The sequence below is a fragment of the Methylobacterium tarhaniae genome (genome assembly GCF_001043955.1).
Taxonomy (GTDB): Bacteria; Pseudomonadota; Alphaproteobacteria; order Rhizobiales; family Beijerinckiaceae; genus Methylobacterium; species Methylobacterium tarhaniae.
Genome location: NZ_LABZ01000125.1, coordinates 1 through 47,804 on the forward strand (window position 1 = coordinate 1; position 47,804 = coordinate 47,804).

Below are 47,804 nucleotides of genomic sequence, written 5' to 3' on the forward strand. Positions count from 1 at the left end.
CCCTCGCACACCCCTCCTTGTATGGTGCGGCGCGGCGTAAGAGCTGTAAGAGACACAGCAAGACCCCGGGACCCGGGGATGTTGCGGGCGCGCCCCCGCGCCCTTCGAGGCGGTGGGGGGGGCGGCTGCGCCGCCCCCCGCGCCCCCCCCCGGGAGCGCCCGCCCCGCCTCGCCGGCCCGCGCCGCCTCGATCGTGGCGTTGAGCGCCAGGAGGTTGGTCTGGCCGGCGATCGACGAGATCAGGCTCACCACGTCGCCGATCTTGCTCACCGCGCCGCTCAGCTCCTGCACCAGCCGCGCGGTTCCGTCGGCCTCGACCACCGCCGCCTCGGCCAGGGTCGCCGAGCCCTGGACCTGGCGGCCGATCTCGGTCACGGAGCTGCCCAGCTCCTCGGAGGCCGCCGCCACCGTGCCGATATTGGTCGAGGTGTGCATGGCGGAACTCGCCACCGCGCTCGAGCGGGCGCTGGTCTGGTCGGCGGTGCCGGCCATGGCGGCGGCGGCCGCCTGCATCTCGGCGGCGGCCTGCGACAGGCTGGCGAACAGGGCCTGCGAGTCCCGCGCGAAGGCGGCGACCATCTCGTCGACGCGCCTGGCCCGCGCCTCGTCGTTGGCCTTGATGTCCATCTCGGCCTGGATGTCGACCAGCGAGCCGCAGATCCGCAGCGGCACGCCGTTCGCATCGTAGGCGGCGCCGCCGGTGGCCCGGAACCAGCGCGGCGTCCCGTCCGGCATCACGATCCGGTACTTGACGTCGTAGGCGCCCTGGTTCTTCACGTCTTTGATCGCCGCCGCGAAGGCGGTCATGATGCGGTCGAGGTCCTCGGGGTAGATCCGGCTCGACCACGATTCCAGCGTGTCCGGATACGACTCGACCGTCGTGTAGCCGACGACGCGCCGGAACTCGGGCGTCCAGGTCACCTTGGTCTTCGGATGCGTGAGGTCGCCTTGGTACGGGATCACCTCCCACAGGCCGACGCCGGCACGCGTCGCGAGCAGTTCGAGAAAACCGTCTTTGCGTGAGAACCGCGTCAGCATGGGGTCGTCGTCCGATCTTTCCTCCGAACTGGTTACGACCGACCGATGAATGACACGTTACGTCAGGACTCCGGCATCGTCGCCGGCCGTCCCGAGCATCCTGCCCGGATGACGATCGCGGCCGGGGCACCGCAGTCGCGGTCGCGGGGCCGAAGCGGGATCTCCTCGCGGGCGCCGCGGGGCGGCGCCCGCGACACGGCGCTCAGCGCGGCATCAGCGCCCAGTAATCGAGATCGAGGATCACCGCCGGGTCGTAGCCCTCGCCGGCCTTGTCCGGATGGGCGGTGCAGGGCTGGTTCTTGGTTGCGACCGTGCGCAGGCGAAGCGCCCCGACATCGTTGCGCCCGGGCAGGTCCGCGGTCGCCAGCACCTCGCTCCACGCATAGACCGTGTCGCCGGAGAACAGCGGCGCGACGTGGCGCCCGGCATTGATGCCGGCGATCGAGAAGGCGTTGCCCAGCCCGTTGAAGCTCAGGGCCCGGGCGAGCGAGATGACGTGGCCGCCATAGATCAGCCGCTTGCCGAAGCGGGTGTCCTTGGCCGCAAAGCCGTCGAAATGGACCTTGGCGGTGTTCTGGAACAGCCGGGTGGCGATCTGGTGCTCGGCCTCCTCGACGGTCATGCCGTCGACGTGGTCGATGCGCTCGCCGGCCGCGTAATCACCGAACCGGTGCGGGCTGCCAGCAAGGCCGAGATCGTAGGCCTGCGCGTTCAGCGGCGGCAGGCCGCGGGCCAGGTCCTCCGGCGCCACCGCCTTGGCGAGGCTCGGCACCGCCTCCTCGGCGATTGCGGCTTCGGGATCGCGCTTGCGCACCAGCACCCAGCGGCAATAGCTCAGCACCGCCTCGCCCTGTGCGTCGGTGCCGGTGGAGCGGACATAGACCACCCCGGTCTGGCGGTTCGAACTCTCCTTGAGGCCGATCACCTCCGAGACCGAATTCAGGGTCTCGCCGGGATAGACCGGGCGCAGGAAGCGGCCTTCCGCGTAGCCGAGATTGGCCACCGCATTGAGCGAGATGTCCGGCACCGTCTTGCCGAACACGACGTGGAACACCAGGAGGTCGTCGAGGGGGGCCCGGGCGTAACCGAAGGCCGCCGCGAAGGCGTCGGAGGACTGGACCGCGAAGCGCGGGCCGTAGAGCGCGGTGTAGAGCGCCACGTCGCCGGTGGTGACCGTGCGCGGCGTGGCGTGGCGGATGGTCTCCCCGAGGCGGAAATCCTCGAAGAAGCGGCCTGGATTGGTCTTCATCGTCGCGCCTTCGTGCAAGGGCCTGCCGGACGCTCACGGCGCACGGCAGGCCCTGAAATGGTGGCCGGCGGGCGGGGAGCGGGCCGCTCCCGGCCGATGCCGTCCTGGTGATTTGAGGAGCAGCCCCGCCCTACGGTCAAGCCCCGCCGATGGGCGGTTCGCCCGTCAGGGCCTGGAGCCGCCCCGCCAGGGCCGGCCCGTCGCCGGCGATGCGGAACAGCTTGATCCGCGCGGTGGCCCCGGTGGCGAGGGTCACCGAGGAGGCCGGCAAGCCGAGGGCGCGCCGCAGCACGTCCCGGATCGCCGCGTTGGCGGCGCCGTCCTCCGGCGCCGCCCGCACCCGCACCTTCAAGACGGCGGCGCCGTCGTCCCGGGTCTCGACGCCGTCGAGGGCGTCGCGCCCGCCCCGCGGGGTGGCCCGCACGCGGACCTCGATCCCCGCAGGCGTCACCCGCCAGGGCGGGGTCGCCACGGCCGGCCTACGCCATGCCGGCGAAGATCTCGAACATCAGGTTGCGCAGGAAGAACAGGCCGAGGACCAGGATGATCGGCGAGATGTCGATGCCGCCGAGATTCGGCAGGATGCGCCGGATCGGCCGCAGGGCCGGCTCGGTCACCCGGAACAGGAACTCCCCGATCTGCGACACGATCGGGTTGCGCACGTTGACCACGTTGAAGGCGACCAGCCAGCTCAGCACCGCGCTGGCGATGAGCAGGTACACGTAGAGCGTGATGATGTTGTCGATGAGCCAGAGAATCGAGCGCATGCGCGGTCCGTGCGAGCCCGGGGCGCCCGCGCGCCATCGCGGCGCGGCGGGCCCACCAAGGGAATTGACAGGCTGAGAAGGGCCGGCCTACAAGGCACCCGCCTCGGACGGGGCTGTAGCTCAGATGGGAGAGCGCCGCAATCGCACTGCGGAGGTCAGGGGTTCGAATCCCCTCAGCTCCACCAGGCCTGCCCAGCGTGGTTAACGCAGGGTTGGCCGGGTGACGGGGCAGGTGGTACGGAGCCACCGGGTAGTGACATCGCCTCGGCGATATGACATATGCCCGCTTACGGCGGGGCTGTAGCTCAGATGGGAGAGCGCCGCAATCGCACTGCGGAGGTCAGGGGTTCGAATCCCCTCAGCTCCACCAAACATCCGTTTGGTTGGAAGTCGTTTCGACTGCGTAAGACCGGGATCGGCGTCGGCCGGAGCCCGGTTTTGTCGCGTCTCGTGGCGGCCGATCGATTGCGTCCAGCGCCGTCGGGAGATTCGCCGGTTCGCTGTCATCCCGGTCGGCGGCGGGGATAACCGGGACTTTGTTCGAAACGAGGATGCGCTGCTCCTCTCCTCTCCGAGCATGCGGCAGGGCTCTGCGGACTAAAATCCTATAAAATCAAGCGCGGGATCCCCTCTTCCACTCGGGAGAGAAGCGCGCCACGCCTTTCCCCGACAGCCTGTCACCAGCCTGGAATGGACGGGGCGGACCGGCCAAACCTGTGGGATGGGGAGCGCATCGTCGAATCCGGCGATGCGCGATTCGCCCGCTCCCAATGCGTCCGGCCCTCTCCTCCGCGAAAAACCCGCCCGCCCCGCTCGAACCACCCCACCGGCAAGGCGTTGGTCGGCGATTCCAATACCCATACTGAGTATGATCATACCGGCATGGGGTCAGCGGCGCGGCGCGCCCGGGATCATCGCGACAACCGGCCAGGAGACCCCGATGTACTATCACGACAAGCGCCTGCAGTACCCGGTCAAGGTCGAGAAGCCCGACCCCCTGTTCGCCCGCCAGCTCCAGCAGGCGATCGGCGGCATCGAGGGCGAGATCCGCGTCTGCCTGCAGTACTTCTTCCAGGCCTGGGGCGCCCGCGGCCCGACCACCAAGTACCGCGACGTGCTGCTCAACACCGCCACCGAGGAGATCAGCCATATCGAGATGCTGTCGACGGCGGTCGCCCTCAACCTCGAGGACGCGCCGGCCACCCTCCAGGAGACCACCGCCCAGGCCAACCCGATCGTCGGGGCGGTGATGGGGGGCGAGCGCCCGCGGCACGTCGTCGAGGGCATGCTCCAGCGCCACCTGCTCTCCACCGGCATGGCGGCCTTGCCCGTCGATTGCGATGGCGCGCCGTTCGACTGCTCCCACGTCTATGCCAGCGGCAACCTCGTCGGCGACATGTTCTGCAACGTGGCGGCGGAGGCGACCGGCCGGACCCTGGCGGTGCGGCTCTACAACTCCACCCACGACAAGGGCATGCAGGACATGCTCAGCTTCCTCATCGCCCGGGACACCATGCACCAGCAGCAATGGCTGGCGATCATCGAGGACATGGGCGGGCTCAAGGAAGGGCTGCCGGTGCCCAACAGCTTCGACCAGTCGAAGGAAGCCCAAGAGTTCAGCTACATGTTCATGGGCACCGAGCGCAACGGCACGCCGGTTCCCCCGGGCCGCTACTCGGAGGGGCCGTCGATCGACGGCAAGGGCCAGTTCCACTACCGGGCTTTCGAGCCTCTCGGCGAGGAGCCGGTGCTCGGCCCTGCCCGGCCCGATTCCGGCGCCCAGAAGGAGCAGATGACCTCGGCCCCGGTCACCAACAGCAAGACCTAGGCCGTCCGGCGCAGGGGCGCGTGAGCCGGGCGCCAAGATTGAGCTTGACCTGCGCGCCCCTGATGGGAGATCGATTGCCGTTCCTTAGGGACAGGGCGGCAATCGATCACCAGACCCGACGTCGCCCGGGCCGCCCTCGCCCCCCCTGACGAGACGGACCCCCGGTCGGGGAAGGCACATCATGGATTATCAATACGTCGACGGCCGCCTGCAGATCCGCCGCACCGAGGAGGAGAAAAAGCCTATCCTCCAGCGCCTCAAGCGCATCGAGGGCCAGGTGCGCGGCCTCCAGGCGATGGTGCAGGAAGATCGCTACTGCCTCGACGAGGTGCAGCAGATGAATGCCATCACCGCAGCGGTGCGCGAGGCGGTGCTCCAGCTCATCAGCACCCATCTCGACGCCTCCGTCGACTACGCGGTCCGCGCCCAGGACCAGGACGGCGCCATCGAGGAGATGGTGCGGGTGCTGCGCGCCGCCCTGCGGCAGACCTGAGGCGACGCGCCCAGGTCCCCGGGGCGGCCCTGGACCGGATGTCCCTCTCCCCGCGCTGTCCGGTCGCCCTGGCGCTGCCGAGGCCCGGGCTTATCTAAGGCTCGAACGTCCGGCGCGCGGGTCCTCGCGCGCATCCTCGCACGAGCCTCATCCCACATGTCCGCTTCCGACAGCGAAGCCAATCGCTTCTCCGCCCGCGCCGCCCGCTACGCGAAGGTCGGCGCCAATGTGGGTGGCGTCGCCGCCCGGATGGCCGGCGCGCGGCTCCTCGGCCGCAAGGGCGAGGACGTGACGAGCGCCGCGGCCCTGGCCCAGGCCCTCGGCGGCCTGAAGGGCCCGATCATGAAGGTGGCGCAGTTGCTCGCCACCGTGCCGGACCTGCTGCCGCCCGAATACGCCGCCGAATTGCAGAAGCTGCAATCCGAGGCGCCGCCGATGGGGGCGGCCTTCGTCAAGCGCCGCATGGCCGCCGAGCTCGGTCCTCAGTGGAAGGAGCGCTTCGGCACCTTCGATCTTCGGCCGGCGGCGGCGGCCTCCCTCGGCCAAGTCCACCGGGCCGAGGCCCTGGACGGCACGCCGCTCGCCTGCAAGCTGCAATATCCGGACATGCAATCCGCCGTCGAGGCGGACCTGAAGCAGCTCGAACTCGCCTTCGCCCTGCACCGGCGCATCAGCTCGGTCATCGATACCCGGGAGATCGCCAAGGAGATCGGCGACCGGGTGCGGGAGGAACTCGACTATACCCGCGAGGCCAAGCACGCCGCCCTCTACGCCGACGTGCTGAAGGGCGTCGAGACGGTCAGGGTCCCGGTCGTCCATCCCGACCTGTCCACGAAGCGCCTCCTCACCCAGGGCTGGCTCGAGGGCGAGAAGATCCTGACCTTCACCGGCGGGCCGCTGGAGGTGCGCAACCGCCTCGCCCACGCGATGTTCCAGGCCTGGTGGCACCCCTTCAGCCGCTCCGCGGTGATTCACGGCGATCCCCATCTCGGCAATTACACGGTCTTCTCCGAGGGGGGCGAGCCCGCGGGCATCAACCTGCTCGATTACGGCTGCATCCGCATCTTCCACCCCCGCTTCGTCGGCGGCGTGGTCGACCTCTACAAGGGGCTTCTGCACGGCGACGAGGCCCGGATCGTCCACGCCTACGAGAGCTGGGGCTTTCGCAACCTCACCCGCGACCTCGTCGACATCCTCAACATCTGGGCGCGCTTCATCTACGGGCCGCTCCTCGAGGACCGGGTCCGCACGGTGGCGGACGGCGTCAAGCCGAGCGAGTACGGCCGCCGCCAGGCCTTCGAGGTCCACCGCGCCCTCAAGGAGCGCGGGCCCGTCACGGTGCCGCGGGAATTCGTGTTCATGGACCGGGCGGCGGTCGGCCTCGGCGCGGTGTTCCTGCACCTGCGCTCGGAGCTGAACTACCACCGCCTGTTCGAGGCCCAGATCGACAGCTTCTCCCTCGACGAACTCGCGGCCCGGCAGCACGCGGCCCTGGAGAAGGTGGGCCTGCCGCAGCCGGCCTGAGGGGCCGGTGCGGACCCGTGCCCGCTGCCTTGGACCTGGAAAAAGGTGCGGATCCGCACCTTTGACCTTTGACCTATGACTGCCCCCGGTACCGATCCGGGGCGGTCCCGCACCGAAGACGCAAGCGGCTGCAAGGATTTGCAGCGTGGCCGGTCGGACCCGCGCGGCGCAGGCCGGCCCCGAACCGGCTGATTGCCGGGACCTTGAGCATGCGCTAAAGCCCGGCCAACGAGCACAAGACGGGGTCTACCGCATCATGGCCGACATCAATCACGCCACCGACTCCGCCTACAGCCCGGAGATGGACGGCCCGTCGCACGAGGCGACCTATCGCGGGTTCGTCACCTTCGTCGAGATCGCCACCGGCGTCGTGATCTGCTGGGTTCTGTCGCTCGCCGTCGGCGGCGTGCGCGAGGCCTGGGTCTCCGCCATCGTCGGCGTGGTGCTCGGCGGCGTCGCCGGGGCCATCGGCGCCCTCGCTCCCGGCATCGGCTGGCGCGCCCCCGCCGTGGTGGCCGCTCTGCTCGCCCTCATGCTGGCCTTCTACTGAGGGGCGGGCGGCCTGCCCGCCCTTTCCTCATTGCGCATATAAATTGTGCATGACTTAATAGTGAGAGATTTGTAACCGAAGCCGTTCCCTCGCGTGAGGGAACGGCTTTACAGTTGTGGGGCAGGCGTGGCCTTGTACATGTCGACCCATGGGGGGGATCGGCGCACCGCGCCGTGTATCGACCAAAGGAAGTCTGAATGCGGATCGCGGTCCTATCCGAGACCGATCCGGCGGAGCCGCGAGTGGCGGCAGTCCCGGAAACGGTGAAGAAGTACAAGGCTCTCGGGGCCGAGGTGACGGTGCAGTCCGGCGCGGGCCTGAAGGCCGGCGTACCGGATGCCGAGTACGAGGCCGCCGGCGCCTCGATCGCGCCGGACGCCAAGGCCGCGGCCGAGGGCGCGGACATCGTCCTCAAGGTGCGCCGTCCCGCCGCCGACGAATTGCCCGCGCTGAAGCGCGGCGCGATCGTGGTCGCGATCATGGATCCCTACGGCCACGAGGCCGAGGTGAAGGCGATGGCCGATGCCGGCGTGTCGGCGATCGCCATGGAGCTGATGCCCCGCATCACCCGCGCCCAGGTGATGGACGTGCTCTCGAGCCAGGCCAACCTCGCGGGCTACCGCGCGGTGGTCGACGGCGCCGCCGTCTACGGCCGGGCCCTGCCGATGATGATGACCGCGGCCGGCACCGTCCCGGCGGCGCGCATCTTCGTGATGGGCGCCGGCGTCGCCGGCCTCCAGGCCATCGCGACCGCCCGCCGCCTCGGCGCGGTGGTGACCGCCACCGACGTGCGGCCCGCCGCCAAGGAGCAGGTCGAGTCGCTCGGCGCCAAGTTCGTCGCCGTCGAGGACGAGGAGTTCAAGCAGGCCGAGACCGCCGGCGGCTACGCCAAGGAGATGTCGGCCGAGTACCGCAAGAAGCAGGCGGAACTCGTGGCGAGCCACATCGCCAAGCAGGACATCGTGGTCACCACCGCGCTGATCCCGGGGAGGCCGGCGCCGAAGCTCGTCACCGCCGACATGGTGGCGGCGATGCGGCCGGGCTCGGTCCTCGTCGACCTCGCGGTCGAGCGCGGCGGCAACGTCGAGGGCGTCAAGGCCGACGAGGTCGTCGAGACCGAGAACGGCGTGAAGATCGTCGGCTACGCCAACGTGCCGGGCCGTCTCGCCGCGACCTCGTCGAGCCTCTACGCCCGCAACCTCTACGCCTTCGTCGAGACGCTCGTCGACAAGGCCGCGAAGACGCTGGCGGTGAAGTGGGACGACGAGCTCGTCAAGGCGACCTGCCTGACCCGCGACGGCGCCGTCGTCCACCCGAACTTCCAGCCCAAGGCGGCGTAGCCGCTCGCCCGCAATCGGAGGAGACCTCATGGCCACCCTTCCCCCCGACCAGGCGGCCGAGCAGGCGCGTGCCGCCGCCGCCGCCGCCCGCAACGCGGCCGACATCGCCGCCCGCGCCGCCGACCAGGCCGCGATCATCGCCGACAGCGTCGGCCACGGCGTCGCCGCCGCGACCCACGGCGCCATCGACCCGACCGTGTTCCGCCTCGCGATCTTCGTGCTGGCGATCTTCGTCGGCTATTACGTGGTCTGGTCGGTCACCCCGGCCCTCCACACCCCGCTGATGTCCGTCACCAACGCGATCTCCTCGGTGATCGTGGTCGGCGCGCTCCTCGCCGTCGGCGTCCCGCTGATCGAGAAGGGCACCGGCTGGGCCCGCTTCTTCGGGTTCATCGGCCTGGTCTTCGCCAGCGTGAACATCTTCGGCGGCTTCCTCGTCACCCAGCGCATGCTCAGCATGTACAAGAAGAAGGCCTGAGGCGATGTCGGAGAACGTCTCCTCGCTCCTCTACCTCGTCTCCGGCGTCCTGTTCATCCTGGCGCTGCGGGGCCTGTCCCACCCGACCACCTCCCGGCAGGGCAACCTGTACGGCATGATCGGCATGGGCATCGCCATCCTGACGACGCTGATCGGCCACGCGCCGTCCGGCGTCGGAGCGTGGTTCCTGGTCCTGCTCGGCCTCGGCATCGGCGGCGGCGCCGGCGCGGTGATCGCCAAGCGCGTGCCGATGACGGCGATGCCGCAGCTCGTCGCGGCCTTCCACTCCCTCGTCGGCCTCGCGGCCGTCGCGGTGGCGGCCGGCGCCCTCTACGCGCCGCAGGCCTTCGGCATCATCGAGAACGGCGCCATCCACAAGCAGTCGCTGTTCGAGATGGGGCTCGGCGTCGCCATCGGCGCCATCACCTTCACCGGCTCGGTGATCGCGTTCCTCAAGCTCGACGGGCGCATGTCGGGCAAGCCGATCATGCTGCCGCAGCGCCACGCCATCAACATCGTGCTCGCCATCGTGCTGGTGGCGTTGCTCGCCGGCTTCATCGGCGGCGGCAGCAAGGTGCTGTTCTGGCTGATCGTGATCCTGTCCTTCGTGCTCGGCGGCCTCCTGATCATCCCGATCGGCGGCGCGGACATGCCGGTCGTGGTCTCGATGCTCAACTCGTATTCGGGCTGGGCGGCCGCGGGCATCGGCTTCACGCTCGGCAACCTCGCGCTGATCATCACCGGCGCGCTGGTCGGCTCCTCGGGCGCGATCCTGTCCTACATCATGTGCCACGCGATGAACCGCTCGTTCATCTCGGTGATCCTCGGCGGCTTCGGCGGCGACGCCGCGGCGGCCTCGGGCGGCGGCCAGGTCGAGACCCGGCCGGTGAAGCAGGGCTCGGCGGATGATGCGGCCTTCATCATGAAGAACGCCGAGAAGGTCATCATCGTGCCGGGCTACGGCATGGCGGTGGCGCAGGCCCAGCACTCGCTCCGCGAGATGGCCGACCAGCTCAAGAAGGCCGGCGTCGACGTCAAGTACGCCATCCATCCGGTGGCGGGCCGCATGCCGGGCCACATGAACGTGCTCCTCGCCGAGGCCAACGTGCCCTACGACGAGGTGCACGAGCTGGAGGACATCAACGGCGAGTTCCCGCAGGCCGACGTGGCCTTCGTGATCGGCGCCAACGACGTCACCAACCCGGCCGCCAAGACCGATCCGCAATCGCCGATCTACGGCATGCCGATCCTCGACGTGGAGCGGGCCAAGACCGTGCTGTTCATCAAGCGCGGCATGGGCTCGGGCTATGCCGGCGTCGAGAACGAGGTGTTCTTCCGCGACAACACCATGATGCTGTTCGGCGACGCCAAGAAGGTGGTCGACGAGATCGTCAAGAACTTCTGATGCCGTTGCCCCGCGAGGGGTTGGGATGAGACGGGGCTTGGCCCTGGATGGAGAAGCGGGGCCTCGTGCCCCGCTTTTTTCGTTCAAGGGGCCCGCGCGGGTGAACCCTCGCCCCTCTGCGGGGGGAGGGTGGCGAGCGAATGCGGGCCGGGAGAGGGGCAGCGCGACGCTGATCCAGGTCACTGCATTCACGAGGGTCGCGACCTCTCCGGAAGCGGCGTCCCCTCTCCCGCCCCACGCACGGGTGCTTCGCACTCGCCGTGGGGCACCCTCCCCCGCAGAGGGGGGAGGGTTCGGGCGCCTCTTCCGGGAGCCCATGCCTCACACACGACCCACAGGTGTCGCCCGGCTGCGGCAGCGCCCGCGCGCGAATCCCGCTACACTGCGCCCCGTGTCCATGCTCCTCGACCTGCCCCGCCCCCTCCTCGACGTTCACCGCTCGGCGCTCGGGCGGCCCTGGCACGAGCGCTGCGCCTCGGCGCCGGCGCAGAGCCTGGCGGTCGCGATCGCGCAGGGGCACGGCCTGCCGGAGGTGCTGGCCCGGGTGCTGGCCGGCCGTGGGATCGACCTGCATGCCGTGCCGGGCTTCCTGGAGCCGCGCCTGCGCGACCTGCTGCCGGACCCTGCGGTGCTCGTCGACATGGAGGCGGCGGCCGATCGCCTGGCCGCCGCGATCCTCAAGCGCGAGAAGGTCGCGATCTTCGGCGATTACGACGTCGACGGCGCGGCGAGCGCCGCGCTCCTGGCGAGCGCGCTGCGCGACCTCGGCGTGCCCTACCGGCTGCACATCCCCGACCGCATCACGGAGGGCTACGGCCCCAACGTCGCGGCGGTGCGGATGCTGGCCGAGGAGGGCGCGACGCTCCTCGTCACCGTCGATTGCGGCACGGCCGGGCACGAGCCCCTGGCCGAGGCCGCCCGCCTCGGGATGGATGTGGTGGTCCTCGACCATCACGGCGCGCCGGAAATGCTCCCGCAGGCTCGCGCCGTCGTTAACCCGAACCGCCTCGACGACCTCTCGGGCCTCGGCCATCTCTGTGCCGCCGGGGTGGTCTTCCTCACCCTCGTGGCGCTCAACCGGCGCCTGCGCCGGGACGGCCTCGCCATCCCCGACCTGATGGCCGGGCTCGACCTCGTGGCCCTCGCCACCATCGCCGACGTGGTGCCGCTCCACGGCCTCAACCGCGCCTTCGTGCGCCAGGGCCTCGCGGTGATGCGCGGCCGCGGCCGGCGCGGCCTCGCCGCCCTCCTCGACGCGGCCGGCCTCGGGGAAGCGCCGCAGGCCTGGCATCTCGGCTTCCTGCTGGGCCCTCGCATCAATGCCGGCGGACGCATCGGCGATTCGACCCTCGGCGCCCGCCTGCTCCTGTGCGAGGATCCGATCGAGGCCGCCGGCATCGCGGCGCAGCTCGATGCCCTCAACCGCGAGCGCCAGGCGATCGAGGCCGCCGCCGTGGCGCAAGCCGAGGCCGAGATGGGGATGCGCCTGGAGCGCGATCCCGACCAGCCAGTCCTCGTCGCCGGCAGCCCGGACTGGCATCCGGGCATCGTCGGGCTGATCGCGGCGCGGCTGAAGGAGCGCTTCGGCCGCCCGGCCTTCGCCTTTGCGCTCCGCCAGGACGGCACCGCCACCGGTTCCGGCCGCTCGATTCCCGGTGCCGATCTCGGCCGGGCGGTCCGGGCCTGCGTCGAGGCGGGTCTCGCCGCCAAAGGCGGCGGCCACGCCATGGCGGCGGGCGTGACGCTGGCCGCCCTCGACCTCGACCGCTTCCGCGAGGCGCTCTCCGGCGACCTCGCCGCCTCCGTGGCCGAGGCGCGCCTCGGCGAGGCCCTGCTGGTCGACGGCCTCGTCTCCGCCGGCGGCGTGCAGCCGGACCTGGCGGATGCCGTGGAGCGGGCGGGCCCCTTCGGCCAGGGCGCGCCGGAGCCGGTCTTCGCGCTGGCCCGCCACCGGGTCGCCGACGCGCGCGTCGTCGGCACCGGCCACGTCAAGGCGCAGCTGCGCGGCCGCGACGGCGTCGCGGTCGGCGCCATCGCGTTCCGGGCGGCGGAATCGCCGGTCGGGCGGCTCCTGCTCTCGCATATCGGCCGCGACATCCATGCTGCCGGCACCCTCTCCCGCGACCGCTGGCGCGGCGCCGACCGGGTCGAGCTGCGCCTGTGCGACGTGGCGGAGGCGAGCTGAAACGGCTCCGGTGAGCCGGCCACCGATCGCGGCTTGACACCCCCCGACCGCCCCACCATAAGGGCCCCGTCGCCGAGAGGCGGCCCCTGCCGGTGACGGCAGCGTGGGGGAATGTCCCGAGCGGCAAAGGGGGCGGACTGTAAATCCGCTGGCTATGCCTTCGTAGGTTCGAGTCCTACTTCCCCCACCATCACATCATTCAGTTTATCCCGCCATCGTCGGTCTCTTCGGATATCGATGGTCTTGGGTTTTGGGGTCGTGCGGTCGCCTTGACAGCGACAGGCCGCCCCAGCATAAGGACCCGCCGCCGACGCGGCGGTCCCTGCCGGCGACGGCAGCGTGGGGGAATGTCCCGAGCGGCAAAGGGGGCGGACTGTAAATCCGCTGGCTATGCCTTCGTAGGTTCGAGTCCTACTTCCCCCACCACTCATCTCGCCCGGTCCAGCCACCCCGCCGAGAGACGCTGAGCCGCGGCCTCGGGCGTCGCGACTTGCGTGAGGTCGATCAGTGATCGACGACCTCGCCGAGCGCCGCCAGCAGCGACGAGCGGGCCCGGCTCACCCGGCTCTTCACCGTGCCGACCTGGCAGCCGAGCCGCACGGCCGCTTCCTCGTAGGTGTAGCCCTCGGCGCCGATCAGCAACAGCGCCTGACGCTGGGCCTCGGGCAGGGCTTCCATCCGCTCCCGCACGACCCGCAGGGTGCTGGCATGGTCCTGGTCGGCGGGTGCCGCCAGTTGACCGGCAAGCACGCCGTCGCCATCCTCGACTTCCCGGCGCCCTTTCCGCAGTTCCGTATAGAACTGGTTGCGCATGATCGTGAAGAGCCAAGCAGTGAAGTTCGTGCCGGCTTGGAAACGGTGCTGGTTCGCCCAGGCCCGGGCGCAGGTTTCCTGAACCAGGTCGTCGGCCCGTACCACGTCGTGCGACAGCGACAGACCGAAGGTGCGCAGGGCCGGCAGAGCCGTCATCAAAGCGTTACGGAAGTCGAAGCTGATCGCCTCGCCTCTCGCGGCCAGGGCGGCCTCGAAGCGCGTCAGCAATTCGGCGAGGCGCTCCGGCAGCTCCGACTGAGCGACCGGGCAGAAATATTGTTGCAGGGGTTTTCTGAGGTAGTCTTGGATGAGGTGGGAGGGAATCGTATCGGATGGCGGTGGCGGCGCGGGCGAGTGCGCGATCGGATCGGTCTTCATTGTCGGGAGTGGGCCCCTGATCCCGTTGAATACCTTCTTTTTAACGGTTCGAATTTCGATGGCAATAGAAGCGTGACCGATGCGCGATGAAACCGGAGCCCTCGCGGCCCTCGTCGCCCTGGCGCAGGAGATGCGCCTGCGCGCCTTGCGAACCCTGCTGCACGCCTTTCCCGAAGGGATGCCGGCCGGCCAACTCGGTGCCGCGATCGGCTGCGCGCCTTCGACCCTGACCTTTCATCTGCGGCAATTGCTGGAGGCCGGCCTGGTCGAATCGCGCCGGCAGGGCGTGTCGGTGATCTATACTGCGCGCCCGGCCGGCCTCGCCGACCTGACCGACTACCTGACCGAGGCGTGTTGCGGCGGCCGGCCCGAGGTTTGTCGTCCGAGGCCGGGCTCCCGCGGCGGCGAGGCCGTGCCCGCTTGCCCCGGGCCGTCGGAGACCCAGGCGGTGAGCCAAGCCGCGCGGGCGCCTGCGGGCCCGGTCGGCCGGAGCCGGGCCTGACCCGCCTCCGGCCTGATCCTCAATAGCGGTCGTAGGACCGCCGCTCCTCCCGGTAGCGCGTCGCCCGGTAAGGGCGATCGTCGCCCCAGCGCTCCATCTTGCGGCGCCAGCCATGCGCCGGCGCCCAGGCCGGTGGGCCGCCGCGGACCTCACCGTAGCCACCGCGGGTTTCGCCATAGCCGCCGCGGGCCCAAGGCGGATCGGCCTGCGCCGCGGTGGTGGCGCCGAACAGGCCGGTCGCCGCAGCCATGGCGGTGAAGGCGAGAGGAAGGAGGGTTCTGGGCATCGGCACATCTCCGGAGCGATCAATGCGGATCGAATGACGCCAGCAACGGCGATGCGCCGGAAACCGTTCCACCCTCTCACGACCCGGCGCACGACAGATTTCATCTCACCGCCGATTGCGGTGAGCGCGCTCGTGGCGCGGAACCACTGTGTCGGCGATGCCGTTTCGATGCCGATTCTCGACAGGAGACAGCGATGAAGCAGATCTCGATCGCCCTGCTGGCAGCGATGACTTTCGGGGGAGGCGCGATCGCTGCCGAGCAGCCCGGTGCCTCGGCACGGTCGCCGGGCCACGAGATGCAGGAACGGGGCAGCGCGAAGGGCAGCCCCGGCGCGTCCGGCTATGCGCCGGGCCACGAGATGAAGTCCGAGACGACCGGGACGACTTCGCGCGGCGGCACCGGCGACACGAAGTCCGGCACTGCGGGCTCCACGACCCGGCGCTGACGCACCCGCTTCCGGCCACGGCGCGAGGCTGCGCCGTGGCGCCCTCGCCGCCTCTTCTCACGGGTGTCACGTGCCGCTGCTGTAAGGCGGGAATCGCATGACAGGAGAGGGGCGAGGACGGCCATGAGCGAGTTCGAGGCGTCGCAGCAATCGGCGACGATCGAGGCCCTGCGGCGGGAGATCGCGGAAGCGTATGACGAGGAGCTGGAACTCGAGATCGAGGAGGAGCGCCTCGCCGGGCTGGTGCCGCCGCCGGAGGGCACTGCCCCCGGGCTCGACCGGCGGCTCTATTTCCGCGAGCTGCTGCGCCTGCAGCACGAGCTGGTCCGGCTCCAGGACTGGGTCCAGGCCAACAAGCTCAAGCTCGTGGTGCTGTTCGAGGGGCGCGATTCCGCCGGCAAGGGCGGCGTCATCAACCGCATCACCCAGCGCCTCAACCCGCGCGTCTGCCGCGTCGCCGCCCTCCCCGCCCCGAGCGAGCGCGAGCGCGGCCAGTGGTACTTCCAGCGCTACGTCAGCCACCTGCCGACCGGCGGCGAGATGGTGCTGTTCGACCGCTCCTGGTACAACCGGGCCGGCGTCGAGCGGGTCATGGGCTTCTGCACCGAGTCCGAGGTCGAGGAGTTCTTCCGCTCGGTGCCGGAATTCGAGCGCATGCTGGTGCGCTCAGGCATCGTCCTGGTGAAATACTGGTTCTCGATCACCGACGCCGAGCAATCCTACCGCTTCGAGATGCGCATCCGCGACCCCCTCAAGCAGTGGAAGCTCAGCCCGATGGACGTCGAGTCGCGCCGGCGCTGGGAGAGCTACACCCGCGCCAAGGAGGACATGCTGGCCCGCACCCACATCCCGGAGGCGCCGTGGTGGGTGGTCGACGCCGTCGACAAGCAGCGCGCCCGCCTCAACTGCATCAGCCACCTGCTGGAGCAGGTGCCCTACGGCACGGTCGAGCGCCCGCCCGTCCTCCTGCCCGAGCGGGTGCGCAATCCCGACTACGTCCGCGGCCCGATCCCGGCCGAGATGTACGTGCCGGCGCGGTACTGAGCGGGGCATGGGGGGCTGGCGCGCGGCGGCGCTCACCGCACTGGTCCTGACCCCGGCCGGGGCCGCCGCGCAGCCGGCTCCCCGCCTCACGGTCGTCCCGCCGGCCTGGCCCCTCACGGGGGCCGGCGGCGACCCGCAGACCGCCATCGCCCAGGCGCGGACCTCCGACCAGGTCTCGGTGACGATCGGCGGCTCGATCCAGTCGTCGCTCGGTCCCTACGGCGACCCGTTCGGCCTGCGCGTGCTCCTGGCCGGGCGCGGCATCACCTATACGATCACCTATATCGGCGAGGGGCTGGCCAACCTGCGCGGGGGCCTCAAGCGTGGTGCCACCTTTGGCGGACGCCTCGACACGTCCCTCGACATCGACCTCGACAGGCTCGCCGGCTGGACCGGGGCGAAGGTCCACACCGACTTCTTCCAGATCCACGGCCACGGGCTTTCGCGCTCCTCCGTCAACAACCTGACGACGGTGAGCGGCATCGAGGCCCTGCCGGCGACGCGGCTGTTCGAGCTGTGGCTGGAGCAGCGCGTCTTCGGCGATCAACTCTCGATCAAGGTGGGCCAGGTCTCCGCCGATACGGAATTCGCCATCGCCCAGTCGGCGGTGGTGTTCTTCAATGCCGGCTTCGGCTGGCCCAACATCGGCGCCGTGGTGCTGCCGAGCGGCGGGCCGATCTATCCCCTCGCCACCCCGGCCGTGCGGGTGAAATACGTGCCCGACGCGCGCCTGTCGTTCCAGGCCGCGCTCTTCGACGGCGATCCGGCAGGCCGGCGCCGGGGCGACGGCACCGACCCGCAGCGGATCAACCGCACCGGCACCAGCTTCCGGGTCGGCGACCCGCCCCTGCTGATCGGCGAGGTCGCGTATGCCTACACGCTGAACCTGTGGGGAGAGACCCTGCACGGCACCGCGACGCTCGGCGGCTGGCAGCATTTCGGCGGCTTCGACAGCCCGCGCCTCGACAGCGTCGCCGGCCGGCTGCTCGCCGATCCGGAGGCGAGCGGCATCGCCCGGCGCTTCCGCGGCGACCGGGGCGTCTACGGCATCATCGACCAGACGCTCTACCGCGAGCCCGACACCGAGGACGAGGGCGCCAGCGCCTTCCTGCGGCTCTCCAAGGTGCCGGCCGACCGCAACCTGATCGACCTCTACGTCGACGGCGGCATCGCCTACAAAGGCCTGCTGCCCGGCCGCCCCAACGACACCGCGGCCCTCGGGGTGATCTACTCCCGCATCAGCCCGGCGGCCCGCGCCTTCGACCGCGACACCATCCGGTTCGGCCAGGGCACGGGGCCGCTGCGCAGCAGCGAGATGGTGATCGAGGCGACCTACCAGGCGGAGGTGGTGCCCGGGTTCACCCTGCAGCCGGACCTGCAATATGTGATGCGGCCGGGCGGCGGGCTCGCGGGCGATGATCGGCGGCGGTTGAAGAACGCGACGGTGATCGGGTTGCGGGCGACGATCAACTATTAGGTCGGCCGCGTGCGGCTTGCGCGTGAGCAGGGCCGGGCATCCGCAAGGGCCATCTCGACAAGGGCCATCGGTCGAAGCTCCGCCGATCGATGCGAGCCTTCCGGAGAGGGCGGCATGGCGGCCCCGTTGCGCTGGAGTGGCCGTCGGGATTCGTGCTAGAGGTGCTGCCCGATCACCGCACTGGGACCTGACGGCACTTGCGTCAGCGCAGTCGATGTTCCGGGCGATCGCTCGTATTCCCTTGGGACGAACGACAGAAGACACTCAGCTGCGCAGCCTTCTCGACCGGCTTCGGACCGCCCTGGTGGCGGGCCGGCCCTCCTTCCTCGCCCGGTACGGCCTCTCCTCGCTCGCAGTCGGCGGCGTCGCGCTGCTGCGCTCCGCGATGTTCGCGGAGTTCGCCCCTTGGTTCCTCTTCACGCCCGCCGTCGTCGTCATCGCCCTGCTGCTCGGGGGCGGGGCCGGGCTGTGGGCCACGCTCCTGGCGGCTCTCTGCGCCAGCATCACGCTGCGCGACGTGCCGCCGGTCGGCGCCCTGTCGCTCATGCAAGTGGTCGCCTCAGCGATCTTCATCGTCACCACGGCGGGCTTGGTCGGCCTGGTGGTCGCCCTGCGCCACGCGTTGATCGAGGCGGACGCGGCGCGGACCGAGCTGATGCGAAGCGCCGCGGCGGCGGCGGAGCGCGAGGCGTTCCTCACCAGCGTGCTGGCCAGCTCGACCGACTGCATCAAGGTGCTGGACCTCGACGGTCGGCTCACCTTCATGTCCGAAGGCGGCCAGCGCGTGATGGAAGTCAGCGACTTCAACGCCATCGCGGGGTGCCACTGGCCCGATTTCTGGACCGGCCAGGGGCATGTCGAGGCCCTTGCCGCCCTGGCCGCCGCCCGGGAGGGGCGCGCCCAGAGCTTCGTCGGGCGCGCCAGCACCATACGGGGAACGCCCAAATGGTGGCACGTCGCGCTCAGCCCGATCCGTAACCAGGACGGCGGGTACGACCGCATCCTGTCGGTCTCACGCGACATCACGGCCCTGCGCGAGAGCGAGGACGAGCGCGAACACTTCGTGCGGCTGGCCGAGAACAGCACCGACTTCATCGGCATGCTGCAGACCGACGGCCGGGTCTTCTACGTCAACGACGCTGCCCGGCGGATGGTCGGCCTCGACGGGGCCGACGTCACTGCGCTGGCCATGACCGACTTCTTCCTGCCCGAGCAGGTCGCGACAGTCACGAGCGAAGTGCTGCCGGCGGTGGACCGCGACGGCCATTGGTCGGGCGAGCTGACCTTCCGCCACTTCCGGACGGGCGAGCTGATCCCGGTCCTGTACTCGGTCTTCCCCGTCACCGACATCGATGGCCGGACCGTCGGCTACGGGACCGTGACCCGCGACTTTCGCGCCCGCAAGCAGGCCGAAGAGGAGCTGCGGCTGCTGAACGGCGAACTGGCCCATCGGCTCAAGAACGTGCTGGCCGTCGTCCAGTCGGTCACCCGGCAGACCCTGCGCAACGCCTCCGACGTGCAGAAGGCCAGCCAGGACCTGTCGGCCCGGCTGGTCGCCCTCGGCGCGGCGACCGACGTGCTGACCAACGCCTCCTGGCGCTCGGCCGACCTGCGGGAGCTGATCGAGCGCGCCCTGGCCCCACACGGCGAGATCGGGGTGCGCATCCTGCTTGACGGCCCCTGTCTCACCCTGAAGCCTCAGGTCGCAGTGGCTCTCGCGCTGGCCCTGCATGAACTGGCAACCAATGCCGCGAAGTACGGGGCCTTGTCGAACGATGCGGGACGGGTGGACGTGATCTGGCAGGTGCGGGGCGAGGCCCCCGAGGCACGCTTCCGGCTCGACTGGCGCGAGCAGGGCGGGCCGCCGGTGGCGGAGCCGACCCGGCGTGGCTTCGGCAGCATCCTGATCGAGCGCTCGCTGCGCTCCTATTTCGGCGGCACGGCCGGGATCGAGTATCGCCCGGACGGTTTGACGTTCGCGATGGACACCCAGTTGGGCGATGCGGTCATGACGGACGGAAAGGCGTAGTGTTGGGGCAGCGCACACCGATCGGGAGCAAGACCATCCTCGTGGTGGAGGACGAGGCGCTGGTGCGCTTCGACATGACCGATTTCTTCGAGGATCGGGGCTGGCAGGTCTACGAGGCGGAGAATGCCGAGCAGGCGATCGCCCTGCTCGACCGGCACGGCGAAATCCGCGTCTTGCTGACCGATGTCGAGATGCCCGGCGCCATGGACGGGCTGAGGCTCGCCCACTACGTGCGCGAGCGCTTTCCGCCGGCCCTGCTGTTCGTCGTTTCCGGCCAGGCCCCGCCCTCGCCCCAGGCGCTGCCGGCGCGGGCGACGTTCCTACCCAAGCCCTTCGACCTGCATCACGTGCTGCGCCAGATCGACCGCAGTCCCGTCGGCTAGAGCAGCGCCCGATCGCGTTCCCATCGGGCGCTGCCCTCGGTCTTCGATTGTGCCGCATTCTCTTCGACGAGCCGGTATCCACCGCATCGGAAAATGCTCCTGACACCGCGGCGCTGGGCGTGATCTCCTCGCGCATCGGCCCGGCGCACGCGCCTTCGACCGCGACAGCCTCCTGTTCGGCCACGGCACCGGCCCGCTTCGCAATGGCGAGGTGCTGCCCGGCCTCACCCTGCAGCCGGACCTGCGATACGTCTTGCGCCCGGGCGGGGGACTCGGTGGCGAAGACAATGATTGTATCTCAACTTTTTTGATCGGATGCCGGCGCCTTCTCCTGCATCGAGGGAGGAATTGTTGCGGTGTGTCTTTGAATGGGCTGTCCGTGTAGCGTATCAAGGCGGCAGGCCGGCTGTTGATTGAAAAACCATAAAATGAAGCTGGGCAGACTACCTTGCATCAAGCAGTGGGGCGCCCAGCCAGAATCTTTCCATGATTCGACGTGGCCAGAAAAAGCGTCTCTGGCGAATTTTAGCAGATTGTCCGGCGCTTGTGATCAGGCGCCGCCGTGCAGGGCGCGGTACAGGGCCGTCTCGAAGGCAAGGTAGCCGCCGAACGAGGCCGGATCGCCGAAGGGCAGGATCTGCGTCGCCCAGAAGCCGCCGACCCCATTGTCGCGGTCGATCCAGTAGAACAGGTTGGCGAGGCCGGCCCAGCCGAGGGCGCCGGCCGGCCGGCCCGTCGGCGCCTCCGCGTCGTTGATCATGAAGGTCAGTCCCCAGGATTTCGGCAGGCCGGGGAAGAACTCCGCGTCGTTCGACAGGGCCGGGATCACGCCCGGCAGCATCGTCACGCGCTGGCCGTCGAGGTGGTTCTGCGCCGCCATGCGGATGGTCTCGGGCTTCAGCACCCGGCCGCCCTCGCCCTGGCCGTCGTTGAGCCACATGCGGATGAAGCGCATGTAGTCGCCGACCGTGCCGTAGAGCCCGTGGCCGCCCATATGGATCTCGGGGTCCTGCGGCAGCTCGAACGGCATCGCCGCGAGGGGGCCGTCGGCCTGGCGCGCCTGCATCCCGGCCACCCGCGCCCGCATCGCGTCGCTCAAGCCGAAGGCGGTGTCGCGCATCCCCAGGGGCTCGAAGATGCGGGCCCGGAAGACCTCGCCGAGGCGCTCGCCGGTGATCGCCTCGACGACCTGCCCGCACCAGTCGATGTTGCTGCCGTATTCCCAGCGCTCGCCCGGATCGAACAGCAGCGGCGTCGCCAGGGCCGCCCGCGTCGCCGTGATGACGCTGGGCTGGCCTCGCTCGGCGGCGAGCCGGGCATAGGTCTCGTTGAAGAAGTCGTAGCCGAGGCCGGCGGTGTGGGTCAGCAGCATCCGGGTGGTGATGTCGCGCTTCGGCGCCCGCAGCCGCGGCGCCCCATCCCCGCCGAACCCGTCGATGACCTGGAGCCGTCCGATCTCCGGCAGGTAGGTGCGGGCCGGCGCGTCGAGGTCGAGGCGGCCCTCCTCGACGAGCTGCAGCGCCGCCGTGCCGGTGACGGCCTTGGTGGTCGAGAACAGCGCGAAGACCGTGTCGGTCGTCATGGGATCGTCCGCGTCGAGGGTGCGCGCGCCGGCGGCACCCTCGTAGATCGTGCCCTGGCGGTCCGTCGCCATGGCGACGACGCCGGAGACGCCCGGCTCCGCCGCGACGGTGTCCCGCAGGATGGTGTCGGCCGCCGTCGCGAAGGCGGTCGCCGGGATCGTTGAGCTGGTCATGATCGAACTTCTCGTGGAGTCGGAAAGAAGGAGTGGCGAGCGACGCGGTGCGGGATCTGCCCCGTGCCAGCTCGGATGAGCGTCAGCGGAAGTTGAAGCCCGCATAGCCCCCGGCCGCGACCTCGTCGCATTTCTGGCGATAGGTGCCGACGCCGCCGATATAAGAGAGAAGCCGGCGCGGTTTGCCTTCGACGTTCGATCCCATGTACCAGGAGTTGGTCTTGGTCACGAGGGTCGCGGCGGCGATCTCGTCGTGATGCGCGACCCATTGGTCCTGAAACGTCTCGTCCGCCTCGACGATCTGAAGGTCGCGCCGACGCATATAGGCGATGCAGCCGGCGATCCATTCGGCCTGCTGTTGCAGGCAGGTCGTCATGTTGCACAGGGCGGCGGAAGGCGCGAGTGGCGCGGCGGTGGTGAACAGGTTCGGGTAGCCGTGAACCTGGACGCCCATGGTGGTGCGGATGTCCCGTCCCCATTCCTCCTTGAGCGAGCGCCCGCCGCGGCCACGGATGTCGATCCGGGTCAGGGCGCCGGTCCCGGCATCGAACCCGGTGGCGAGGATCAGGATGTCGAGGCGGTGCTCGGTGCCGTCCGCCAGGCGCAGGCCCGTGGGGGTGATGGCGGCGATCGGGTTGTCCTTGACGCTGACGAGCGAGACGTTCGGCCGGTGGAAGGCCTTGAGGAAGCCGCGCTCGAGCGGGACGCGGTGGGTGCCGAAGCCGTAATCCGTCGGGATGAGGGCGTCGCACAGGGCCGGATCCTTCAGCTCGGCGCGCATCTTGCCCCGCACGAACTCGGAGATCTCCGCGCTGACGCCCTCGTCGAAGAACATCTCGGCGAAGGAGGCGAGCCACAGCTTCAGCGAGCCATCCTCCCAGACCGCCTCGAGGATCGCGCGTCGTTTCGCTGGAGTCTTGTCGGCCCAGGCCCCGTTCTCGAAATCGTACTCGAAGCCCGAGAACGTGTGCGGAATGCGGGCGGCGAGGGCGTGGAACTTCGCCTTGTAGGCCTCCTGATCGGCCGGCGTGTAGGTGGGGTTCTTCATCGGCAGGACGTATTGCGGCGTCCGCACGAAGACCGAGAGATGGCCGACCGAGTCCGCAATGGTCTGGATGACCTGGATGCCGGTGGCGCCGATGCCGACGACGCCGACCCGCTTGCCGGAGAAGTCCACCGGCTCCTTGGGCCAGCGGGCGGTGTGGAAGACCTGGCCCTCGAAGCTGTCCTGGCCCGGAAACATCCCGGTGAGCGGCGCCGAGAGCATGCCGCAGCAGGTGATGAGGAAGCGGGCGTCGATGACCTGCCCCCGGTCGGTCTCGATCCGCCAGCGCCCGGTCGCCTCGTCGAAATGCGCGGCGGTGATGGTGGTCTCGAACTGGATGTCCTTGCGCAGGTCGAGACGGTCGGCGACGTAGTGCAGCCAGCGCTCGATCTCCGGCTGGGCCGGGAACTTCTCGCTCCAGCTCCAGCCCTTGTAGAGCTCTTCCGAGAACAGGTACTGGTAGATATACGCTTCCGAATCGAAGCGGGCGCCGGGATAGCGGTTCCAGTACCAGGTCCCGCCGACATCGGAGGCGGTGTCGAAGGCCCTCACCGTGAGGCCCTGCTCGCGCAGCAGGTGGAGCTGGTAGAGGCCGGCGACGCCGGCGCCGATCACCGCGGCATCGAGCGAGAGCGGCGCATCGGAGGAAACGGGCGCGCGCAGGGGCGATGTCACGACGGACATGTCTGTCTCCATCAACAGAGTGGCAGGGCAGGATTTGGTTGGAAATGGCGGGCCGACGGGTCGGCCCGGTCCGGTCAGCCGGCGGACATCGCGCCGTCGACGGAATACGCTCCGCCCGAGCAGAACCCGCTCTCGTCGCTGGCGAGGAACAGGGCGAGGGCGGCGACCTCCTCCGGCGTGCCGTAGCGGCCGGCCGGGATCCGGGCGGCGAAGCCGGTCTTCGCGGCGTCCGCCGCCCCGGGAGCCGCTCCCTCCTCGATGGCGCGCATCATCCGGGTCTCGATCGGCGACGGATGGATGGTGTTGACCCGGATCCCGTGCGGCGCCCCTTCGAGCGCGGCGCAGCGCATCAGGCCGAGGACGGCGTGCTTGCTGGCGGAATAGGCCGAGAGGCCGGCAAAACCGCGCAGGCCCGCGATCGACGAGGTGATGACGATGCTGCCGCCACCACGGCGCTGCATCGCCGGCATCGCTTCCCGCAGGGTGAGGAACACGCCGCGGACGTTGACGGCCATCACGCGGTCGAAATCCTCGATCGGGTATTCCGTCACCGGCAGGACCCGGCCCTCGATCCCGGCATTGCTGATCAGGATGTCGAGGCGGCCGTACCGATCGACGGCCGTGGCGGTCGCCCGCGCGACATCCTCCGGATCGGAGATGTCGGCGGCGCAGGCGCAGCAGCGTTCGGCGCCGAGCCGCGCGACCCGATCCGCCAGCCCCGCCTCGTCCCGGTCGACGAGACACAATGCGGCGCCCTCGCGGGCGAAGGCGGTCGCGATGGCGGAGCCGATGCCGCCCGCGGCCCCCGTGACGATCGCGACCTTGCGCGACAATCGAGGCATGGTTGTCCTCCCCTTCGATTGGCTGTCACGATCCGGCTTGGCGTCCCGGATAGTGGCGTCCCGGATTGTCCCGGGTGTCCGCCCATCAAGCCCGGCGGTCGGGGGAATGTCTTGAACGCAGGCCGTGGCCTGCGTTGTTCAAACTTGCTGCGTGCGAGGCACGCTCACCCGGTGACGCTCCGGCGGTACGAGGCCGGGGTCGTGTCGAGCAGGCTGCGGAAGGCGCGGGTCATGTGGCTCTGGTCGGAAAAGCCGCATTCGGCGGCGATCACCTTGAGCGGCAGATCGGGACGCGCCAGGAGGCGCTTGGCGGCGTCGAGGCGCCTTCCCATCACGTAGACATGCGGCGGGCAGCCGAAGGCGCAGCGGAATTTTCGCGTGAAGTGGAAGACGCTGAGGCCGACGACCCCCGCCATCTCGGCGAGGGTGAGGCCGCCGCCGAGATGGTCCTCGACATAGGCGCTGAGCCGCCGGCATTGGGCCGTCGAGAGCCCGCCCCCTGCGGTGGGCTCGCGGAACCGCACCTCGGCATAATGGCGCAGCAGGTGGATGCAGGCGGCCTGCCGCAGGGACTCGACGTAGAGGCTGCTGCCGAGGCCGCCCTGCCCCGCCTCCTGCGCGAAGCCGGCGACGAAGCCGGCGAGGACCGGATCGTCGGCCCGGAGCACGTCGCGCAGGTCCACCACACTGACCTCGCGCTGGTAGAGGTCGCTGGCGGTGCGGGTCACCGTCCCGGGTGCGAGATAGAGATGCAGGACCTCGATATCCTCGCTCCAGCGCCAGTGCGACGCTTGCGCATGGCTGAGGAACGAGATCGAGCCGGGCCACATCTGGTTGGCCTGCCAGTCGCCGGAACAGCGCCGGTGCATCGGCGTCGCCCCTTCCCGGTAGGCGACGAGCAGGTAGTCGCGCAAAGCCGGGATTTCCACGTCGGAGCCGGCATAGCGGTAGCCGACCACGCGCACCCCGTCCCAGGCCAGGGTGCCGCTATCCACGGTCCGGATTCCGGGGACCCAGATCGGAAGCTCGTCCGGCGTGATCGGCGTGCTCATGCGGATCCCCCAACCGTCGCGAACCGCTCGGCCGTCGCATCGGGTGAGAGAGCGTCGTCCTCTGGCGGCCTCCCGGGCTGCCACGCCGAAACCTGCACTATTTCAGCGAATGGACGCTGCTCGCACCGATTCGACCAGAGGATGTGTATTATCTTGCATGGTTCCGCTAGGCAAGGTCCCCGACCTCTGCAAAGCCGGGTCGCGGCTCAGCCGAACACCCGCCCCAGCGCCCCGTCGATCGCCTCCACGATCCGGCCGATATCCGTCGGGGTCGCGATCGGCGCCGGGCTCAGGCAGAGGGTGTCGTTGAGCCCGGTGAGCGAGCGGTTGGTGGCACCGATGGTGACGCCCTGCGCCAGGCATCGGGCGTCTCTCGAAGTGATGGATGGCGGCGGGCGGACCGTCACGCCTTGCCCTTCCAGGGGGTGAGGCGCCGTTCCAGCCGGCGCATGCCGAACTCGAAGGCGCCGGCGAGCGCGCCGATGACCAGGATGCCCATCACCACGATGTCGGTGCGCAGGAAGTTCGAGGCATTGAGCACCATCTGGCCGATGCCGGTCGAGGCCGCGACCATCTCGGCGGCGACGAGGGTGGTCCAGCCGACGCCCATGCCGATGCGAAGCCCCACCAGGATGTCGGGCAGCGCCGCCGGCAGGATCACGTGGCGGACCACCTGCACCCGGCTGGCGCCGAGCGCCCGGGCGGCGTTGATCTGGTCGAGGCTCGCCGCCGCGACCCCGGCCCGGGCGGCGAGCGCGACGGGCGCGAAGCAGGCGAGGAAGATCAGCAGGATCTTCGAGGTCTCGCCGATGCCGCACCAGATGATGACGAGCGGCAGGTAGGCGAGCGGCGGCAGCGGCCGGTAGAACTCGATGAAGGGATCGAGCACGGCGCGCAGGGTCGGGTTGAGGCCGGTGGCGAGGCCGAGAGGGATCCCGATCAGGGCCGCGAGCACGAAGGCGGCGGCGACGCGCAGGAGGCTCATGGCGACGTGCTCGAGGAGCGGCGCCCCGTCGATGCGCCCGTCCAGCGCGTCCGCGAAGGCCTTCAGCACGCTTCCCGGTCGGGGCAGGAACAAAGGCTTGACGAGGCCGAGTTGCGTCGCCGCGATCCAGGCGAGGAACGCGAGGGCGATCGTCGCGAGGCTGATCAGCCAGGCGGGCGGTGCGCTCCGGCGGATCGCGGTGCGGCGGACGGATGGAGGGCGCCTTGCCGCCTCGGGAGTGTGGGTGACGGCCTCGCCAGAATAGGCAGGGGGAGACACGAGGTGTCTCATGCGGCGGCTCCTCGGTCGGGCTCGGGTCTCGCCCCGCCATGGTCGTGGATGGAGCGCAGCACCCGCTCGCGCATGGCGATGAAGTCGGGGCTGGACTTCACCGCCCGGGCCTCCTCGCCGGCGAGGAAGCGGCGGCAGAAATCGAGCGGGATGATCTCGGCGATGCGCCCCGGCCGGGGCGTCATGATCACGAGCTTGGTCGCCAGGAAGATCGCCTCCTCGACCTCGTGGGTGATGAAGAACGCCATCTTCTGCGTCCGCGCCCAGATCGACAGGATCAGCTCCTGGATCTGCTCGCGGGTGAAGGCGTCGAGCGCGCCGAGGGGCTCGTCCATCAGCAGCATGCGCGGATCGGCGGCGAGCGCCCGGGCGATGCCGACGCGCTGCTGCATCCCGCCGGAGAGCTCGTAGATCCGCTTCTGCGCGACGTCGGCGAGGCCGACGAGGTCGAGCATGGCGCAGGCCCGCGCCTCGCGCTCGGGTCTGGCGACGCCCTGCATCTTCAGGCCGAAGGCAACGTTGGCGAGCACGGTGAGCCAGGGCATCAGGGCGTGGCGCTGGAACACCACGCCGCGATCGGCCCCCGGCCCGGTGACCGGTCGCCCGTCGAGGAGGATCTGCCCCTCCGTCGCCGGCAGGAAGCCGGCGATGCCGTTGAGGAGCGTGGTCTTCCCGCAGCCGGAGGCGCCGAGCGCCACGACGAACTCCCCCGGCTCGATCGTCAGGTCGATCCTGGACAGGGCGAGCGTCGCGCTCTCGCCCTCTCCGTATTGGACGCTGAGCTTGCGGATCTCCAGCATCGGCCGGTCTCCTCCGGATCGGGGCCTGCGGATCAGGGCTTGAGCGCGGCGTCGACCACGTCGGCGGTGACGAAGGCGCCGTAATTCGGCGCGAGATCGGGCACGCGGCCCTGCTCCTTCAGGAACTCCGCCGTCGACTTGAGCGCGTCGGCCGCCCCACCGCCGAGCCAGCGCGGCGACGCCTGCTCGGCGAGCGTCGGGAAGCGGTAGGCGGCGAGCGCTTCCGGCACGTCGGCCGGCGCGGCGCCGGTCCATTTGGCGATCGCCGCCACCTGCGGCGAGGCCGTGGTCCAGGTGCTGCCGGACTTGGCGTAGTCGGCGTCGGCGGCGGCGAGCAGCCGGACGAAGGTGACCAGGAAGTCGCGGTGGGCGGACAAGAATGCGTCGGTCGCCACGATGCCGTCGAAGGTCGCCTTGCCCTTGGCGGCGAAGTCGCCGGCCGAGGCCAGGACCGTGCCGCTCTTCTTCACGTTCGTCAGCACCGGCGCCCAGATGAAGGCGGCGTCGAGGTCGCCGCGCTCCCAGGCCGCCGCGATCTCCGGCGGGCGCATGTTGAGGACCCGGACGTCCTTCGGGCTCAAGCCTGCTTCCTTGAGGGCGAACATCAGCTGGTAATGGGCGGTGGAGACGAAGGGCACGCCGACCGTCTTGCCCTTGAGATCCTTGATCGACGTGATCCCGGTGCCCTTGCGGGCGACGAGCTGCTCGGCGTCGCCGATGTCGTCGAGGATCCAGAACAGCTTGAGCGGCAGACCCTGCGAGGCGGCCGCGGCGATCGGCGAGGAGCCGGCCTCGCCGAGATCAACGTTGCCCGAGGCCATGGCGCGGATCACGTCGCCGCCGCCGCCGAACTTGACCCATTTCACCGTGTAGCCGGTCTGCTTCTCCAGCTCACCGCTCTCCATCAGCACGCGGATCGGCGTCGTCATGTCCTGGTAGGCGAAGGTGACGGTCTTCCCGGCCGCCAGCGCCGGGCCGGGCCCGGCCAGCGCGCCGAGGGCCGTGGCGACGAGAGCGGACAGCAGGGTCTTACGGGTGATCATGCGCAATCCTCGTGGCGAGCCCGGCGAGCGAGCGCCTGCCGTCCAGCCGCAAGCAGATCTCGGGCCGGAATTCGCAGGCCGGTGCGATCCGGCCGGGAATAGGGCCGGCCGGGGCGGCGGCAGCCGCTCGCGCAGGGGAGCATCCGGCGCCGGTTTCCGGCCCGGCCCACGCAAGGTCAAGCCCACCCGCGACCGGTCTCGATCACGTCGGGAAACGATATTCTCCCTTTGCGCCCAGCAGAAAGACGGTCCCTCTTGCCGATGGGCGGTGCTGGCGCGCTGAGTCTCCCTCGATCCGGGATGAAAGAGAAAAATTTTTACTTGTGAGGCAGGGGTTCGCGACCGAACAGAGTCATGCGAATGCCGCTCGATCTGTTCGAATGGCGGTCAGGCGCCTCTCCCCTCGCCCGAGCGGGGCCGGGGCGAAGATGCTACGGTATTCCATCACGCCAGTGCCTTCCGCCGCGGCCTGCGCCGCGTGACCTTGCGCAGGATGCGCGAGACCTGCTCGGCCGAATAGGGCTTCTGCAGGAGCTCGAAGCCGGCCGAGCTTTCCTCGGCGAGCACGTGGCTGTAGCCGGAGGCGAGCACCACCGGCAGGTGCGGCAGGCGCCGGGCGAGGAGCCGGGCGAACGCGATCCCGCCCATGCCCGGCATGACGACGTCGGAGAACACCACGTCGAAGCCGGCGCCGTCGGGCCCGAGCTTGGCGAGGGCGTCCTCGGCGTTCACCGCCCAGGTCGTGGCGTAGCCGAGATCCTCCAGGATCTGGGTCGCGAAGCGCCCGACCTCGAGATTGTCCTCGACCACCAGCACCCGCTGGCCGACGCCGCCGGGATCGACCTGCTCGGGATCGGCCTGGGGCCCCTCCCCCGCGGCGAACTCGGCCTCGACCTCGGGCAGGTAGAGCGTGAAGGTCGTGCCCCGCCCCGGCACGCTCTCGACCGCGACGTCGCCGCCCGATTGCTTGGCGAAGCCGAAGACCTGGCTGAGCCCCAGGCCCGTGCCGCGCCCGACCTCCTTGGTGGTGAAGAACGGCTCGAAGACCCGCGACAGCAATTCGGGCGGGATGCCGGTACCGGTATCGTGCAGCGAGACCGCCGCGAACGGCCCCGCCGCCCCGGCATGGCCCCGGATCGGCGGCAGGTCGACGCCGCAGGCGAGGCGCAAGGTCAGGGTGCCTTCGCCCGCCATCGCGTCGCGGGCATTGACCGCCATGTTGACGAGCGCCGTCTCGAACTGGCTCGCATCCACCCGCACGAAGCAGGGATGGTCCGGCACCTCGGTCGCCACCGTGATCCGGGCGCCCGTCACGGTGTCGATGAGGTCGGCCACGACGCGCAGGCGGGCGCCGACATCGAGGGTCTCGGGCTTGAGGGCCTGGCGGCGGGCGAAGGCGAGGAGCTGCGAGGTCAGCTTGGCGGCCCGGTCCACCGTTTCGGAGACCGCCGTGAGGTAGCGGCTCCGCCGGGCCTCGGGCAGGTCCGGCCGGCGCAGGAAATCGACCGAGGAACGGATGATGGTGAGCAGGTTGTTGAAGTCGTGGGCGACGCCGCCGGTGAGCTGGCCCACCGCCTCCAGCTTCTGCGACTGGCGCAAGGCCTCCTCGGCCTGGGCCAGGGCGGCGGCCTGGGCCTTCTCGGCGGTGACGTCGCGGCCGCTGGCGAAGACGAGGCCGCCCTCGACCGAGGTGTGCCAGGACAGCCAGCGCGGGGTGCCGTCCCGGTGGATGTAGCGGTTCTCGAAATTGGTGAGGTGGCGGGCCGCGACGGCGGCGGCGAGCGCGGTCGTCGTCGCCTCGGCATCGTCCGGCCAGAGGAAGTCGAGGAAGCTGCGCCCCACCACCTCGGCGGGATCGTGGCCGAGGATCTCCTCCCAGGCCGGGTTGACCGCGCGGAAGATGCCGTCGCCCCCGACCACCACCAGCAGGTCGCGGGAGTTGCGCCAGACCCGGTCGTGCTCGGCCGTGCGCTCCGCGACCCGCTGCTCGAGCGTCTCGTTGAAGCGCACCAGCTCGGCCATCATCCGCTTCTGGTCGTCGATATCGGTGCTGGTGCCGACCCAGCGGGTCACCGCGCCGACGCCCGACAGGACCGGCTGCGCCCGGGCCAGGAACCAGCGATAGGTTCCGTCGGCGCGCCGCAGGCGGTACTCGCACTGGTAGCCGGTGCGGTCCTCGACCGCCTCCCGCCACACCGCCGCCACGCGCGCCCGGTCGTCGGGATGGATGATCGCCTGCCAGCCCTCGGCATCGAGGCCGCCTGGGGACGCATTCGTATAGGCGTAGACCCGCTCGTTGAACCAGGTCGCGCGCCCCCGCGCGTCGGTGGACCAGACGAAGTTGGGCAGGACCTGCGACAGGATGCGGAACTGCTCCTCGCTGTCGCGCAGCGCCGCCTCGGCCCGCTTGCGGGCCGTGATGTCGATGGCGGTGCCGACCACGCGGATGCAGGCCCCGCCCTCGAACAGGCCGCGGCCCTTGGCGGCGACCCAGCGGACCTGCCCGTCCTCCTTGCCGACCGTCCGGTACTCCACGTCGTACACGGCGCGTCGGGCGGGATCCGTGGCGGCGTGATAGGCCGCCACGGTCGCCTCCCGGTCCTCCGGGTGGAGCCCCGCGTAGTAGTCGGCCATCGAGACCGGCACCTCGGGCGAGATGCCGAACATCGCCTTGACGCGCGCCGGCCAGTACAGGGTCCCGGCGACGACGTCGACGTCCCACAGCCCGATCTCGGCGGCCTCGGTGGCCAGCCGCAGCCGCGCCTCGCTCTCGCGCAGGCGGTCCTCGGCCTGCCGGCGCGCCGTGTCGTCGAGGTGGAGCCCGTCCCAGATCACCTGGTCGTCGACGAGGCGCGGCGCCGAGATGATGCGGGTCTGGACGAGGCCGCCGTCGGGGCGGCGCATCGGCACCTCGACGTCGAAATGGGAGAGGGTCCGGATCGCCTCCGCTTCCGCCTCGGCGATCCGCGCCCGGTGCTCGGGCAGGATCAGGTCGTAGGCGGCGGCGGGATCGGCCAGCACCGCCTCGGCCGGCACCCCGGTCACGCGCTCGAAGCCCTGCGAGACGGTGACGAAGCGCCGGCCGGCCCCGTCCCGAGGGGTGGCGATCTGGAACACGTAGCCGCCCGGCAGGTGGTCGGTCACGGCCCGCAGGCGCGCCTCCGCCTCGCGCAGGCCGGTCTCGGCGACGACGCGTCCGGTCGTCTCGGTGCAGGTGCAGAACATGCCGACGACCCGGGCCGCCTCGTCCCGCAAGGGGGAGTAGGAGAAGGTGAACCAGGTCGGCTCGTCGTAGCCGTGCCGGCGCATCAGGAGCGGCATGTCCTCCGACCAAGTCGGCTCGCCGGAGAGCGCCCGGTCGACGAGCGGCGCGACGTCCGGCCAGATCTCCGACCAGATGTCGCGGAAGCGCCGGCCGAGGGCGGCGGGGTGCTTGTCGCCGAGGATCTCCGCATAGGCGTCGTTGTAGAGGAAGCCGAGCTCGGGCCCGAAGGCCACGAACATCGGGAAGCGCGAGCCAAGCATCAGGCTCAAGGTCGCGCCCAGGCAGGCCGGCCAGGTCTCCGGCCACCCGAGGGGCGAGCCCGACCAGTCGTGGGCGCGCATCATCGCGCCCATCCGCCCGCCTCCGGCCAGGAAGGGTGGAGATGCGGGGGCTGTGCTCTCAGGCATGCGGCGGGACGAGGTTCGATCGCGGGGTCATGGGGCCGGGACGGGCGAGGCTCGCAGAGGTTGCGCTCCCGCGGCTCGCGTCAAGATCTTACTGTCGATCCCGAGACCGACGGAAGGGCCGGCGAGGCGACGTCCCGGTCCGCATGCCGTCACCAGATGTCCTCACCGAACGACGTCACCTGGAGGCGCTGCCGGGCGCCATGGGTCCCGGGACGATCGCGGCTCCGCCCTTCGCCTGCACCGCGAGCGGGCCCATATGGGGCTTTCACCAACGAGATGTCCTCGGAGACTACCGGATGCCGACCTACACCAAGGATGCCGCCGTCATCGCCAGGCTCACCCCCGAGCAGTACCGCGTCACGCAGCAGAACGGCACGGAGCGGCCCGGGACCGGCGAGTACCTGGAGAACAAGCAGCCGGGGATCTACGTCGACATCGTGTCGGGCGAGCCCCTGTTCGCCTCCTCCGACAAGTACGAGTCCGGCTGCGGCTGGCCGAGCTTCACGAAGCCGATCGAGCCGGCGCACGTGACGGAGCTGCGCGACACCACCCACGGGATGATCCGTACCGAGGTCCGCTCGAAGCACGGCGACAGCCATCTCGGCCACGTCTTCCCGGACGGGCCGCGCGACCGGGGCGGCCTGCGCTACTGCATCAACTCCGCCTCGCTGCGCTTCGTCCCCCGCGACCGGATGGAGGACGAGGGCTACGGCGCCTACCTGGATCAGGTCGCGGAAGGCTGAGGCCGGCCGGTCAGGAGGCCGCGACGGCGCCTTCGAGGCCGGAGAGGTGCCGGGCCGCCGCCGCGGCCGCGTCGCGCTCGATGGCGCGGTAGCAGGCGACCAGGCGCCCGCCGAACGGCGTGACGCGGGCGCCGCCGCCGCTGCGCCCGCCGACCTGCCCCTCGACCACCGGCTCGGCGAAGGACCGGTTCAGCTCGTCGACCAGCATCCAGGCGCGGCGATAGGACATTCCGAGCGCCCGCCCGGCCGCCGAGATCGAGCCGTGCTCGGCGATGGCCTCGAGGAGGCGGATCTTTCCGGGGCCAACCCGGATCCCGGGGCCGAGGTCGAGGCGGATGCTGAGCGAGGCCATGGCGGTGCCTTGAGGCGGCGTCCCGGGCGGTCCCGGACGTGGACGGCGTTTCGGTTCACCCCGGTTCACGTCGCCTTGTCGAGCCTCCGGGGGGCCTCGCTCACCACAGCAGCGGGTGCAGGAAGACCTCCACCGGGTCTCCCTCCTCCACCCCGGTCGTCGCCTCCGGCAACTCGGCGAGCCCGTCGCTGCCGGTGAGCGAGGACAGGATCCCGGCGCCGTCGCGGGGGAACTTCACCGCCTCCACCCCTCCGTCGGCCCCCCGCCGCAGGGAGACGCGGACATATTCCCGCCGGCCGGCCTTCTTGCGGTAGCGGAAGGCGGCGCGGGCGGGCTGGCTCGCCGGCGCATCGGGCAGGGCGCCGCCGAGGCGGGCCAGCAGCGGGCGGACCACGAACAGGAGCGTGACGTAGACCGCGACGGGATTGCCCGGCAGGCCGACGAAGGCGGTGTCGCCGATCAGCCCCATCGCGACGGGACGGCCCGGCTTGATCGCCAGGCGCCAGAAGACCAGCCGGCCGATCGCCTCCACCGCCGCCTTGACGTGATCCTCCTCGCCGGTCGAGACGCCGCCCGAGGTGAGGATCAGGTCGTGCCCGGAGGCGGCGGCCCGCAGGCGCTCCGGCAGGAGGGTGGGATCGTCGCGCAGGATGCCGAGGTCGCTCACCTCCGCCCCGAGGCGGCGCAGCAGCGCGCAGAGGAGGACCCGGTTCGAATCGTGGATCGCGCCCGGCCGCAGGGCGGCGCCCGGCTCGGCCAGCTCGTCGCCGGTGGAGAACACCGCGACCCGCAGGCGGCGGCGCACCGGGAGCCGGGCATGGCCGGTGGCCGCGGCGAGCGCCAGGTCCGGCGGGGTCAGGCGGCGGCCGGCCGGAACGACGATGCTGCCGCGGGCGACGTCCTCCCCGGCTAGGCGCCGGTTGGCGCCGGGCTTGAGGCCGGCGGGCAGCGCGACGGCCTCGCCCGCGCGGCGCACATCCTCCTGCATGAACACCGTATCGGCCCCGGGCGGCATCGGCGCGCCGGTGAAGATCCGCATCGCGGAGCCGGCCAAGGCCGCGGCGTCCGGCGCGGCGCCGGCGGGCAGGCGCCCGCGCACCGGCAGCACGGTCTCCGCGCCCGGCGAGAGGTCGGCGTAGCGCACGGCGTAGCCGTCGACGGCGGAGTTGTCGAAGGGCGGCAGGTCGAGGCCGGCGCGCACATCCGCGGCGGCGATCCGCCCGTCGGCCTCGCCGAGGGAGACCGTCTCGATTCCGGCGAGCACCGGCAGCCGCTCCCCGATGAGGGCGCCGGCCTCCTCGACCGAGAGCAGCGGGCCGCCGAAGGCGAAGCAGTCGTCAGTCAGCTGCGCCATGAGTTCCAGCCTCTTGGAGTTCCAGCCTCTCGAGGGTCCAGCGCCTCCAGGACCGCTGCGAGGGGCGCCGACCGCGCCAGCACGATATCGGCGACCTCCTCCACCGCGTCGAGAGGCACGACCGGCCGGCCGGCCTCCGGGAACGGATGGTCGCTCGCCACCGCGACGATGCGGGGATCGTCCGGGTGGAGCGGCGGGCGGCCGTTGGCGTGGCGGTAGACCTCCAGCTTCGGATGCGCCTCGCGCTTGAAGCCCTCGATCACCGCGAGGTCGCAGGGCCCGAGCCGGCGCAGCAGGTCCGGCAGGCGCGCCTCCTCCTCGACCTCGCGGATCTGCACGAAGCGCCGGCGCGACGAGACGATCACCTCGCAGGCGCCGGCCTCGCGGTGACGAAAGGAATCCTTGCCGGGCTGGTCGACGTCGAAGGCGTGGTGGGCGTGCTTGAGCGTCGCCACGCGCAGCCCCCGGGCGCGCAAGGTCGGGATCAGCCGGACGAGGAGAGTCGTCTTGCCGGCACCGGACCAGCCGGCGAGGCCGATGACCCGCATCGCTAACCTCCCGCCCGCGTGAAGCCGAGGCCGGCGAGGTCGGCGGCCAGGGCCGGATCGTCCAGGAGAGCCAGGAAGGCCGCCAGCGCCGGCTCGCCGCGGCGCTCCTCCCGGTAGGCGAAATCGTAATGCTCCCCGGTCAGCGGCAGGAAGCCGAGGCCGTAATCCTTCGCCACCGTGGCGATCGCCACCCCCCAATCCGCCCGACCTTGAGCGACCGCCGCCGCGACGGCGTTGTGCGAGCGCGGCTGGTTCCAGTAGCCGGGCGGACGGGCCCCGTTCAGCAATCCCTCGACCAGGGCCCGCGTCCCGGCCCCGGTGTTGCGGTTGACCATCACGGCCGCCTCGTCGGCGAGGGTCCGCGCCACCGCGTCCCGCGCCGGCAGGCCCTCGAAGCGGGGATCGCCGGCCCGGAACACCACGCCCTGCAGCCGGCGCCATCCGGGAGCCAGGGCGAGGCCGGGGGTGAGATAGGGCGCGTTGTAGCGCCCGGTCTCGGGATCGAGGAGGTGCATGGCGGCGAGGTCGCACTCGCCCCGCCGCAAGGCCGCTAGGCCCCCGGCGGAGCCGACCCAGAGGGTGCGGGCCGAGACGCCGCGGCCCGCGAGGTGCCCGACCAGCCGGTCGAGGCCGAGGCAGTGGCTGCCGACGATCATCAGGTCCGGCGGGCGCGCCGCCCGGCCGATCCGGGACACGCGCACGGTCTCGCCGGCCTCGATCCCGGACCGGTTCGCCGGCACCGCGAAGAACCCGTCGGCCTGCGAGAAGGCGGTGACGGCGCCCGAGCCCTTGGCGAGGGGCAGGGCGACCAGCCCCTCCGCCCCGCGGGAGAGCGCCGCCATCACGTATTCGGTGCGGCCGAGCTCGGAAGGCAGGCGCTGCGGCAGGCGCGCCTCCACGCTCTCCTCCTCCCGGGCGGGCAGGCCCGCCTGCGCCCGGATCAGCGGCACCACGAATTCGTGGAAGGTGAACATCGCGGATGTCGGGAAGCCCGGCAGCACCACCACCGGCACGGTGCCGGCACGCGCGAGGCAGAGCGGCTTGCCGGGCTTCAACGCCACGCCGTGGACCAGGATGCCGGGCTCCGCCAGCCGCGACAGGATGCGGTGCGAGACGTCCCCCGCCCCCTTCGAGGTCCCGCCCGACAGGACCACGAGGTCGGCCGTCGCGAGGGCGGCGCGCAGGGCCGCGTCCAGCGCCGCCTCGTCGTCCGGCACGATCCCGCCCGGAACCGCGACGCCGCCATTCTCGGCGACGCTCGCCGCCACGATGGCGCCGTTCGAATCGTAGAGGCGGGCCGGGGCCAGGGGCCGGCCCGGCGCCACCAGCTCGTCGCCGGTGGAGAGCACCGCGACGCGCGGCCGGCGCACGACGGACACCTCGGCGAGGCCGCAGGCCGCCAGCATGCCGATCTCCCGGGCGGTGACCGGGGTGCCGCGGCGCAGCACCGTCTCGCCCCGGGCCATGTCGGCGCCCGCATAGCCGACGAACCGGCCCGGGCCGGCGGGCTGGCCCAACGCGATCGCCGGCTCCGGCCCGTCCTCGAACTCCGTCGCCTCGACCATCACCACGGCGTCGGCGCCGCGGGGCAGCACGCCGCCGGTGGCGATCGGCGTCGCGGTGCCGGGGCCGACGGCGAGCGCCGGCGCGACCCCGCAGGCCAGGATCTCGGCATTCAGGACGAGGCGGCGCGGTTCGGTCTCGCTCGCCCCCTCGGTGTCGGCGCTGCGCACGGCGAAGCCGTCCACCAGGGCGCGGTCGAAGGGCGGCACGTCGATCGGCGAGGCGATGTCGGCGGCGAGCACCCGGCCCAGGGCCTCGTGCAGCGGCACGGTCTCGGCCGGCAGCGGCGCGTGCGGCACGGCCTCGCGCCAGCGCGCCATCGCCTCGTCCCGGCTCACCACCGCCAGGAACTGCTCCTGGCGGGAGGCGGCGGCGAGGCGCGTGAGGAAGGCGTCGGCGGGGGAAGCGGTCAAAGGAGCAGCACCTCGACGGGAGTGCCGGCGGGATAGCCCTCATGCGCCGGCGGCACCAGCAGGGCGGCATCCGCCCCGGCCAGGCGGTGGAGCGGGATCTCGTTCCCGCCGAGGGGGGCGGCGCCGGCCGGGACGCGGCGCAGGAACACCAGTTCGGTCAGTCCGATGACGGACGCGACCTTGCGGGTCAGCGGAAGGGTCGGCGACGCCTCCGGCGCGGCCCCGGCGAGGGCGGCGAGCAGCGGATTGCCGAGGGCGAGCCAGGCGGCGAGCGCCGCATCCGGCCGGCCCGGCAGCAGCAGCACCGGCCGCCCCGCCGCCTCGCCGAAGCCGGCGCTCTCGCCGGGCCGCAGGGCGATGCCGTGGGCGTGGAGCCGCCCGGCTTGCGCGAGCGCCGCGGCGGCGGCGTCCCGCCGCCCGGATCCGGTGCCGCCGATCACCACCACCGCGTCGGCGCCCGGCGCCTGGAGGGCGGCGGCGAGGTCGTCGGCTTCCGCCGGGCGCGCGATCGTCTCGGCGGTGCCGCCCCGGGCGGCGATCCAGGCGCGCAGGACCGGCGACAGGGTGTCGGGTCCGGCGGCGAGGAGCCGCAGGTGCGGACGGCGGACCGAGACCTGGCCGAGGCCCGCCGCCGCCAGGGCGAGGCCGTGGAGCGCGCTCACCCGCTCGCCCGCGGCGACGAGCCGGGTGCCGGGCGGCAGCTCGGTGCCGGGTGCGCGCGTCCCCTCCCCGGCGGCGGCTTCGGCCTCGATCTCCCGCGGGTCGGGGCCGATCGCCTCGGGCGGCAGCAGCGCATCGGTGCCGGGGGGAAGGGCTGCGCCGGCCTCGACCCAGGGTGGCGCGCCCCCGAGGCGCACCGGGCCGTAGGGCGAGGCGCCGGTGCTCTCCGACGCCCTCACCGCCCAGCCGTCGCGGAGGGCGATCCGCGCCTCCGGCCGGCCCGCCTCGACCGCGACGTCCCGGGCCGCCACGGCGCCCACGGCCCCGGCCGGGCTCACCGATACGGGCGCGACCGGGCGCGCGAGGGCGGCGAGTGCCGCCACCGCCTCGGCGACGGGCATCAGCGCGGTCGTGGACGCCCGCGGCGTCACCGGCGGGCGCCGGGGTGGAGGGGCGAGGCCATGCGGCTGTCCTGGTCCCGGGGCGAAGGGTGAGCCGATGCGGCAAGCGCCGGCCGGGATCAAGGTTTCGCGGCCGGGCGGAGAACCCGCCGGAGAAAATGTCGCGGAAGGCCGCGCCGTGCACGGGGCGCCCGGCGAGGGTTCGCGTCCCCCGACGAATCTGGCAAGCTTCGGCCTCAAGGCCCGACGATACGTCGCTCCGCCGGCCTCGGGAGTCGGGAATGCCGGAAGCCCTCGTCGATCTCGCGCCCGGCCCGTCCCGGGCGGACGTCGCGCGGGTCGCGCGTCAGCTGCGCCGCCTCGAGGCGCTCGCCGCGCGGCACCGCTTCCGCCGGCGCGTCATCCGCCTGGTGCGCGGCGGCGCGGGCGGAGGCGCCGCGTTCCTCGTTCTGGTGAAGGCCAAGCTCGTGGGCTCGCTCGCCGGCAAGCTCGCCATCGCGGCCCTGGTCGGCCTCGGCTTCGCCTGGCCCCTCGCCGCCCTCGCGCTCGTCATGCTCCTCACGGTCGTGGCGGCCCTGCTCGAATGCGAGCCGTTCGGCGTCGATGCCTGCGACTGCTTCGGTCCCAACGCCCGCCGCGCGCGGCTGCGGGCGCTGATCGCGCAGCGCCGGGCCTGGCTGGCCGTGCCGGCCGGCGAGGCGCCGCGGATCCGGAACGGCAGCGCGCCGGCGCGGCGGTGACGGGCGTGCGAGGCGCTACGGATCGGCGCCCTCATCCGCCGCCACGATGTCGGCATCGGTCACCGCCTCGACCGGCTTGCCGATCGTGAGCGCCCGGGTCGGAAGGCGAGCCCGCATCAGCAGGATCACGGTCTCGATGTCCGGGCAGCCGGGATCGGCGCAGGCGATCTCGTTGACCGAGAGCACGTCCTCCTCCGCGAGTGCGAGGACCCGGCGAGCCCGGGCGGCCAGGGCCTGGCGCCCGGGGGCCTGCTCCCGCGCCCGGGCGCGCAGGGTCTTGAGGCTCGGGAACACGGCCGGCTCAGGCCGCGCTCGCACCCCAGGCCGGGAACGGATCGGGCAGGGCCCGGTCCGCCGCCGCGGGCCCGGTCTCCGCGCCGACGAGGCACGCGTCGAGGGCATGCCGGATCGCCGCCTCGTCGAGCCCGGTGCCGATGAACACCAGTTCCTGGCGCCGGTCGCCCCATGCGTCGCTCCAGTGCCGCGCGAGCATGTCCCGCGATTCGGGATGATCGGGCCAGCGCGAGCGCGGCACCGCGGCCCACCAGCGGCCGAGCGGCGTCACCCGCGCCGCCGCGCCGGCGAGCGAGAGTTCTCCGACCCAGTCCGGACGGGTCGCGAGCCAGAAATGGCCCTTGGCCCGGATCAGCCCCGGCCAGGTCGCCTTGGTGAAGGCGTCGAACAGCGCCGGGTGGAACGGGCGGCGGGCCCGGTAGACGAAGGACCTGATGCCGTATTCCTCGGTCTCCGGCACGTGCTCGGCGGCGCCGTACAATTCCTTGAACCAGAGCGGGTGGGTCTGGGCCTTCTCCTCGCTGAACAGGCCGGTCTCCAGGACGGTGCCGAGGGACACCCGGCCGAACCCGGCCTCGACGATCCGGGCGTCGCCGTTGAGGCCGCGCACGACCTTGCGCACGAGGTCCCGCTGCTCGGGCGAGACGTCGCCGGCCTTGTTGATCACCACGACGTCGGCGAACTCGATCTGCTCGACCAGGAGGTCGACCAGGGTGCGCGTATCCTCCTCGCCGGCCGTCTCGCCGCGGTCGCGCAGGACATCGTGCGAGCCGTAGTCGCGCAGCAGGTTCACCGCGTCGACCACCGTCACCATCGCGTCGAGGCGGGCGATGTCGGACAGGGACTGCCCGTCCTCGTCGCGGAACGAGAAGGTGCTGGCGACGGGCAGCGGCTCGGAGATGCCGGTGCTCTCGATCAGCAGGGCGTCGAAGCGGCCCTCCTCGGCGAGGCGGCGCACCTCCCGCATCAGGTCGTCGCGCAGGGTGCAGCAGATGCAGCCGTTGGTCAGCTCGACCAGGCGCTCTTCGGTGCGCGACAGGCCGGCCTCGCCGGCCCGCACGAGGTCGGCGTCGATGTTCACCTCGCTCATGTCGTTGACGATGACGGCGACCCGCCGTCCCTCGCGGTTGGCCAGGACGTGGTTGAGCAAGGTCGTCTTCCCCGCGCCGAGGAAGCCGGACAGGACCGTGACGGGCAGGCGGGAATCGCTGGGGCGAGCGTCGAGCCGGTGTTCGGGCATGGATGGGCACCTCCTGGTTTGTAACAATATAACATTGCATATTCTGTCAAGGTGCCCGGGGCCGTGGCGTTCGGGCACCTTCCCGGCGCCGGCCCCCGGCGCGTAGACCCGTCACGCCCCGGTCCGGACCCGTGCATGCCCGTCCCTTTCCGCCTCGCCCTCTCCGCCCTCGCTTGCCTCCTCGCCGTCACGGCCCGGGCCGAGGCGCCGATGCGCGGCCATGGCGGCCCGGTGCGGGCGCTCGCCGTGACGGCGGACGGGAGCCGGGCGCTCTCCGGCAGCTTCGACGCCTCGGCGATCCTGTGGTCGGTGGAGGACGGGGCGGCTTTGCGGGTGATGCGGGCCCATGACGGCGCGGTGAACGCGGTGGCGTTCCTGCCCGATGGCGGGCTCCTCACCGCGGGCGAGGACGGGCGGATCGCCCTCTGGCGCGACAGCCCTGAGCCGGAGCGGATCGTCGCGACCCATGCCGGCCCGGTCTCCGGCCTCGCGGTGGCGCCGGGCGGGCGGCGGATCGCGTCGTCGTCCTGGGACGGCACCGCCCGGATCACGCCCCTCGACGGCGGCCCCGCCCTGGTCCGGGAGGGCCACCAGGGCAACGTCAACGGCGTCGCCTTCCTGCCCGACGGGCGCCTCGTCACCGCGGGCTACGACGCGACGGTCCGGATCTGGCCGGAGAGCGGGCCGGCGGTCACGGTCCAGCTCGAAACGCCGGTCAATGCCGTGGCGGCCGCCCCCGACGGCGAGATCGCGGCGGCCGGCGCCGACGGCACCCTGCACCTGCTGCGGCCGGACGGCAGCCTTCGCGCGCGCCTCGAGGTCGGCCCCCGGCCCGTCGTGGCCCTGGCGCTCTCGCCGGACGGACGCCGGATCGCCGCCGCCACGGTCGGCGGCGCGGTGGCGGTCGTCGACCGGGCGCAGGCGCGGGTGGTGCTCACCCTGGTCGGGCCCGGCCTGCCGGTCTGGTCGCTGGCCTTCCGCGGCGCCGGCGAACTCGTCACCGGCGGCGGCGACCGGCTGGTGCGGCGCTGGGATCTCGCTGCCGGCGAGCCGATCGGGCCGCTCGCCATGACCCGCCCGGCGGATGCGCTGGCGGGCTTCGCGGGCGACCGGGGTGCGGCGGTGTTTCGTGCCTGCGAGGCCTGCCACACCCTGACCCCCGACGGCGGCAACCGCGCCGGGCCGACGCTGCACGGCATCTTCGGCCGCCGCATCGCGGCGGTGCCGGACTACCCCTATTCCCCGGCCTTCCGGCGGCTCGACATCGTGTGGACGCCGGAGACCGTCGCCCGCCTGTTCGAGATCGGCCCCGCCCGCCTCACCCCCGGCACCAAGATGCCGGAGCAGACGATCGGTGCGGCGGAGGACCGGGCGGCCCTGGTGCGGTTCCTGGAGCGGGCGACGCGGTGAGGCTCAGCCCTGCCGCGCCCGGATGTAATCCTCCGAGGTACGCGGCCGGTTCTCCTCCGCCGCATGGGGATCGAAGCCCTCGGTGAGGACGTGCGAGACCCGGCAGGTATCGCACATCATCAGGGCCTTGATCCGCTGCTCGCCGGCTTGCCCGGCGAACATCCAGTGGCGGTCGCGCAGGCGGCCGATCACCCGCTCGATGGTGCTGCGGGTGCCGAAGGGCTTGCCGCAGGCGATGCAGTCGAACGGCTCCTCCTCCTTGAGGACCCGGCGGGGCGCCGCCCAGGCGGCGAAGTCGAGCTGCGGCACGAGGCCGATCACGTCCTCCGGGCAGGTCGCGGCGCACAGGCCGCATTGCACGCAGGCGCTCTCCGCGAAGGTCAGGCGCGGGCGGTCCGGATCGTCGGCCAGCGCTCCCGTCGGGCAGGCGCCGACGCAGGCGTGGCAGAGCGTGCAGGCCTCGGTCTCGAAGGCGAGCCCGCCGAAGGGGGCGCCGGCATCGAGCGGCACCCGCTCCACGGGCTGCGGCGCGGCCTGGTGCATCTCCGAGACCGCGAAGCGCAGGACGCCCCGCACGTCGCCGTCCGGCCTGAAGCCCGACGGCATCGGCGCCGGCGTGCCGCGGGCACTGCCCGCGAGGGCCTCGCCCAGGGCGTCCGGATCGTCGGTCTCGATCAGCGAGACCACGCTGCCGCCCGCTTCCGGCCCGTAGCCGAGGGCCTGCGCCACCGCGTCGAGGCGGGCGGCGTTGCGGATCAGCGCGGCGACGTCGTGCTTCGGCTTCGCCCGGCCGAGGAGGCGCACCGCGCCCGCACCGTAGGCGAAGGCCGCCGCGATCGTCTCGGGACCGACCTGCGTCACCTCGTTGACGGGGAACGGCAGCACGTCGGCCGGCAACCCGTCGCCGAAGCGCGCCAGCGCGTCGATCAGGGGGGCGCCGTGCGCCTCGTCGTGGACCAGCAGCACCGGGGCCGTGCCTCCCGCCTTGTGGAAGGCGGAGAGCAGGGTGCGCAGGCGCCGCATCAGCGCGTCGGCGGGCGGCAGGGCATAGGCCGCCGCCCCGGTCGGGCAGACGGAGGCGCAGGAGCCGCAGCCGGCGCAGACATGCGGATCGATGGCGACGTAGTCGCCGGCGGGCGCGATGGCGCCGGTCGGGCAGACGTCGAGGCAGCGGGTGCAGCCGGTGATGCGCGAGCGCGAATGGGCGCAGAGCTCGGCGTGAAAATCGACGAAGCGGGTCTTGTCGAAGGTGCCGACGAGGTGGGAGGCCTCGAACAGCACCCGCTCCACGGCGGCCGGGTCGCGTGGGTCGGCCCGCAGGTAGCCGCTGCGCAGGTCGTGGGCCGGGAAGAGCGGCACGCCGCCGGTGAGGTCGATCACGATGTCGCAGGTCGAGGTCGCCCCGTCCCGGGACGGCCCGAAATCCAGGGTCCGGCGTGAGGAGGGCAGCGGCAGGGCGGTGTCGTCGACCCGGAGGGAAAAGGCGCCGAGATGGCCGGTCGCCGCCCGCACGGTGCCCTTCAGCACCGGGATCTCGCCGGAGCGCGGCGGCGCCACCTCGCCGGGCCGGGAGAGCAGCACGGTGACGTCGAGATGGTCGGAGAGCCGCATTCCGGCCTCGATCGCGACCTCGTCGCGGCCATAGACCAGGGCGACGCCCCGGCTCTCGAAGCTCACGCTCGCAGGCGTCGGCATCGGCTCGGCGGCGGCGGCCAGCAAAGCCGCCATCTTCGGGCCCGCCCGGCGCCCTTCCGCCGACCAGCCGGCCGTCTCGCGGATATTGGCGAAGGCGACCCGGTCCTCCGTGCCCAGCTCCTCCGCCACCTCGCGGAAGAGCGGCGCCTTGAGGGTGCAGGAGACGGTGACCGGGAGGCCCGAGGCCATCGCGGCCCGCACCCGCTCCAGCTCGCGGCCGCAGAGCTGGTCGCCCGTCTCCAATCGCCCGCCGCAGGCCTTGCCGATCGCCGCCGCGTCGAGGGGCATGCTGCCCTCGCAGGAACAGGCGATCACGATCCGATCCGACACCACGCACGTCTCCGATCGAGGCGCGGCCCCGGTCCTGCCGGTCGCCGCCCCCTGGGGCGTCATGCCCCTTGTTCACTGCTCCAGCGCTATATACGAGCCGTTAAAAAGAACGACCCGACACGTGCGCGCAGGCAACGCCATCCCCCTCATGACGTTCGTGGATCCCCCCGGCCTGATGCTCCCCCCGGCCTTCCGGCCGCTGCGCCTCCCGGCCGCCGCCGGGACGGCGCATGACCGGGCCTGCCGGCTCGCCGAGGGCGACGACGAGGCCGCCGGCACCCTGGTGGTCGGCGCGCGGCCCGGTACCCTGGAGGTCGCCGTGGTGCTGGCGCCCGAGGAGCCGTTATCCCTGTCGCGACGCGTCGGCGTCGTCGGCCTCACGGCGCTCGCGGAGGCGGTCGGCAGCCACGCCCCGCCCGACAAGCCGGTGACCCTGGATGCGGCCGGCACCCTGTTCTTCGACCGCGCCCGCCTCGGCGGCGGACGCCTGGCTTGGGCCCAGGCCTGCGCCGAGGAGGCGGTGCCGGACTGGCTCGTCTTCTCCGCCATGCTGATCGCCTCGAAGCGCGAGGCGGGTGATCCCGGCCACACGCCCGACTCGACCTCGCTGGAGGAGGAGGGCTTCGAGGCCGGCGCCGACGCACTGGTCGAGAGCTTCGCCCGCCACCTGCTGCGCGGCCTCTCGCTCTGGGCCGAGGACGGGCCCGCCGCCGCGCTCCTGCGGGCGCGGGACTATCTCGATGCGGATCCCGCGACGCTCCGCCTCGACGGCGCCGGCTGGTTCGATCCGGTCCGGGGAGGCCCGCGCCTGTGAGCCTGAAGCTCCCCCGCACCCTGCGGCTCGACCCCTCCGACACCCTGGTCTTCCCGCACGCCGCCCCGCCCGGCGAATGGGCGGTGACCGGCAGCTTCCTGTTCCTGGACGAGGATCCGGCGGCCCTCACGGGCAAGGAGCGGGCGGCGTTCCGGGCCGGCTTCCTCGGCATCGCGTCCTTCGGCTTCTCGACCCTGGTCGTGGTGAGCGAGGCGAGCGAGGCCGAGCGCGAGGCCGCGACCGCGGCGCTGGCCGCCCAGTTCCAGGTCCGCCTCGGCGCGCCCGACCGGGCGAGCGCCCTGGCGGCGGCCCGCGAGGAGATCGCCGTGGCGGAATCGCTCTGCGGCCCGCCGGTCGGCACCGTCCTGGCCCTGCACCGCACGCTGGAGGACGGCGAGATCCGCGAGCGCTTCCGGGCGCTGCGCCCGCGGGAGGGCGCCGTCCCCGGGGCCGACCGGCGCCACGCCTATGCCCGTGCCTTCGACTTCTACGAGACCGACGACGAGCCCGAGGAGCGGGTCGACCTCGCCGGCCTGCTCGACCGAAGTCCGGACGGCAATCCGCGATGACGACCTGCTCGACCCGGTTGACTGGACTTCACCCCATCCGGTCGCTCACCCTCGGCGCGGCATCCTCCCCAATCCGGCTCTGAAAGCCCGTCATGCCTGAATTCTGGGTCTCGAGCGGCCACCACCTCACCCGGCGCGACGCGGGCGGCGGGCTCGTCGTCACCGACGAGTTGCTGCTGGCCTATCTCGCCCGCCCCGAGCTGCTTCCGCCTGAGGAGGCCTGCGATGCCGAGCGGGCTTTGCACGCCGCCCTGCTGCGCGAGCCGCGCCGTCCGGTGGCACCCGCGGAGGTGGCCGCCCTCGCCGACGCCGATGCGCGCGAGAACTGGCAGATGATCCTCGCCTTCCGCGACCGGCTGCTCGCCGCCCGCTCCGTCGAGGCGGCCTATCTCGACCTCGTGCGGCGGGGGGCGGCCGGCACGCCGCCGCTCTTCCTCAACCAACTCGTCCACCTGATCCTGCGCAATGCGCTGGACGGCTGCGACGACCCCTACACCTTGCGCGCCGCCGAGCTGTTCTTCCGGTCGCAGCGCGCCTCCGTCGCCGACGGGTCGCTGCTGCTGGCCGATGCCGAACTGATCGACGAGGCGCAGGGCGCGAGCCGCCCCTCGCCGCTCGTGGCGATGCTCGGGCGCGAACCGGTCTCCGAGCTCGACGTCCTGACCGCCGAGAATGCCTGGACCTATTGGAGCCGGTCCGACGCCTTCAGCATGGCGCTCAACCTCGGCTCCGACCCGAGGAGCCGCGAGGGGCTGGCGCAGGCGATCCAAGCCTTCCTGCGCCACCTGCTGGCGGTCGAGGTCGCGGTCGAACCGCTCCCCGCGATCGAGGATCCGGACTGGCGCTGGTTCGTCGGCCTCGACGCGGAGGGCACGCGGATCGGCAACGCCCTGTGGCGCGGCGAGCCGGTCGAGCCTGCCGCGGCCGAGCGGGTCGTCGCCCTGTTCCGGCTCACGATCCTCGATCCCGACCGGGCCGATCCGCGCGTCGGCGACCGGCCGGTCTACCTGCTGCTCGCCATGACCCCGGACCGGACCGTGACGATGAAGCCGCAGAACCTGATCGCCGGCCTCCCCGTTGTCTCGCCAGGAGACGCCCGATGAGCACCACGCTGATCCCCGTCGGGGTCGTCGTCGCCAAGCGCCGGCTGAAGGGCCCGTGGGCGAGCCATGCCTGGCTTCCCGTGGCGGTGCTGCCGGGACAGCCCAGCACCGCGCCCTGGACCCGCCTCTCGGCCTCGGACGACGAGGAGACCTTCTACGCCGGCACCTACGAGGTCGAGCTGCACCCGGCCGAGACGGCGCATTACGGCGACAACCTCGCGGCGGCCCAGCCCTCGCTCTGGGTGGCCTTGCGGGAGACGGCCCCCGAGACCTACGCGGTCGCGACCGTGACGGCCGACCCCTACGAGGGCGAGTCGCTGGCGGAGGGCATCGGCGAGATCGTCGAAGCCGTGCCGATGCCGCCCGAGATCCGGGACGAGGTCGGCGCCTTCTACCGGGCGTTCCACGTCGAGCGGGTCTTCCACAAGCGCAAGCGCGACCGGGCCGATCCGGAAGCCCTGGCGCGGCAAGGGGCGCATCACCCGGGAGCCGGCGCGCGGCGCCGGCCGGAGGAGCCGTGAGCGACGGCTTCCTCGCCCGCTGGTCGCGGCGCAAGCGCGACGAGGCGCGCCGGCCCGCGGAACCCCCTGCGCCGCCGCCGGATGCGGCGTCGCCGGGTGTTGCGCCCGCCGAGGACGACACGTCCCTGAGCCCGGAGGAGCTGGCGCAGCTTCCCTCCCTCGAGGCGCTCACCGCTGCGACCGACCTCGCGCCGTTCCTGCGCGCCGGCGTGCCGCGGGCCCTGCGCAACGCGGCGTTGCGCCGGATGTGGTCGGTCGACCCGGCGATCCGCGACTTCGTCAGCGAGGCGCGGGAATACGCCTATGACTGGAACACCCCCGGCGGCGTGCCGGGAACCGGCGGCGCGATCTCGGCCGAGGACGTGCGGGCGATGGTCGAGAAGGTGTTCGGGGGTGGAGAGGAGAAAACCTCCGCAACGTCCGGCGAGAGCGACGCAGCCGAAGAAAGCGCGGGTTTCACCTCTCCCGGCGGGCGGGGAGAGGGGGTGTCTCAGGAAGAGGCCTCTCCGGAAACACCCTCTCACCCTCCGCTACCGCCTCGCTCCATCGACCATGAAGTCGCCGGGGCCCTCTCCCCGCCCGCGGGGAGCGGCGATGCGCACCACCCTTCTTGCGAGCGTTCTGCCGTGGGAGAAAAGATCCCATGCCCGTCCCCCGACGCCCCCTCCC

45 protein-coding genes and 4 tRNA genes are annotated in these 47,804 nt (G+C 71.8%); 26 read left to right on the top strand and 23 right to left on the bottom strand.

What is annotated here, in order from left to right:
• From VQ03_RS32020 to VQ03_RS17710, 4 genes are all read right to left on the bottom strand, one after another.
• Nucleotides 1-1,038 (bottom strand): methyl-accepting chemotaxis protein (locus VQ03_RS32020; protein ID WP_053078635.1); only part of this gene is annotated, 1,038 nt, incomplete at its 3' end.
• Nucleotides 1,039-1,240: 202 nt separating this feature from the next.
• Nucleotides 1,241-2,287: a MaoC family dehydratase gene (locus VQ03_RS17700; RefSeq protein WP_048452219.1), complete on the bottom strand. Its 1,047-nt coding sequence runs from the start codon at nucleotides 2,285-2,287 to the stop codon at nucleotides 1,241-1,243.
• A 136-nt stretch (nucleotides 2,288-2,423) separates the two neighbouring features.
• Nucleotides 2,424-2,759: a DUF167 family protein gene (locus VQ03_RS17705; protein ID WP_048452220.1), complete on the bottom strand. Its 336-nt coding sequence runs from the start codon at nucleotides 2,757-2,759 to the stop codon at nucleotides 2,424-2,426.
• Between the two features lie 7 nt (nucleotides 2,760-2,766).
• The gene (locus tag VQ03_RS17710) at nucleotides 2,767-3,054 is read right to left on the bottom strand and encodes a YggT family protein (RefSeq protein ID WP_048452221.1); all 288 of its coding nucleotides are present in this window, start codon (nucleotides 3,052-3,054) and stop codon (nucleotides 2,767-2,769) included.
• Between the two features lie 109 nt (nucleotides 3,055-3,163).
• On the opposite strand from VQ03_RS17710, the gene VQ03_RS17715 reads away from it, so the two are divergent.
• The 12 genes from VQ03_RS17715 to VQ03_RS17770 all read left to right on the top strand — a co-directional run bounded on the left by VQ03_RS17715 (nucleotide 3,164) and on the right by VQ03_RS17770 (nucleotide 13,283).
• A tRNA-Ala gene (locus VQ03_RS17715) sits at nucleotides 3,164-3,239 on the top strand.
• Between the two features lie 109 nt (nucleotides 3,240-3,348).
• Nucleotides 3,349-3,424 (top strand) — tRNA-Ala (locus VQ03_RS17720).
• Nucleotides 3,425-3,994: 570 nt separating this feature from the next.
• Nucleotides 3,995-4,882 (top strand): manganese catalase family protein, encoded by an 888-nt coding sequence (locus VQ03_RS17725; RefSeq protein WP_048452222.1) that lies wholly within the window; start codon nucleotides 3,995-3,997, stop codon nucleotides 4,880-4,882.
• Between the two features lie 181 nt (nucleotides 4,883-5,063).
• Nucleotides 5,064-5,375 carry a metal-sensitive transcriptional regulator gene (locus tag VQ03_RS17730; RefSeq protein ID WP_048452223.1) on the top strand — a complete coding sequence of 104 codons (312 nt, stop codon included), beginning with the start codon at nucleotides 5,064-5,066 and terminating at the stop codon, nucleotides 5,373-5,375.
• A 156-nt stretch (nucleotides 5,376-5,531) separates the two neighbouring features.
• The gene (locus VQ03_RS17735) at nucleotides 5,532-6,899 is read left to right on the top strand and encodes an ABC1 kinase family protein (RefSeq protein ID WP_048452224.1); all 1,368 of its coding nucleotides are present in this window, start codon (nucleotides 5,532-5,534) and stop codon (nucleotides 6,897-6,899) included.
• 256 nt (nucleotides 6,900-7,155) lie between these two features.
• Nucleotides 7,156-7,449 carry an aa3-type cytochrome c oxidase subunit IV gene (locus tag VQ03_RS17740; protein ID WP_048452225.1) on the top strand — a complete coding sequence of 98 codons (294 nt, stop codon included), beginning with the start codon at nucleotides 7,156-7,158 and terminating at the stop codon, nucleotides 7,447-7,449.
• 197 nt (nucleotides 7,450-7,646) lie between these two features.
• Nucleotides 7,647-8,789, top strand: coding sequence for a Re/Si-specific NAD(P)(+) transhydrogenase subunit alpha (locus tag VQ03_RS17745; protein WP_048452226.1), 1,143 nt, complete (start codon nucleotides 7,647-7,649; stop codon nucleotides 8,787-8,789).
• A gap of 28 nt (nucleotides 8,790-8,817) precedes the next feature.
• Nucleotides 8,818-9,267 carry a proton-translocating transhydrogenase family protein gene (locus tag VQ03_RS17750; protein WP_048432898.1) on the top strand — a complete coding sequence of 150 codons (450 nt, stop codon included), beginning with the start codon at nucleotides 8,818-8,820 and terminating at the stop codon, nucleotides 9,265-9,267.
• Nucleotides 9,268-9,271: 4 nt separating this feature from the next.
• The gene (locus tag VQ03_RS17755) at nucleotides 9,272-10,672 is read left to right on the top strand and encodes an NAD(P)(+) transhydrogenase (Re/Si-specific) subunit beta (protein ID WP_048452227.1); all 1,401 of its coding nucleotides are present in this window, start codon (nucleotides 9,272-9,274) and stop codon (nucleotides 10,670-10,672) included.
• Nucleotides 10,673-11,069: 397 nt separating this feature from the next.
• On the top strand, nucleotides 11,070-12,857 hold the full coding sequence (gene recJ / locus VQ03_RS17760; protein ID WP_208605521.1) for a single-stranded-DNA-specific exonuclease RecJ: 1,788 nt from the start codon (nucleotides 11,070-11,072) through the stop codon (nucleotides 12,855-12,857).
• Between the two features lie 105 nt (nucleotides 12,858-12,962).
• Nucleotides 12,963-13,047: transfer RNA gene (locus VQ03_RS17765), tRNA-Tyr, on the top strand.
• A 151-nt stretch (nucleotides 13,048-13,198) separates the two neighbouring features.
• Nucleotides 13,199-13,283 (top strand) — tRNA-Tyr (locus VQ03_RS17770).
• Nucleotides 13,284-13,361: 78 nt separating this feature from the next.
• Here VQ03_RS17770 and VQ03_RS17775 read toward each other — a convergent pair.
• Entirely contained in the window at nucleotides 13,362-14,048 is a 687-nt protein-coding gene (locus VQ03_RS17775; protein ID WP_053078636.1) for a sigma-70 family RNA polymerase sigma factor, read from the bottom strand.
• Nucleotides 14,049-14,127: 79 nt separating this feature from the next.
• Here VQ03_RS17775 and VQ03_RS17780 point away from each other — a divergent pair, with 79 nt between their 5' ends.
• Complete coding sequence (locus tag VQ03_RS17780) at nucleotides 14,128-14,550, top strand: ArsR/SmtB family transcription factor (RefSeq protein ID WP_048452229.1); 423 nt, start codon at nucleotides 14,128-14,130, stop codon at nucleotides 14,548-14,550.
• A gap of 19 nt (nucleotides 14,551-14,569) precedes the next feature.
• On the opposite strand, the gene VQ03_RS17785 is transcribed toward VQ03_RS17780, so the two are convergent.
• Nucleotides 14,570-14,836 carry a hypothetical protein gene (locus VQ03_RS17785; RefSeq protein ID WP_048452230.1) on the bottom strand — a complete coding sequence of 89 codons (267 nt, stop codon included), beginning with the start codon at nucleotides 14,834-14,836 and terminating at the stop codon, nucleotides 14,570-14,572.
• Nucleotides 14,837-15,030: 194 nt separating this feature from the next.
• On the opposite strand from VQ03_RS17785, the gene VQ03_RS17790 reads away from it, so the two are divergent.
• From VQ03_RS17790 to VQ03_RS17810, 5 genes are all read left to right on the top strand, one after another.
• Nucleotides 15,031-15,282: a hypothetical protein gene (locus VQ03_RS17790; RefSeq protein WP_048452231.1), complete on the top strand. Its 252-nt coding sequence runs from the start codon at nucleotides 15,031-15,033 to the stop codon at nucleotides 15,280-15,282.
• 123 nt (nucleotides 15,283-15,405) lie between these two features.
• A complete protein-coding gene (ppk2, locus tag VQ03_RS17795) occupies nucleotides 15,406-16,326 on the top strand; it encodes a polyphosphate kinase 2 (protein WP_048452232.1) in 921 nt (306 codons plus the stop codon).
• 7 nt (nucleotides 16,327-16,333) lie between these two features.
• Complete coding sequence (locus tag VQ03_RS17800) at nucleotides 16,334-17,803, top strand: carbohydrate porin (protein ID WP_048452233.1); 1,470 nt, start codon at nucleotides 16,334-16,336, stop codon at nucleotides 17,801-17,803.
• A 304-nt stretch (nucleotides 17,804-18,107) separates the two neighbouring features.
• Nucleotides 18,108-19,832 carry a PAS domain-containing protein gene (locus VQ03_RS31060; RefSeq protein WP_053078637.1) on the top strand — a complete coding sequence of 575 codons (1,725 nt, stop codon included), beginning with the start codon at nucleotides 18,108-18,110 and terminating at the stop codon, nucleotides 19,830-19,832.
• A complete protein-coding gene (locus tag VQ03_RS17810; RefSeq protein ID WP_425350075.1) occupies nucleotides 19,832-20,215 on the top strand; it encodes a response regulator in 384 nt (127 codons plus the stop codon). The genes VQ03_RS31060 and VQ03_RS17810 overlap by 1 nt, the downstream gene beginning before the upstream one ends.
• Nucleotides 20,216-20,765: 550 nt before the next feature.
• Here VQ03_RS17810 and acmB read toward each other — a convergent pair.
• The 9 genes from acmB to VQ03_RS17855 all read right to left on the bottom strand — a co-directional run bounded on the left by acmB (nucleotide 20,766) and on the right by VQ03_RS17855 (nucleotide 32,331).
• Nucleotides 20,766-21,971: a methyl acetate hydrolase AcmB gene (acmB, locus tag VQ03_RS17815; RefSeq protein WP_048452235.1), complete on the bottom strand. Its 1,206-nt coding sequence runs from the start codon at nucleotides 21,969-21,971 to the stop codon at nucleotides 20,766-20,768.
• A gap of 82 nt (nucleotides 21,972-22,053) precedes the next feature.
• Nucleotides 22,054-23,700: a flavin-containing monooxygenase gene (locus tag VQ03_RS17820; protein WP_048452236.1), complete on the bottom strand. Its 1,647-nt coding sequence runs from the start codon at nucleotides 23,698-23,700 to the stop codon at nucleotides 22,054-22,056.
• A 74-nt stretch (nucleotides 23,701-23,774) separates the two neighbouring features.
• Entirely contained in the window at nucleotides 23,775-24,542 is a 768-nt protein-coding gene (locus VQ03_RS17825) for an SDR family NAD(P)-dependent oxidoreductase (RefSeq protein ID WP_048452237.1), read from the bottom strand.
• 164 nt (nucleotides 24,543-24,706) lie between these two features.
• The gene (locus VQ03_RS17830; protein ID WP_048452238.1) at nucleotides 24,707-25,594 is read right to left on the bottom strand and encodes a helix-turn-helix domain-containing protein; all 888 of its coding nucleotides are present in this window, start codon (nucleotides 25,592-25,594) and stop codon (nucleotides 24,707-24,709) included.
• A gap of 206 nt (nucleotides 25,595-25,800) precedes the next feature.
• The gene (locus tag VQ03_RS17835; protein ID WP_048452239.1) at nucleotides 25,801-26,001 is read right to left on the bottom strand and encodes a hypothetical protein; all 201 of its coding nucleotides are present in this window, start codon (nucleotides 25,999-26,001) and stop codon (nucleotides 25,801-25,803) included.
• On the bottom strand, nucleotides 25,998-26,870 hold the full coding sequence (locus VQ03_RS17840) for an ABC transporter permease subunit (protein ID WP_048452240.1): 873 nt from the start codon (nucleotides 26,868-26,870) through the stop codon (nucleotides 25,998-26,000). The genes VQ03_RS17835 and VQ03_RS17840 overlap by 4 nt, the downstream gene beginning before the upstream one ends.
• Nucleotides 26,867-27,670 carry a taurine ABC transporter ATP-binding protein gene (locus VQ03_RS17845; protein ID WP_048452241.1) on the bottom strand — a complete coding sequence of 268 codons (804 nt, stop codon included), beginning with the start codon at nucleotides 27,668-27,670 and terminating at the stop codon, nucleotides 26,867-26,869. The genes VQ03_RS17840 and VQ03_RS17845 overlap by 4 nt, the downstream gene beginning before the upstream one ends.
• Before the next feature lie 32 nt (nucleotides 27,671-27,702).
• Nucleotides 27,703-28,713 carry a taurine ABC transporter substrate-binding protein gene (gene tauA / locus VQ03_RS17850; RefSeq protein ID WP_048452242.1) on the bottom strand — a complete coding sequence of 337 codons (1,011 nt, stop codon included), beginning with the start codon at nucleotides 28,711-28,713 and terminating at the stop codon, nucleotides 27,703-27,705.
• 444 nt (nucleotides 28,714-29,157) lie between these two features.
• Entirely contained in the window at nucleotides 29,158-32,331 is a 3,174-nt protein-coding gene (locus tag VQ03_RS17855) for a PAS domain-containing protein (RefSeq protein WP_157064147.1), read from the bottom strand.
• A 350-nt stretch (nucleotides 32,332-32,681) separates the two neighbouring features.
• Between VQ03_RS17855 and msrB the strand changes: the two genes are divergently transcribed.
• Nucleotides 32,682-33,128, top strand: a complete 447-nt coding sequence (gene msrB, locus VQ03_RS17860; protein ID WP_048452244.1) for a peptide-methionine (R)-S-oxide reductase MsrB — start codon at nucleotides 32,682-32,684, stop codon at nucleotides 33,126-33,128.
• Between the two features lie 10 nt (nucleotides 33,129-33,138).
• Here the strand turns inward: msrB and VQ03_RS17865 are convergent, their stop codons facing one another.
• The 5 genes from VQ03_RS17865 to VQ03_RS17885 all read right to left on the bottom strand — a co-directional run bounded on the left by VQ03_RS17865 (nucleotide 33,139) and on the right by VQ03_RS17885 (nucleotide 38,419).
• On the bottom strand, nucleotides 33,139-33,480 hold the full coding sequence (locus VQ03_RS17865; protein WP_048452245.1) for a winged helix-turn-helix domain-containing protein: 342 nt from the start codon (nucleotides 33,478-33,480) through the stop codon (nucleotides 33,139-33,141).
• A gap of 100 nt (nucleotides 33,481-33,580) precedes the next feature.
• Nucleotides 33,581-34,834, bottom strand: a complete 1,254-nt coding sequence (locus VQ03_RS17870) for a molybdopterin molybdotransferase MoeA (protein WP_048452246.1) — start codon at nucleotides 34,832-34,834, stop codon at nucleotides 33,581-33,583.
• Nucleotides 34,822-35,382 (bottom strand): molybdopterin-guanine dinucleotide biosynthesis protein B, encoded by a 561-nt coding sequence (mobB, locus tag VQ03_RS17875; RefSeq protein ID WP_048452247.1) that lies wholly within the window; start codon nucleotides 35,380-35,382, stop codon nucleotides 34,822-34,824. Before mobB ends, VQ03_RS17870 begins: the two co-directional genes overlap by 13 nt.
• Before the next feature lie 2 nt (nucleotides 35,383-35,384).
• The gene (locus VQ03_RS17880; protein WP_048452248.1) at nucleotides 35,385-37,358 is read right to left on the bottom strand and encodes a molybdopterin biosynthesis protein; all 1,974 of its coding nucleotides are present in this window, start codon (nucleotides 37,356-37,358) and stop codon (nucleotides 35,385-35,387) included.
• On the bottom strand, nucleotides 37,355-38,419 hold the full coding sequence (locus VQ03_RS17885; RefSeq protein WP_048452249.1) for a molybdopterin-binding protein: 1,065 nt from the start codon (nucleotides 38,417-38,419) through the stop codon (nucleotides 37,355-37,357). The genes VQ03_RS17880 and VQ03_RS17885 overlap by 4 nt, the downstream gene beginning before the upstream one ends.
• A gap of 281 nt (nucleotides 38,420-38,700) precedes the next feature.
• Between VQ03_RS17885 and VQ03_RS17890 the strand changes: the two genes are divergently transcribed.
• Nucleotides 38,701-39,159 carry a hypothetical protein gene (locus VQ03_RS17890; RefSeq protein WP_245292116.1) on the top strand — a complete coding sequence of 153 codons (459 nt, stop codon included), beginning with the start codon at nucleotides 38,701-38,703 and terminating at the stop codon, nucleotides 39,157-39,159.
• Between the two features lie 15 nt (nucleotides 39,160-39,174).
• On the opposite strand, the gene VQ03_RS17895 is transcribed toward VQ03_RS17890, so the two are convergent.
• On the bottom strand, nucleotides 39,175-39,453 hold the full coding sequence (locus tag VQ03_RS17895; RefSeq protein ID WP_083468069.1) for a hypothetical protein: 279 nt from the start codon (nucleotides 39,451-39,453) through the stop codon (nucleotides 39,175-39,177).
• A gap of 7 nt (nucleotides 39,454-39,460) precedes the next feature.
• Nucleotides 39,461-40,693, bottom strand: coding sequence for a GTP-binding protein (locus VQ03_RS17900; protein ID WP_048452250.1), 1,233 nt, complete (start codon nucleotides 40,691-40,693; stop codon nucleotides 39,461-39,463).
• A gap of 135 nt (nucleotides 40,694-40,828) precedes the next feature.
• On the opposite strand from VQ03_RS17900, the gene VQ03_RS17905 reads away from it, so the two are divergent.
• On the top strand, nucleotides 40,829-42,103 hold the full coding sequence (locus tag VQ03_RS17905) for a hypothetical protein (protein WP_048452251.1): 1,275 nt from the start codon (nucleotides 40,829-40,831) through the stop codon (nucleotides 42,101-42,103).
• 3 nt (nucleotides 42,104-42,106) lie between these two features.
• Here the strand turns inward: VQ03_RS17905 and VQ03_RS17910 are convergent, their stop codons facing one another.
• Entirely contained in the window at nucleotides 42,107-44,086 is a 1,980-nt protein-coding gene (locus VQ03_RS17910; RefSeq protein ID WP_048452260.1) for a 4Fe-4S binding protein, read from the bottom strand.
• Between the two features lie 217 nt (nucleotides 44,087-44,303).
• Between VQ03_RS17910 and VQ03_RS17915 the strand changes: the two genes are divergently transcribed.
• From VQ03_RS17915 to VQ03_RS32025, 5 genes are all read left to right on the top strand, one after another.
• On the top strand, nucleotides 44,304-44,942 hold the full coding sequence (locus VQ03_RS17915; protein WP_245292117.1) for a biotin/lipoate--protein ligase family protein: 639 nt from the start codon (nucleotides 44,304-44,306) through the stop codon (nucleotides 44,940-44,942).
• Nucleotides 44,939-45,511, top strand: a complete 573-nt coding sequence (locus tag VQ03_RS17920) for a DUF6505 family protein (RefSeq protein ID WP_048452252.1) — start codon at nucleotides 44,939-44,941, stop codon at nucleotides 45,509-45,511. The genes VQ03_RS17915 and VQ03_RS17920 overlap by 4 nt, the downstream gene beginning before the upstream one ends.
• A 92-nt stretch (nucleotides 45,512-45,603) precedes the next feature.
• A complete protein-coding gene (locus tag VQ03_RS17925) occupies nucleotides 45,604-46,614 on the top strand; it encodes a DUF6352 family protein (RefSeq protein WP_048452253.1) in 1,011 nt (336 codons plus the stop codon).
• Complete coding sequence (locus tag VQ03_RS17930; RefSeq protein ID WP_048452254.1) at nucleotides 46,611-47,135, top strand: DUF3305 domain-containing protein; 525 nt, start codon at nucleotides 46,611-46,613, stop codon at nucleotides 47,133-47,135. Before VQ03_RS17925 ends, VQ03_RS17930 begins: the two co-directional genes overlap by 4 nt.
• Nucleotides 47,132-47,804 (top strand): DUF3306 domain-containing protein (locus VQ03_RS32025; RefSeq protein WP_083468070.1); only part of this gene is annotated, 673 nt, incomplete at its 3' end. The genes VQ03_RS17930 and VQ03_RS32025, both read left to right, overlap by 4 nt.

What these genes read in the sequence shown, in the direction of transcription:
- VQ03_RS17700 (WP_048452219.1), bottom strand. Translation starts at nt 2,287, where the DNA reads ATGAAGACCAATCCAGGCCGCTTCTTCGAGGATTTCCGCCTCGGGGAG.
- VQ03_RS17725 (WP_048452222.1), top strand. Translation starts at nt 3,995, where the DNA reads ATGTACTATCACGACAAGCGCCTGCAGTACCCGGTCAAGGTCGAGAAG.
- tauA (WP_048452242.1), bottom strand. Translation starts at nt 28,713, where the DNA reads ATGATCACCCGTAAGACCCTGCTGTCCGCTCTCGTCGCCACGGCCCTC.
- VQ03_RS17870 (WP_048452246.1), bottom strand. Translation starts at nt 34,834, where the DNA reads ATGGCGCAGCTGACTGACGACTGCTTCGCCTTCGGCGGCCCGCTGCTC.
- VQ03_RS17780 (WP_048452229.1), top strand. Translation starts at nt 14,128, where the DNA reads ATGCGCGATGAAACCGGAGCCCTCGCGGCCCTCGTCGCCCTGGCGCAG.
- ppk2 (WP_048452232.1), top strand. Translation starts at nt 15,406, where the DNA reads ATGAGCGAGTTCGAGGCGTCGCAGCAATCGGCGACGATCGAGGCCCTG.
- VQ03_RS17830 (WP_048452238.1), bottom strand. Translation starts at nt 25,594, where the DNA reads ATGAGCACGCCGATCACGCCGGACGAGCTTCCGATCTGGGTCCCCGGA.
- VQ03_RS17785 (WP_048452230.1), bottom strand. Translation starts at nt 14,836, where the DNA reads ATGCCCAGAACCCTCCTTCCTCTCGCCTTCACCGCCATGGCTGCGGCG.
- VQ03_RS17930 (WP_048452254.1), top strand. Translation starts at nt 46,611, where the DNA reads ATGAGCACCACGCTGATCCCCGTCGGGGTCGTCGTCGCCAAGCGCCGG.
- VQ03_RS17710 (WP_048452221.1), bottom strand. Translation starts at nt 3,054, where the DNA reads ATGCGCTCGATTCTCTGGCTCATCGACAACATCATCACGCTCTACGTG.
- VQ03_RS17790 (WP_048452231.1), top strand. Translation starts at nt 15,031, where the DNA reads ATGAAGCAGATCTCGATCGCCCTGCTGGCAGCGATGACTTTCGGGGGA.
- VQ03_RS17820 (WP_048452236.1), bottom strand. Translation starts at nt 23,700, where the DNA reads ATGTCCGTCGTGACATCGCCCCTGCGCGCGCCCGTTTCCTCCGATGCG.
- mobB (WP_048452247.1), bottom strand. Translation starts at nt 35,382, where the DNA reads ATGCGGGTCATCGGCCTCGCCGGCTGGTCCGGTGCCGGCAAGACGACT.
- VQ03_RS17735 (WP_048452224.1), top strand. Translation starts at nt 5,532, where the DNA reads ATGTCCGCTTCCGACAGCGAAGCCAATCGCTTCTCCGCCCGCGCCGCC.
- VQ03_RS17890 (WP_245292116.1), top strand. Translation starts at nt 38,701, where the DNA reads ATGCCGGAAGCCCTCGTCGATCTCGCGCCCGGCCCGTCCCGGGCGGAC.
- VQ03_RS17740 (WP_048452225.1), top strand. Translation starts at nt 7,156, where the DNA reads ATGGCCGACATCAATCACGCCACCGACTCCGCCTACAGCCCGGAGATG.
- VQ03_RS17745 (WP_048452226.1), top strand. Translation starts at nt 7,647, where the DNA reads ATGCGGATCGCGGTCCTATCCGAGACCGATCCGGCGGAGCCGCGAGTG.
- VQ03_RS17845 (WP_048452241.1), bottom strand. Translation starts at nt 27,670, where the DNA reads ATGCTGGAGATCCGCAAGCTCAGCGTCCAATACGGAGAGGGCGAGAGC.
- acmB (WP_048452235.1), bottom strand. Translation starts at nt 21,971, where the DNA reads ATGACCAGCTCAACGATCCCGGCGACCGCCTTCGCGACGGCGGCCGAC.
- VQ03_RS17840 (WP_048452240.1), bottom strand. Translation starts at nt 26,870, where the DNA reads ATGAGACACCTCGTGTCTCCCCCTGCCTATTCTGGCGAGGCCGTCACC.
- recJ (WP_208605521.1), top strand. Translation starts at nt 11,070, where the DNA reads ATGCTCCTCGACCTGCCCCGCCCCCTCCTCGACGTTCACCGCTCGGCG.
- VQ03_RS17755 (WP_048452227.1), top strand. Translation starts at nt 9,272, where the DNA reads ATGTCGGAGAACGTCTCCTCGCTCCTCTACCTCGTCTCCGGCGTCCTG.
- VQ03_RS17925 (WP_048452253.1), top strand. Translation starts at nt 45,604, where the DNA reads ATGCCTGAATTCTGGGTCTCGAGCGGCCACCACCTCACCCGGCGCGAC.
- VQ03_RS17730 (WP_048452223.1), top strand. Translation starts at nt 5,064, where the DNA reads ATGGATTATCAATACGTCGACGGCCGCCTGCAGATCCGCCGCACCGAG.
- VQ03_RS17885 (WP_048452249.1), bottom strand. Translation starts at nt 38,419, where the DNA reads ATGCCCGTCGCCGAGGCGGTGGCGGCACTCGCCGCCCTCGCGCGCCCG.
- VQ03_RS17855 (WP_157064147.1), bottom strand. Translation starts at nt 32,331, where the DNA reads ATGGGCGCGATGATGCGCGCCCACGACTGGTCGGGCTCGCCCCTCGGG.
- VQ03_RS17910 (WP_048452260.1), bottom strand. Translation starts at nt 44,086, where the DNA reads ATGCCCCTCGACGCGGCGGCGATCGGCAAGGCCTGCGGCGGGCGATTG.
- VQ03_RS17825 (WP_048452237.1), bottom strand. Translation starts at nt 24,542, where the DNA reads ATGCCTCGATTGTCGCGCAAGGTCGCGATCGTCACGGGGGCCGCGGGC.
- VQ03_RS17915 (WP_245292117.1), top strand. Translation starts at nt 44,304, where the DNA reads ATGCTCCCCCCGGCCTTCCGGCCGCTGCGCCTCCCGGCCGCCGCCGGG.
- msrB (WP_048452244.1), top strand. Translation starts at nt 32,682, where the DNA reads ATGCCGACCTACACCAAGGATGCCGCCGTCATCGCCAGGCTCACCCCC.
- VQ03_RS17750 (WP_048432898.1), top strand. Translation starts at nt 8,818, where the DNA reads ATGGCCACCCTTCCCCCCGACCAGGCGGCCGAGCAGGCGCGTGCCGCC.
- VQ03_RS17865 (WP_048452245.1), bottom strand. Translation starts at nt 33,480, where the DNA reads ATGGCCTCGCTCAGCATCCGCCTCGACCTCGGCCCCGGGATCCGGGTT.
- VQ03_RS17775 (WP_053078636.1), bottom strand. Translation starts at nt 14,048, where the DNA reads ATGAAGACCGATCCGATCGCGCACTCGCCCGCGCCGCCACCGCCATCC.
- VQ03_RS17800 (WP_048452233.1), top strand. Translation starts at nt 16,334, where the DNA reads ATGGGGGGCTGGCGCGCGGCGGCGCTCACCGCACTGGTCCTGACCCCG.
- VQ03_RS17900 (WP_048452250.1), bottom strand. Translation starts at nt 40,693, where the DNA reads ATGCCCGAACACCGGCTCGACGCTCGCCCCAGCGATTCCCGCCTGCCC.
- VQ03_RS17905 (WP_048452251.1), top strand. Translation starts at nt 40,829, where the DNA reads ATGCCCGTCCCTTTCCGCCTCGCCCTCTCCGCCCTCGCTTGCCTCCTC.